The following is a 57671-nucleotide window of genomic DNA, read 5'->3' as shown; positions in this document are numbered from 1 at the left end:
AGCGAAATTAGTACAAGAAGTTGCCAACAAAACGAATGAAATCGCGGGTGACGGAACAACTACTGCTACAGTATTAGCTCAAGCAATGATACAAGAAGGCTTGAAAAACGTAACAAGTGGTGCAAATCCTGTAGGTTTACGTCAAGGTATCGATAAAGCTGTAGACGTAGCTATCGATGCATTACAAGAAATTTCTCAAAACGTTGATAATAAAAATGAGATTGCACAAGTTGGATCAATTTCAGCAGCTGATGAAGAAATTGGTAAATATATTTCAGAAGCTATGGAAAAAGTAGGTAACGACGGTGTAATTACAATTGAAGAATCAAGTGGTTTTAATACTGAACTTGAAGTCGTTGAAGGTATGCAATTTGATCGTGGTTACCAATCTCCATACATGGTAACTGATTCAGATAAAATGGTTGCAGAACTTGAAAAACCATATATTTTAATTACAGATAAAAAGATTTCATCTTTCCAAGATATTCTGCCATTATTAGAACAAGTTGTTCAATCTAATAGACCTATTCTAATCGTAGCAGACGATGTCGAAGGCGATGCGTTAACAAATATTGTATTAAACCGTATGCGCGGTACATTTACTGCAGTGGCAGTTAAAGCACCTGGATTCGGTGATCGTCGTAAAGCGATGTTAGAAGACTTAGCTATCTTAACAGGGGCACAAGTGATTACTGATGACTTAGGCTTAGATTTAAAAGATGCAACAATTGATATGTTAGGCACTTCTAGCAAGGCAGAAATCACTAAAGATAATACAACAGTGGTTGATGGTAATGGAGACCAAAATAATATCGATGCACGTGTAAGTCAAATTAAATCTCAAATTGAAGAAACGGATTCTGAATTTGATAAAGAGAAATTACAAGAACGCTTAGCTAAATTAGCTGGAGGCGTAGCTGTAATTAAAGTTGGTGCAGCAAGTGAAACAGAATTAAAAGAACGTAAATTACGTATTGAAGATGCTTTGAACTCTACTAGAGCTGCTGTTGAAGAAGGTATTGTAGCCGGTGGTGGTACAGCATTTATGAATATTTATGATAAAGTTTCTAAAATTGAAGCTGAAGGCGATATTGCAACAGGCATCAACATTGTATTAAAAGCATTAGAATCTCCAGTTCGTCAAATTGCAGAAAACGCTGGTTTAGAAGGTTCGATTATTGTTGAAAGACTTAAAAATGCTGATGTAGGTATTGGTTTCAATGCCGCTACAAATGAATGGGTAAATATGCTGGATGCTGGTATCGTTGATCCAACTAAAGTTACACGTTCAGCGTTACAACATGCAGCAAGTGTAGCAGCAATGTTCTTAACAACTGAAGCGGTTGTCGCACATATTCCAGAAGAAAGCAGTAATGATGCGCAAGCAGGTATGGGCGGAATGCCAGGTATGATGTAATAGATTATAAACTTTAAAAACTAAAGTTTATAAAAAGTATTTAAATAATACTTGTAAGACGTTTTCCATTAAGTTACTTAACTTAGTGGAAGGCGTCTTTTTATGTAGAATGGTCTATAGTTTGATTTACATATATATAATAGATACATTGGGGCAAAGGAGGAATTTATTATGTTAAAAGATATCAATGAAATTGTTGTCCCAGATAGTAAAATAATCCAAGAAGCGCAAGATGTCGTTCATGATTATGGAAATGAATTAATATGGAATCATTCAAATAGAGTATACTTATTTGGTGGAATTAAAGGCATGCAAGATAATTTGAAATATGATAAAGAACTTTTATATATGTGTTCGCTCTTCCATGATTTAGGGTTAACGAATCAATATAGCAGTGATGATTTGAGGTTTGAAGTAGATGGCGCAAATGCAGTTCGCCAATTCTTAGATACACATAACTATAACGATCAAGATTTACAACTTGCTTGGGATTCAATTGCATTACACACAACGATAGGTGTAGCTGAACATAAAGAAAATAATGTTGCGTTATTATATCACGGCGTTGGCATGGATGTTATGAGTGACAATTGGGACCAATATTCAGATGAAATTAGAAAAGCAATCGTGAATAAATTTCCTCGAGGTAATTTTAAAAAAGATGTATTAAAAGCATTTTATGACGGGTTTAAGCATAAACCTGAAACGACTTTTGGCAATATCAAATCTGACGTTGTGAAATATTTTGAGCCTGAGTACCCTCAAAATAATTTTTGTTCGTGTGTCTTACGTTCAAAATGGGATAATTAAAACGATACTATACTTTAGTAATATTTAATTATTAACTCCTAAAGTAAAAACAATTGAATTCGAAAGCGACATATAGCACTATTTAACATGTATAATTAAAAAATTATTGATATAAACGTATTAAGTGAGTAAAAACAGCTTATTGAGGGTAGAGAAAGTAAGCATAAATATTATTCGCTACTTATAATTATTATTTATGTGAAGCTTTTTTAAGAAAGGGAGATTAGCTATGACAAAAAAATCAGTGTACGATGTGATTGATACAGGTATTAATTATTTAATATCAGATTATGACAAATGGAACATTGAAAGTATATTAGATAATGAAAGTGAACTCTTCCCGAATACGTTACATTGGCAATATGGTCACGTGTTAACTATTTTTGAATCTGCACTATCTTTAAGTGAACAAAATGAAGTAGACATCGAAAAATATACGCGCTTATTTGGCTATGGTTCTAATCCAGTTGATTGGGGCGACGAAGATATCCCAAGTGTGGATGAAATTATTGAAAATTTAAAAACGTTACCTGAACGTGCAAAAAAATTAACTGACCAACAATTGGAAGTTGAATTAACTGAAACAATTGCCGGTTGTAGTACGTTAGATGAGTTATTGATATTAAATGCAATTCATGTACCACTACATGCTGGTAAAATTGAGGAAATGGCACGCGTCCTGAAACAACAACGTTAATTTAAATAAAAAGGATGAAATCAGCATATACATGCGATTTCATCCTTTTTATTACTTATTTTATTTTTTTAAATCTTCAATTGCTTTGGCGATAGAATCAAATACATGTGGAATGTCATCTTTTTCTACACAACTGAAAGCAATACGAATATCTGTTGCATTAAGTGCAATGATACCAATAGAGTATTTATTAATTAAGTGTTGGCGTAACTGTTCAGGATCAACGTCTTTAACTTGTAATGCCATAAAATAGCCTGAGTTAAAATCATAAGCTTGCCAGTATGCCGCATATTTCTCATCATATACAACAGATTTCGTTATTTCATATCTTGCTTGTAATGTATCGATGTTGTGTTGAATTTCTTTATCAAAAGTTTCGTGATTTTCGAGCACGTATTTAACTGCGCTTTGCGAAGGTAAAGGGCCACTTGAAATGTTACTTCGAATTAATCCTTTGATTTTAGCTTCTAAAACTTGTTTTGTTGTATCGTTTCCGACACCAAAACTGATGAAACCTACACGTAAGCCCCATGCAAAGAATTCTTTTGTTGCGCCATCTAAACGAATTGGTAATAAGTTATCTAAATGTAAATTCGTTAATGCTGTAAATAATGACTGTGTATAAACATCTTCATAAAAGAGGCCATAGTATGCGTCGTCAACTAAAGCAATGACGTTTGTACCACGTTCTGCTAATGATTTTATTGCAGCGACAATAGTATTAACTTCATCTTTTGTTGGTGTGTAGCCCGTTGGATTATTTGGGTAATTTAATATCAAGATGACTTTGTCTTTATTATAATTTTCTAAAGTGTTAACTAAATTTTCTGTTGTAAAATGTCCTGCCTCGTCAAAAATATCATACGTTTCAATTTCAGCGCTATGTCTTGTACTATAAACGAGTTTATAATTGCCCCAATTATGCGTAGGAAGTAAGAGTGTATCACCACTATCGACGAACATGTCACCGACTAATGATAAGCCGTGAGTTAAAGCATTCGTAAGGATTGGTCTTGTCATGTCTTTTGCATCTAAATCTGGATTTTCTTTTAATGTTTTTTGTTGCCATAAATCACGAAGAGATTCTAAACCTTGTGGCGGAGCATAAGGGAAGATTTCATCTGGTTCTAATTGATCGAAAATGTCATTTAAAGTATTTGCATACATCTTGCTATCTTTATATGTTGCCATACCTATCGTGGCATTATATTGTGTAGATTTTGCTTCCGCAGATTGGGATAATATACCTTTCGGGTAATACATTAATTTCCCTAAGTCGGAAAGCATGTCTGCAACTTCTGGATTTGATTTAGATAATTGTTCGTTTAAATCTAAAGCTAAAGGATTCATAGTTGGTCAACCTCTCTTTACTTTTTCAATGATATCCTTATATTATCTTGAAACAGCATAAAATTAAAGTCTTGTGACTGTTTTAGACAGAAAATTTCAAAATTTAATTATTTACACGAACACACGTTCTGTTTTGTGTTAGAATACGGATAGGCCATCAAAAATCCTACATGGCACTTTTTTCTGTGGGAGGTGTAGTATGGTAGCGTGGTGGCAAGAAATGATTACAACTTTATTAACAGGTAGCTTACTTGTTGTATTCCGTGTTTGGTTAGAGAGTAAATGGAAGGACAAATAGGTGGCCTTACACAAAAAAGCCCCAAGTCTGATGACGCAGACTTGGGGTTGTGTAGTATAATCCGTGGATACAATTACAATTTTATCATCATAGGTAATAGACTGCAAACAATATATTTAAATGGGAATCATAGAAATAGTTACATATGCATCGATAATTTTTATGAAATGAATTGGTTTTAGAAATTAATGCCAAAGTTTGATACAATGATATTGTTTGAGGTGAAGAGAGTGAAACATTTAACTAAAATATTTGTCATAATGGCAATGATCTTACTCGTTGTAGGCTATTATTTACAGGCTACTGGCCACGAAGATTCTGGTATTAAATTATTAATTGCTGCAATAATGTTTATGGTTTGCGCTTTTATTGATCGAAATAATAAGCGTAAGAAAAAAGACAAGCAAAATAAGTAACATTGTTTGAACATGCTGTAAGAGAGATGAAGCGATATGCAAAATCTTACTTATAGCTTTTTTTATGTCAATTAATCCTTTTTGAGTGAGTACTTATATAGACGTTTGAACAAATTTGTACTTTACAAGTGTGTATACATTGTATATATTGTGTATATACAGTTGCAAGGGAGGACGTCCATGAAAATACTTTTGAAAAATAGTGGCGAACAGCCAATCTATGAACAGATTAAGCAACAAATCAAAGAAAATATTTTGAAAGGGTACGTTGCTCCTGGTGAACACTTACCTTCGATGAGGGAATTAGCACATGATTTGAGCGTTAGCGTTATAACTACGAAACGCGCATATGAAGATTTAGAAAAAGATGGTTTTGTATTTACTATTAGAGGTAAGGGTACATATGTGAAAGAACAAGATAGTTCAATTTTAAAAGAGAAACAGTTTATGGTGATTGAAACATTGGCTAAATCAATAAGCAAAGAAGCAAAAACCATAGGCATGCCACTTTCAGAATTACAAGAAATCTTAGAAATGATTTTTGAGGAGGACGATGAATGAACGCTATCGAATTAAATGCTGTAGATTATCAGTATAAAGAATTCAAGTTGAATGATATTAGTTTTCGTGTTCCTCAAGGATTTATAACTGGATTTATTGGTGCGAATGGTGTTGGTAAAACGACCATTATTAGAATGATTATGGATTTAATTGAGCCTGATGATGGCGATGTTCTAATCTTTAATCAAAAAATGAAAGTGCACCCTGAAGCTATAAAAAATAAAATTGGTTTCGTTTATTCTGAGTTGTATCTCAATGATAAATGGAATATCCAAAAAATCGAACAGTATGTTGCACCATTTTATAGTACATGGGATCGTCAGATATTTACATATTATCTTGAAAAATTCGATTTACCTTATAAGCGGAAAATCAAAACATTCTCAACTGGTATGAAGATGAAGTTGTCTATTGCTATTGCTTTTAGTCATCATGCTGAATTATTTATCTTAGATGAGCCAACGTCAGGGTTAGATCCAATCGTTCGAAACGAAGTTTTGGATGTAATTCAAAAAGAACTCATTGATGAAAAGAAAACAGTATTTATTTCCACTCATATCATTTCTGATTTAGAAAAAATCGCTGATTATTTAGTATATTTAAAAGATGGTGAAATTGTGCTGAATCAATTTTTAGATGATATTTTGAATAGATTCAAAGTGGTCAAAGGTGATATGCAGCAATTAGACGAAGAATTGATTCAATTAACATATTATATAGAAGAGAATAAAACAGGATATATCGCACTTACAGAACATGCTAATATATTTGATGAAATTTTTGGTAACAAGATTGCAATAACTAAGCCAACGATTGAAGATTTAATGGTTTACCTTGAAAAAGGAACCCAGAAGACTGAACATAAAAAATTATGAAACTTAACAACTGGGGGCATTAGATGAAAAATTTACTTATTAGAAATTTAAAATTACGTAAATGGACAATCATAATATATGCAATTTTATTATTGTTTTCTCCGCTGCAATTAATCATAATACCTAATAGTATTTTTACTAATGCTTTATATTCTGCAGTTGCGATGATATTACTTTTTATTTCTATATTAGATTCGGGTCATGTTTTCCGTTTTAATAGCAAGCTTGGTCACAGAATCGCCTATGAATTTTTTGGAAGTTTACCAGTTTCTAAAAAGGCTTTACTAAATGCTAATTATTTAACAGTAATTGTTTTTACATTGATTGGGGCAGTGATTTTATCTTTATATACTATGCCGAATTCTAATGTATCATCAAGTGATATAAATATTAATATTTCAATGCCATTTTCTTATATTGCGGTAAATTTCTTTGCGGTACCTATAGCATTTAAAAAATTCACAGAACAAAAAGCTGATTACATTTCTTATTTAATTTATATACTTACGATGGTTATTTTAATTCCTGTAATAGTTGTGCTGTTTGTGGTTGGAATATGTACATTGTTTAATTATAGTTTGGGCATATTAAATTATTTTGAAACTATTTTTAATTATGGATTTTTAACTTTAAGTATTATTTTATTTATAGCTAACTATATCATTCAATATAAAAAATTAACTTAATAATAAAAGGAGGCGCATTTATGCAATTAAAAGATATAACAAAGACGTATGGTAGTAATAATGTGTTAGACCACATCGATTTTGATTTTGGACAAAGCCAAATCGTAGGTTTAATTGGTAAAAATGGTGTCGGAAAAACAACGTTAATGAAAGTCATGAACGGAAATATTATCAAATATAAAGGCGAAGTAAAGGTAGGTAATAAAGATAATATAGGTTACCTTATTGAACATCCTAAATTGTACGATAATAAATCAGGTTTATATAACTTGAAACTATTTGCAAATGTATTAGGTGAGGGATTTGATAAAAAATACGCAAACCAAATTATTGATGCTTTTGGTATGAGACCTTATGTGAAGAAGAAAGTTAAAAAGTATTCAATGGGAATGAAACAAAAGTTAGCTATTGCTGTTTCATTAATGAACAAACCAAAGTACCTCATTTTAGATGAACCAACAAATGGTATGGACCCTGATGGATCAATTGATGTATTGAAAACAATTCAATCACTTGTGCAAGAACTAGATATGAAAATTTTGATTTCTAGTCATAAACTTGAGGATATTGAATTAATTTGTGATAGAGCAGTATTTTTACGTGATGGTAATTTTGTTCAAGATGTTGATATGAAAGAAGGAGCACCAACAGATTCTACAGTTTTAATTATAGAACAAAATAATTTCGATAGTGCTTTAGAATATTTAAATAAAAATTTCGATGTGATTCAATCTAAGAGGGAAAATGGAGAAATTATTATTAAAGCACAATCAAGTTATCAAAAAGTGCTTAAAGGTTTATCAAATATCGATGTTTTCCCTGAATTTATTGAAACACGTAAGAGTTCTTTACGTGATACTTACTTCAATATTAATCAGAAAGGTGGCCAATAATGAATAGTTTACAACTCGTAAAATATGATATTTATAGCATTATTAGAAGTCCATTAACGTATTTAGCATTACTCTTAACAATACTTCCGTTAATTGGATTCACAGTTTTATTTGTTCAGCAAACTGATAAAATAGACGGCAATATATTACTTGCAGTAGGTAGTTGGTTCTTTTCTATTATGGGCTTACTATTTGTAATCAAGACAATCACACGTGATATTTCACAAGGTACGATTCAATTATATATGAATAAAACGTCAAGCCGTGTGGGTTACGTTATCGCAAAAGTGATTTCAATTATACTGATTGCCTTAATTATTACAGCAATACTTGTTGGATTTGTATTAATCGTACAACAAATTGTTGACGGTAAAAATATAAAAGTTGATAAAATCTTTGAGTTACTTTGGTTCTTCATTCTATTCCATTTATTCTTTGGATTATTATTATATTTATTTTCATTAGTTGTACCAAAAACAGCCTTAATTTTTACTTTAGGTATATTCCTAGTATTACTTGTTCCATTTGCTGAACCATTTATACCTATGATTCCTAAATTTGGTGACAATATTCAAGATGCCTTGAAATATATTCCATTTAGTTACTTAACTTCTAAAACGACAACTGGTGATTACACATTCTCTAATTGGCAATGGTTTATTACTTCAGCATCGATTGTAGTACTATTTGTAGTTAATATATTCTATGTATCTAAAAAAGATATTTAAAATAAAGATAACCGAAGATTGAGTCATAAAAAAAGAGACGTATGAATTAACGGTTATAACACCTTAATCCATACGTCTTTTATTAATTTATAATTAGTTTATCTAGAATTGAATCATAAACATATTTCCACATTTGTGAGTCTGTTTTAAAGCGATTAGAAATAATTGCATATGATTCAGTCGATTTATCTTCAAATGTAGGATCATCTTTTGCAGGAAGTTTGGCACGAGTTTCCTCTACAAAATGTTGTACTTGTCTTGCACGCGGTCCCCAAACTGTTTGTTGTTCATAATCATCATTTAAAAATACAAATATAGGTATAGATCTAGCAGTACCATTTGTTAAGTATTGATCGATTAAGTCAGTGTTTTCATCACGATGAAAAACACGAGCTTCTATATTTAATGCTTCACTAATATGTTTAAGAATAGGGACGTTCATCATAGCATCTCCACACCAGTCTTCAGTGATAACTAGGACTTTGCTATAATTAGATCTTTTAATTTTTTCAAGACGACTATCATCCTCTGGTGTTGAGAATGAATTATATATTGATAGTAAATTCTCTTTGTTTTCAGTCATAGCTTCAATATATTGATCAAGCGGTTGACTGTTTTTGAAATAAGTTTCTAAACTTGTCATAATAGTTCCCCCTTTAATTGATTAGATATTATTATATCAATATTTTAATATGAAAGAAAATTATTAATACATATAAAAGTAATATGTTTTAAGATTTCTTGAGGGATGAAAGTAACAAATGCCTATGCTATATTTAAGAAGTAAAGTAGAGTGTGGTGACTACATTGAAAATACATAGACTACATAAACGTCTTATATTTTGTGTGTTTATAACAATGGTTATTGGGACATCGTTAGTGGTTAACTATATAAAGCAAGAACACTCGACCGATTTATCAAAACTGTCTATTGATTGTGTCAAAATAGGGTCTGAAATTAATTTTGATGAATACGTTGAAAAAGACGAAGTGATTTTAAAAAAACATCGTATTTATTCAAAAAGAGAGCATCCTAACTTAGTTTTCAAGGTGAATAAAAAGGACTCACAACTTACCGGTATCACCTTAACTAGTGATACTACAGCACAAACGAATTTTAATGGAACTATCAATAATAATGTTGAAAAAGTTATACAGACACTAGGAACACGTTATAAACAAAAAAAGTTGCGAAAAGGCTTTAATGCTATTATATATATAGATAAGAAAAATCAAATGAAGTTATTTATTATTTATAAACATGATAAAATAAAGAAAATTGAAATATATAAGAAATAAAAAATTAAAAATGACATTCCTATAAGGCGTGTCATTTTTAATTTTACATATACGTTTTGCTTCGAATCTTAAGTTTGAATGGCGGTAGATATTTTGGATAAAATCACTTTTTTAAATGAATTAGAGCAAGAATTAGATAAATTATCAAGAAGTGAACGCGATAAAGTGATGTATGAATATGAGGAATATTTTTTTGACCAAGAAAGTGAAGGGAAAAATGAATATCAAATCATTGGTGCTCTTGAATCTCCTAAAAATATAGGCAAGGAGCTTATGGCTCGAAATGCTATTGTATCTGCGGAGTTTCGCCCTAATATAAATACGATTGTGAGAGCAATTATGGCATCTCTGGGGATGGGCATATTATCATTAATCATTATTTTGATACCTATGATATTTGTTGGTATTTTCATGTTTGTACTATTACTTGTTGCATTATTTTTCTCTCTTAGTCCGCTATTATTGATTATCAACGGCATAATTAATGATAATTTTAGTTTTGCTATAAGTAACTATTTATTTGCAATTTCCTATACAGGATTAGGTATTTTATTATTTGTTATTATTGCAAAATTTGCTCAATTGGTTTATCGAGTGATTTTAAAATACTTACGTTGGAATATTAAAACAATTAAAGGAAGTGCAGTCGAATGAAGAAGTTATTTTTAAGCGGCTTAACATTATTTATCGTGTGCTTTCTTTTAGCTTGTGTCACTTGGTTTGGATTTGAAAAACAAAATAACCAACTCAATTCTGTTGATAAAGAAGTAAACGATAAAGATATAGAGAGTTTAAATATAGATAGTCAAAATAGTAAAGTTCAAGTTAAGCAAGGTGATAAATTTTCAGTGACCTATAAAGGGAAAAAGAACATTAATATTTCCAATAAAAACAAGACATTGCATGTTCATGAGACTGATAATACAGATGATCATTATGGACTGAATTTTAATCCGTTCAGACAGTTTGACGATGAGATGGTAGTGACTGTGCCAGACAAAAAACTAAATCATTTAAACGTATCTAGTAAGACGAATGTTATAAATATTGATAGTATTAATGCAAAAGATGCACATATTTCAATGAAGGCTAATGGTGGAGCACATGTATTTTTCAATCATGTAGCATTGGAAAAACTGTATTATAGAGGTGTGAACTCACCCATTGATATAAAGCACAGTCAAATTACTAATGCGAACATTAAAACCAAACAGGCGAGTATAACAAGTAAAAAATCATTAATTGAAAAGTCAGTGTTATTAGCTGATCACGGCAAAATTGATTTGAGTCGAATGGATATTGCATCACATTTTAGAGCTTCTACGGAATATGGTGATATTTTTATGTCATATGATGACGATCCTCAAAATACGTTGTTAAAATTGAATCCATCTAATGGAACTTCTGAAGTTATCAATAACAATTTTGAAGATAATAAGGTTGGATCAGGAAAACAGATTTTAGAATTTTATACAAATCATGGCGACATTTATATAAATTAATTTTATGTAATCATCAATAGAGAAAGCCAGAAAGTACATGTAATACGCACTTCCTGGCTTCAGAGCGTCGACTGGCAGTTTTTTGTGCACGCTTTCCACGGGCACAGCCTCAGCCTGTAGTCTTCGACTAGCGCTTTTTCCGCAGGACTCGGCCCAAATCACTGCCATTTTTAAAACAAAAATAATATAATCAATCATTCACAATTATTCATTGGTTGAACTTATATAAAGGCAAACGCAAAAATGAATATATAACTGAATTAGTAAAAAAGATTTATTCCATTTCGTATAAGAATTAAACAATGAAATTAATGGACAAAGATTGACCAACGCGAATAATATTTAAAAAAAAGACGAGCCAAATACTTTTATATAATTGGCTCGTCTTTTTTATAGTATAAATGATTTAAAACGGTGAATATTAATAAGTGGCAAAGGTTAAATCAGTGTCAAGTTGACCATAGATTGATGTAATGTCTAATGATTCACCTTCGAGCCATTTGCCAAAATCGATCATTGTAGGTGCTTTATTTTCACCTAAAGTGATATGTGCTGTTAATGATTGTGGTTCATACATACTTGTATGAATTGTCCCGGACCAGCTTTTGAATAATTTACTATAAATTTCATATTCCGGATTATTGAATAAATCAAATGCACTCATTTTATCTAGTGATGTAGGTACTTTTTTAAGAAGTCGATTTAAACGCTCTTTAGATTCTTTTGTGAAATTTCTATTCTCATGTGTTAATAATTTGAAATGATTTGTACAAGTACGATCGTAACGAACATCAACGGAGCGTGGAGAAACCTCGATAATCGCGTGATTCAAATGTTTGTCCATGACAATGTAACTAAAAGAGCTTCTATGCGGAAGTTTTTTTAGTAATTGTATGGCCTCAGATACATCTTTACAATATTGCAATATAAGTCTGCCCACCATATAGCAAACAAAGCCATCACCTGGATGTTTTCTATGCATGAAGTTGTAGCCCATGGATAGCCCAGATTCATTCATGCCATCCATTCTTCCAGTTACGCGTGATGTAGGGCCTATTTGTGCTAACCCGCCATCAGTAGGTTGGAACAGCAAGTAACGACCATCATAAGTGGCAGGATGGTAATCATAATTTCGCACCATATAGTCCTGACCTAAAAAGACCGTACAGCCACTGTTTTTCAACGGCGTGAATCGATAGTGCGCAAAATTAAGAATCATTTGACGAGTAGGCAGATTAAGTACTTCTTGCATGCCTCTAATTTCTTCCCAAATTTGTGGGGCGTATGTTTGGAAAATGTCATATGTTTCTTTGATATGGATATCAAAGCGGGGCATACGCTTTTTCCATTCTTTCTCTCTATTTTTGAGTAAGGGTGTTTGCTGCATCCACTGTGCTGTTTGTACACCTAAATCAAAGTGTGAACCTCGATGTGTTAAGATGTCTGATTTTACTGATTGCATAGTTAAAAACTCCTGTTCATGTATGTGAATTTACTGAAATGTAACGTCATTGTAACGCTTTGTTAATTGCATTACATATGGCTAGTAGTTATGCTTAATGTATCATCAGCGGCTGATCAGATAAACAAATTCAATGAGGTGATTATTATGTCAAATTATTATGATGCTTTTAAAGAAACAGTTTCCACTTGGTGGGGACAATAAGATTAGAATAACTAACATTGAATTGGCTAATATCTAATGATATTAGCCCTTTTTACATATATTAATAATTAATATAACATCTAACTTTATTCTGATGAGAAGAAAATGTTAAAATAAATAAGACATATTGACTAAAATTTATTGATTTTGCATTACTCCAATAATATCATAAATTCACTTTTTTTATATTTAGGTTAAAGTAATGAAAAGTGGGTATATATTTATTGATGCTTTCAAGTATGCTATCATTATTGATAGATATGTTAATAATTTATTGAGGTGAATCAGAATGTGTAATTTTATTAAAGGTTTATTTAAATTTGTATTAGGTACAATTCTCGCTGTGTCATTAGTAGCAGGTGTTGGTGCAGTAGTTTTCGCTTATATCTTTAAAAAAGACTTCGAAGATATTGAAAGTAAAACAAAAGAAATTGTTTCAGATATTGAAACGAATAATTAAGTTATTGATAGAGCACTTTAGAGTGTTCTCATACTGTCGACAAAGTCTTAGGGCTTTCGTTGGCAGTATTTTTTTTAGCCACCGTTCAACGAAGTTGTTACGGTGGCTTATGCAGTCGAGAAGACTGCGAACAGTAAATCCGTTCAACGAAGTTGTTACGGTGGCTTATGCAGTCGAGAAGACTGTGATCATTAAACCGTGCTTCAAGTATAAAGGCCAGTTAACTATTGTCTTGGGTTATTCTAGTTATATCAAATAATGAGAGTTTAATTGTTTCTTGGAAATGGATGGGATAACCTTCCAAAAACATGTGAGTCATATCTATATTTTTGATTTTTATACGAATCGTTTCCAACCAACCCGCTTGATAGAATTCAATATGAATATAAGTATCAGTATGTAACGCTTGATGCAGCTGTAGATTTAATTCATTTAACTGATCGTCTGATAATATTGGGCGATCATTTTTATTTTGATCTACTAAATATTGTTGAATTGTTTCGAATTGTTCAGGCAAAGTAGCAAATGGCGCCCATTTAACCATGCCACGACCTTGGGGGATATTGGCATTAAGAAATTCTCTAGGTATATTTCTATAGTCATTTTCATTTTGGTATTTTTCCGGAATCATAAAATCACCTCAGTACAATGATAGAACATATGTTCGTGTTATTGCAAGTAGTTTTTCCTATTTTAGATTATTAAAGTATGAAAAATTTAATTGTAACCTGATAGAAAATAATAATAATCATTATATTGTCATTTAGTATAGATATTTATTAAAATGAAACTATAATAATATGGAGGGGTTTACATGACGACAACAGGTTATATTGGTACGTATACGAAAAAAGAGGGTAAAGGCGTTTATCGTTTTGAACTAGATGAAGAAATTGGCAGCGTAACAGAAGTTGAAATTGGATATGAATTAGAAGCATCAACTTATGTAAATCAACATAATTTATTTTTATATGCTGTAACACGTGAAGGAGATAATTGTGGTCTTGCCAGTCTTAAAATAGAAGAAGATGGTAAACTCAGCTTAATTAATAAATGTCTTGCTTCTACAAAGGGTAGTGGTTGTTATGTAGATGTGTCACCAGACGGAAAGTATGTTTTTGAGTCTGTTTATGGTGCGGGATTAGCGCGCTTATACGAAGCGAATCCTGAAACAGGTGAAATTATATGTTTGATTCAAGAGTTAGAGCATGATTATCCAACGGGGCCACACGAAAGACAGGATCAACCACATGTGCATTTTATCAGTACAACACCAGATGAAAAATATGTTATTGCAATCGATTTAGGGACAGATAAAGTAGTAACTTATGAATTTGGTGATGATGGTTTTAGTGAACATGCAGTGAGTGATTTTGAACCTGGTGATGGACCAAGACATATTACTTTTCATGAAAATGGCAAGTACGCTTATGTTGTACATGAGTTATCAAATGTCGTAAGTACAGTAAAATATGAGGATGGAAAATTCACAGAAATCCAACGACATGCAACAATTCCAGAAAATTTTGAAGGTGATACAAAATTAGCAGCAGTAAGACAGTCGCATGATCAAAAATTCTTATACATCACTAATAGGGGCCACGATAGTATCGCTATTTTTAAAGTGAGCGACGATGGTGCAACGATTTCATTCGTTGATATTGTATCAAGTGGTGGCGAATTCCCACGTGATTTTAATATTACTGACTCAGATGATTTCTTAGTTTGTGCACACCAAGAAGGTGACTATACATTGACAGTTTTCAAACGTGATAAAATTACGGGAGAATTAGAAAAAGTAGACCATCATGAATCAGCACCAGAAGGCGTTTGTGTACAATTTTTAAAATAAGTACAACTGAAAAAAATTAAAAAAACCACCTAGTATGGATTATACATTGCCATACTAGGTGATTTTCTATTTGTTGAAAAATGTTTTGATGTATTTAAATTTCCCTTTATATGGTGGGAATAGAAGACTTGATTCAAGTCTTGTAGATTTAAATACATAAGATTTATCATGACTAAATGTATCAAAACTATATTTACCATGATATCGCCCTATGCCTGACGCTCCGACGCCACCAAAAGGTAAGTTTGGATTTGCGAGGTGCATCAAAGTATCATTAATGGCACCGCCACCAAATGAAATTTCATGAAGTACACGTTCTGTTGCATTTTCATCTTCGCTAAATAAATATAAGCTGAGTGGCTTAGTTTTAGTGCGTATTAAATCAATTGCTTCATCAAAGTCATCGTAAGGAATGATTGGTAAAATAGGGCCGAAAATCTCATCTTCCATTATTTTATCATCGAAAGTAATACCATCTAAAATGGTTGGAGCGATGTATTTATCATCTGCATCAGATTGACCACCAAATGCAATTTCTGTTTTATGAACATTTAATAAATGATCTAAACGATCGAAATGTTTTTGATTAATTATACGACCGAAATCGGGACTATCTTGTATTGCTTTACCGTAAAATTCAGTAATTGTATTTTTGAGTGCTGCGATGAGTTCGCTTTTGACTTTTCGGTTAACTAAAATATAGTCTGGTGACACACAAGTTTGACCAGCGTTCGTAAATTTCCCGAAACTAATGCGTTCACTTGCTACTTTGATATTTGCTGTTTCATCCACGATTGCAGGAGATTTACCTCCTAATTCTAAAGTGACGGGCGTTAAGTTTTCGCTAGCTGCACGATAAACAATACGACCTACTGTTTCGCTACCAGTGAAAAAGACATAATCGAAAGGCAGGTGAATAAGTGATTGTGTAGTCTCAGCGTCGCCTTGGCAGACACTAATATATTCAGGGTTGAATACATCCTCAATAATTTGTTGTACTATATCTGCAACCTGTGGTGTGAACTCTGACGGTTTAAGTATAGCTGTATTTCCCGCTGCTATTGCGCCAATTAATGGTTCGATCAGTAGTTGGAAAGGGTAATTAAAAGGTCCGATAATTAAGACAGTACCATAAGGTTCTTTCATAATATAACTTTTAGTAGGGAATAAATAAAGGGGCGTGTTAACTTGTTTTCTTTTCGCCCAATTATTAAGTTCTTTGCGTGCTGACTTAATACTTTTTAAAGTGAATCCAATCTCGGTTGCATAAGCTTCCACTTTGTTTTTCCCCAAATCTTTTTGAAGTGCGTCGAGTAATTCATTTTCATGATTTTTAATACTTTTACCCAAGAGTTTGAGCTGTTTTTTTCTAAACTTAAGATCTTTGGTTTCGTGAGTATTAAAATATTGTTTACTATTATGGAAAGTTTGCTCTATTGAATTCAAATGATATTCCTCCTAGTATGAGTTGTCGCTGTGCTTATGCAAATGGATAAAAAACTGGAACATATTTAACTATGTTCCAGAGAATACTGAGCGGTCAGGTATTTAGTTTCTTGTCCACTCAGCGTTTATCATATAGTACTAAACGACTTCGTTTAAAGCTTCTGTAATTTGAGGGACAACTTGTTTTTTACGTGAAACTACGCCAGGTAAGAATGCAGTATTGTTTTCAAGTTCAACATTGAAAGCTTTACCTACTTTGTCTGTTTCTGGGCCAACAACTAAAATTTTAGAATCGCTATTAATGATGTCAGTCACGATTAATACAAATAAATCATATTTTTCATTTGCGCTTGTTTCTAACATAGCTTTTGTCAATTCTTCTTGACGTGCAAATACTTCATCAATATCCACAGTGTTAACTTGTCCGATATGAGTTGAATAATCTCCCATGTTGAAAGATTTTGCATCCATAGATAATATATCTGAAATTGATTTGTCTGTTGTAGAAGCACCTGCTTTTAACATATCTAAACCGTAAGATTCTAAGTCAACATTAGCAATAGATTTCAATGCTTCTGCAGCTTGTACGTCTTCTTCAGTACATGTAGGTGATTTGAATAATAAACTATCTGAGATAATTGCAGAAATCATTAAACCAGCAATCTCAGGTTTAATTTCAAAGCCGCGTTCTTTATACATTTTGTATAAAATTGTTGCTGTACAACCAACTGGTTCAGCACGGTAGTATAAAGGTGCTGCAGTTTCAAAATTAGAAATTCTGTGGTGATCTACGACATGTTGAATTGTAGCATCAGCAATTGAATCTGCGCTTTGTTGGAATTCATTATGGTCAACTAAAATAACATTTTGATCAGCTAGATTATCATTAAGTAATTCTGGTGTTGCTACCTTGAAATGATCTAGAGCAAATTGCGTCTCAGGACCTATTTCGCCTAAACGGTAAGACGCAGCCTCCGAATTACCTGTTTGTTGTTCAAAATCTGCCATGACGATGGCAGATGCAATAGCATCTGTATCTGGATTTTTATGTCCGAAAATATAAGTTTTTGCCATATCTAAATTCTCCTTATTTATATAGTTAATATTATTTTATCATGAGTTTGCATAGTTATTCTACTTCAGCACCTAAGGAATTTTTAAAATGATCTAAAGCCCACTCATGGCCTGTTTGATTAAATGAAGCAACACCTTTATGTGAAATACTGATGGAATAACCTAAGTTATAGGCAGTAATCGCTGTATGTAATACACAAATATCGGTACATACACCAACAATTTCTAAATGCGTTACATTTCTTTCTCTTAGTAAAATATCTAACGAAGTACCGCAAAATGAATCATAACGTGTTTTATCTAAAAAATGTATGTGATCATTAAATAATATATTTTGATAGATATCATTTACTTTGCCGTAAAGCTCTCTCCCAGATGTTCCCAGGATGTTATGAGGAGGGAAGAGCTTGTTCTCAGGATGATAGCTATTTTCTTCAAAATGTAAATCCATCATAAAGAAAATATTTTGTTGTTTTTTGTTATATGCTTCAATTCTTTCGACAATATAATGTTCAATTTGTTGGCCTGGAATGCCACAAGTCATTTTTCCATTATCTGCAACAAAATCATTTGAATAATCCACTATAATAAGTGCACTTTTTTTCATAATTTGTGAACACTCCTAATATTAAAGATAATAAGTATTATATACTAAGTAGATAAATCAATAAAGCTACAACAAGCGCGTTTGAAAATCCTCAATTAAGTTTATTATAAAGTATTGAGAAAGGGAGGGATTGTCCCATGATTATTAATGCAAAGCAATTTGGATTAAAAGGTAAAAGTAAAAGAGCGGATACAAGAGCAATGCAACGTGCATTGAATTATGCAAAAAAACACCCCTCGACAACGATCTATGTACCTAAAGGTGAATTTCATATACGCAAGTCATTGGTTATTTATGAATCCACAACATTATTGTTAGATGGAGGCGCAGTTCTTAAAAGATGCGGAAAAGATGCACTATTAAAAAATGGTAGAAGATTTAAACCTTATTATGGTTATAATGGCAACAGCCATATTTATATTGCAGGAGGGACGTTTGATATGAATGGCTATGCTTTCCCATACAACAATACAGCAATGTGTATGGGACACGCTCAAGACATTCAAATTGTTGATGTGAGCTTTAAAGATATTATAGGGGGCCATGGACTAGATGCATGTGGTGTAAATGGATTATATATAAATAATTGTAAATTTTTAGGATTCAATGATAGTGATGGGACAAGAACTTTTTCAGAAGCAATTCAATTAGATATTCAAGTGCCAGGTGCTTTTCCTAAATTTGGGACGACAGACGGGACGATTACGAAAAATGTAATTATAGAAAATTGTTATTTTGGTAATTCAGATACGCCTACGATGCATCCATGGAATCGGGCGATTGGTTCTCATGCAAGTCGTTATAATCAATTTTATCAAAATATTCATATTCGCTTTAATACATTTGAAGGGATAAAGCAATATGCGTTAACCCCTTTAAAATATAAAGATACGTATATTCATCATAATATTTTTAAAAACTGTGCTGGTGGCATTCGTTTTTTAGCAGTTAAAGATGGTAAAAATGCAAAAGATTTAAAAGGAAAACAAAGATCAACACAAGCCGGGAGTAATCTGAATATTTATCAAAATAAATTTATTGGAATGATGGAGAAATATGCAATTCGGATTCAAAGTTATAATAATATAAAGCATGAAAATATTCTTATTGCCCAAAACGAGTTTGATGAAACGTCACCCAAAATGTATTTGAAAGACATTAAGAATTTATTTTTATCTTATAACCATAAAATTTAAAATATTGTTGAAGCTAATTAAACATGATTACAATGCTACTTTGACAACATAAAGTCTTTTGGTGAAAGCGGTTTAGTATTGATATTTCATTAGGATTATATTATGTTATAAACTAAGAAATGTTATGAATATTCAGAAAATATTTTTATAGGGGGACGAATATGAACGATTTGAACAAAGGGGATATGAGAAGGTCGCAATATTTAATGTTTTTTTCTAACAAGAAAGAAAAAAAGTCTTATAACAGTGGACAATTAATTGGTTTAATTTTGGGGCCACTATTATTTGTTTTAACATTACTATTTTTACAGCCTGAAGGTTTATCAACTAAAGGTATATTTGTTTTAGCAACAACATTATGGATTGCAACGTGGTGGATTACTGAAGCCATTCCTATTGCAGCAACGAGTTTATTACCTTTGATTTTGATGCCAATCGGACATGTATTAAGTCCGGAAGAAGTTTCAGCCCAATATGGTAATGATATTATCTTCCTATTCCTAGGAGGCTTCATTTTAGCCATTGCCATGGAAAGATGGAATTTACATACCCGAGTTGCCTTAGTTATCATCAATACATTAGGCACGAGTACAGGGAAAATTTTACTAGGTTTCATGATAGCAACTGGTTTTTTATCTATGTTTGTATCGAACACTGCCGCTGTTATGATTATGATTCCGATTGGATTAGCAATTATTAAAGAAGCAAACGAATTAAAAAGTAAAGACACTAAAGATTCAAGTATCACTAAGTTTGAACAATCTTTAGTTTTAGCAATTGGTTATGCTGGTACAGTTGGTGGTCTTGGAACGTTAATTGGGACGCCGCCTTTAATTATATTAAAAGGACAATATCAATCTGCATTTGGTGAAGAAATTAGTTTTGCTAAATGGATGATTATCGGTGTACCAACAGTTATTGTCTTATTGTTCTTAATTTGGGCATACATACGATATATAGCTTTTAGACATGAAATGAAAGAATTACCAGGTGGTAAAGAGTTAATTAAAAGGAAATTAAATGAATTAGGTAAGATGAAATATGAAGAAAAAGTAGTTTTAATTGTATTTATGCTTGCCAGTTTCTTATGGATAAGCAGAGAATTTTTATTGAAAAATTGGACGTACACCTCAGAAATAGCAGATGGAACCATAGCCATGTTTATCGCAGTATTACTATTTTTAATTCCTGCGAAGAACAAAGCACAACATAAACGTATTATAGATTGGGACGTGGCTAAAGATTTACCGTGGGGCGTACTAATTCTCTTCGGTGGAGGGCTTGCGTTAGCGAAAGGTATAGCATCAAGTGGGTTAGCGATATGGCTTGGCGATCAGTTGAAACTGATAGAAGGTGTGAGTCCTTTAATCATTGTAATAGTCATTACTGTATTTGTATTGTTCCTAACTGAAATTACATCAAATACTGCAACTGCAACGATGATTTTACCAATTCTTGCAACGCTATCTGTTGCTGTAAACGTTCATCCATTATTACTTATGGTGCCTGCGGCGATGGCGGCAAACTGTGCATATATGCTTCCAGTAGGTACACCACCGAATGCAATTGTATTTGGTACAGGACGCATTAGTATTAAAAAGATGGCGTCGGTCGGTTTTTGGGCCAACATAATAAGCATTGTAGTTATTGTACTCGTTGTTTATTTCTTAGTACCTCCAGTATTAGGTATAGATGTAACCAAACCATTGCCACTTAAATAATTATATAGATAAACAAAGCCCTCCATTTCATTATTTAGAAATGGAGGGCTTTCAGTTTGTCTGATTGATTTACGTAAAAATAAACTTAACTTAATTTATTGAATGAACCAATAATAGAAACTTGGAAGTCTAGCGTGTTTAAAATTTTAATGACTTTAGCTAAATCTTCATTGATTGGTGTGTCTGCTTGCACAAAAAAGTGATACATTCCCAGTTGCGTTTTTAAAGGTCTAGATTCAATCCAAGACAAGTTAATATTAAATAAGACAAAGGTATTTAATATGCTTGCTAATAAACCAGGCTTATCAAATTGAGGGGTGATTAGTAATAGTGTATCACTCGCATCCTCAACCTCCTCAATGCTACTGGGTTGATTACTCACGACTAAAAAACGTGTTACATTATGTGGAAAGTCTTGTATGTTTTCCGCAACAGGTAAATAGCCGTATGCTTCACCACTACCTAATGGCGCAATGGCACCAACATGATTAGTTATTTTTTCCAAACTTTTAATCGTGCTATCTACGTAGTCATACGTGAAGCCTTGCTTTTGTATGTACTGGCTCGTTTGACTAATCGCAGGTGCAATAGAATAAACTTTTGAAATATCCTTTACTGTAGCATCTTGAGAACCATACAACGCAAATTGAATGTCTAAATGAAGTTCGCCTTGCGCAAAAATATTTTGTTGCGTCAATGCATCTGCGACGATATTAATCGTCCCTTCAATTGAATTCTCAATTGGTACTACAGCGATACTATTATCATCGTTAGAGACAGCTTGTACAACTTCGTATAAGTTAGATTTGGCTTCATAATCCATTTCTGTTTCTGATTTATATTGTTTTGCTGCTAAATATGAAAATGTCCCTTTTGGGCCTAAATAATAAAGTTTCATGTGACGTTACCCCTTGTTCATATGTGTAAGGATAGAGCGCTTAATGGAATGGACATCCTGTAGATGTTGGTTTCTTATAAAAGAAATTAGGTTCTCGAATTTCATTTTTATAACCATGATGGTAATTTGACACCAATGTTGGAGACAATGAAGGTGCTAACCATGACCATTTACCAGTGACTTCTCTTCCTTCTTTTGTTTCATTCTTTTCAAATCGTTCAAACTGCTTAGAAGCAGTCAAATGATCAACAATAGAGACGCCTTCATTTTTAAAGGAATGATACACTGCATCATTCAGTTCGACAAGTGCACGATCTTTATTGAAAGAATTATTCTTAAGTGTATCAAATTCAAATGCTTCTGCAACACTTTCTAGCAAATTATAACGATAACTATCTGTAAAATTACGAACAGCAATCTCGTTCACCATATACCAACCATTAAATGGTGCTGTTGGATATGTAACACCGCCAATTTTTAAATCCATACTTGATATGATAGGGACGGCATACCATTTTAAGCCGAGTTGTTTTAACTTTGGATAGCGATCATGAGCTATAGGAACTTCTTTAATTAATTCTTGATTATAAACATGATACTTTAAATTACCTTCCGGCATTTTATAAATTAAAGGTAAGACATCAAAGTCAGTATGTGCACCTTTCCATCCAAGATGTTCAGCAAGTTGCGTTATACTTCGTTCAGCAGGGTCGCCTTGATCTGAATAACCGGCATATCTGATTAGTTGATTATTATAAATTTGTGGTGGTTGATGCTGTGAAAAGATAGTGATATAAGGTTTGATTTTTCCATTATTTGTTGCAGTTGTTATGTGATTTTCGATTGTAGCTATAAATTCATCTTCAGTTTGAATATCTCTTGCATCTGCTACAGTTAATGAATTCCAGAAAAAACGGCCAATACAGCGATTTGAATTCCTCCAAGCCAATTTAGCACCATAAGTAAGTTCTTCAACTGTATGTTCATACGTGCCATTTGTATGAATGGCAATTTCAATTTCTTTAATTCTATCTAATGTAGCATCTTCATCGTAACTTAATTCTTTATGCATTGTTTTAATAAATGATTTAGCTTCATTTAACATATAAACACCTCACTCAGTATTATAAGTGATTACAGTTAATTTATAATTATAAAACTATAAATGTCACTACTTTGTCGTTAGTAATGTCACACTTTTATCAAAATTAAAAAATAATGAACATTAGTAATCTGAAAATGTTGCACGGATGCTATTAAATGGGATGGTATTTCAGGTGCTAACAACGTTTCTTTTATGCTAAACTAATAGAAAAGCTGATTGGAGAGATTTTTGTGTACCAATACGAAGACGATACATTAGTATTGCATAATGATTTATATCAAATAAATATGGCTGAAAGTTATTGGAATGATGGTATTCACGAACGATTAGCAGTCTTTGATTTGTATTTTAGAAATATGCCATTTGACAGTGGCTATGCGGTTTTTAATGGATTAAAGCGTGCGATTGAATATATAAAACAATTTCATTTTTCAGAATCAGATATAGAATATTTAAAATCTATTGGCTATCAAGAAGATTTCTTGAGTTATTTAAAAGACTTGAGATTTACAGGTAATATCCGTTCAATGCATGAAGGTGAGCTTTGCTTTGGTAATGAACCATTAATGCGAGTAGAAGCGCCACTGATACAAGCTCAATTAATAGAAACAATGCTATTAAATATAGTGAATTTCCATACTTTGATTACAACAAAAGCAAGTCGTATTCGACAAGTTGCTCTGGATGATATGTTAATGGAATTTGGTACACGCCGTGCGCAAGAAGCGGACGCAGCATTATGGGGAGCTAGAGCATCATACATTGGTGGTTTCAATTCTACAAGTAATGTGAGAGCAGGAAAGTTATTTGGCATTCCAGTATCTGGTACACACGCACATGCAATGGTGCAAACATATGGTGATGAATATATTGCTTTTAAAAAATATGCTGAGCGACATAAGGATTGTGTATTTTTAGTAGATACGTTCCATACGCTGAAATCTGGTGTTCCGACAGCAATTAAAGTTGCAAAAGAATTAGGTGACAAAATTAATTTTATAGGTATTCGATTAGATTCTGGGGATATTGCTTACCTTTCTAAAGAAGCGCGACGTATGTTAGACGAAGCAGGGTTTACAAATGCAAAAATTATTGCCTCAAACGACTTAGATGAACAGACAATCACCAGTTTGAAATCACAGGGCGCAAGAGTTGATTCCTGGGGTGTAGGTACTAAATTAGTTACAGGCTATGACCAACCAGCGCTTGGTGCTGTATACAAGCTCGTTGCTGTGGAAGACAGTTCAGGTGCATACGTTGATCGTATTAAGCTATCAAATAACGCTGAAAAAGTAACGACACCAGGCAAGAAAAAGGTGTACCGTATCATTAATAAAAAAACGAACAAAGCTGAAGGGGACTACATTACATTGAATCATGAAGATCCATATGAAACGTCTCCACTTAAACTTTTCCATCCTGTCCATACCTATAAGATGAAATTTATAAAATCATTTATAGCGAAAGACTTACATCATGATATATTTAAAGAGGGGAAATTGGTATATGATTTACCAAGTGAACAAGAAGCACAAAATTATTTAAAAGAAAATCTTACCTATTTATGGGATGAAAATAAACGTCATCTTAACCCACAAGAATACCCTGTAGATTTAAGTACAGCATGTTGGGAAAATAAACATAAACGTATATTTGAAGTTGCAGAACATGTAAAGGAGATGGAAGAAAATGAGTAATTTACAAGAAATCATTGTTAAAGAAATGAATGTCCAACCAATGATTGATAGTGAACAAGAAGCGCGTAGCATTATTCAATTTATTAAAGGTTATGTACAATCTCACTCTTTTATCCAATCTTTAGTGTTAGGTATTTCAGGTGGCCAAGATTCCACTTTAGCAGGTAGACTGTGTCAAATTGCGGTTGATGAATTGAAAGAAGAAAAAATTCATTGCCAATTTATTGCTGTTAAATTACCATATGGTGAACAAAAAGATGCAGCCGAAGTTGAAGATGCATTGAAGTTCATACAACCGGATGAAGTAGTGACAGTCAATATTAAATCTGCTGTAGATCAAAGTGTTCATGCACTAAAAAATGCAGGCATTTTACTTACTGATTTTCAAAAAGGAAATGAAAAAGCACGTGAACGTATGAAAGCACAGTTCTCGATTGCTGCAAACAAGCAAGGTATAGTTATCGGTACAGATCATTCGGCTGAAAGTGTAACTGGTTTTTATACAAAATATGGTGATGGTGCTGCAGATATTGCACCGTTATTTGGTTTGAATAAACGTCAAGGTAGACAATTATTAAAGTATTTAAAAGCACCTAAGCATTTATATGAAAAAGCACCTACTGCAGATTTAGAAGAAGACAAACCACAGTTGCCAGACGAAGAGGCATTAGGTGTAAGTTATAATCACATAGATGATTATTTAGAGGGCAAATCGGTACCAGATGATGCACGAGAAGTTATTGAGCGTCATTATGTTAAGAGTGCGCATAAAAGAGAATTAGCTTATACAAGACACACATGGCCCAAAAATTAAGTGCTATAACAGTAAGTTTTTAGTGACAAAATATAAACTTGCTGATAGAATTACTTGGATTTAATGTAACAGAAAGGAAAATGGACATGTCAGTGATAACATCTAATCCATGGTTAATGGTTTTAGCAATTTTTATAATCAACGTTGCTTATGTAACGTGCCTAACGATGAGAACGATATTAACCCTTAAAGGTTATCGCTATGTAGCTGCAATTGTAAGCTTCTTGGAAGTCCTTGTATATGTTATTGGTTTAGGTATGGTAATGTCTAGTTTGGATCAAATCCAAAATGTGCTTGCATATGCATTTGGCTTTTCAATAGGTATTATCGTAGGTATGAAGATTGAAGAAAAACTAGCACTGGGATATACAGTAGTCAATGTAACTTCATCTGAGTATGAGTTAGACTTACCAAGACAATTAAGAGATTTAGGGTATGGAGTGACACATAATACAGCATACGGTCGAGATGGCAAACGCTTGGTTTTACAAATTCTTACACCGAGACGTTTTGAAGCTAAATTAATTGAGACGATCAAGCAAATGGATGCAAAAGCATTTATGGTCGCATATGAGCCTCGTACAATTCATGGTGGTTTCTGGGCGAAAGGTGTTAAAAGTAAAAAACTTAAACAATATGATACGGATGAAGTTGAAAGTATATGAAAAAACAGCAAAAATTCAAAGTTGAAGAAAACGAGTCAATTCAAGATTGTTTGGGTCGCATGCGTGAAGCTGGTTATACACCAGTTAAACGTTTTGAAAAGCCCGTTTATAAAGAAAATAAAGATGGTAGCCTAGAGGTACTTAAACAAGAAATTGAATTCATAGGCAAATTACAAGAATGATAAGTAAAGGAGTCTGACATATGTATCTATGTTTCGGACTCTTTTTTCGTACTTTGATTCTAAATAATTTCTATAGTAGGGTTAAAAGGCTTATACATTTCAAAGTAATTCTGTTAAACTGGTATTGAAAAGAATAAACACGAACTTTAAAGTACAAAAGAACTTAAATGTACATGTTTTAAGGCTTGTGAACTAAAACTTACGTAAGATAGGAGCTAATTTCAATGATTGAACGCTATTCTAGAGAAGAAATGTCTAATATTTGGACTGATCAAAATCGCTATGAAGCTTGGTTGGAAGTAGAGATACTTGCATGTGAAGCTTGGAGTAAACTAGGTGATATACCTGAGGCAGACGTCAAAAAAATTCGTGAAAACGCCAAGGTTGATGTTGAACGTGCACAGGAAATTGAACAAGAAACACGTCATGATGTAGTCGCATTTACAAGACAAGTTTCTGAAACACTTGGTGAAGAACGTAAGTGGGTTCATTATGGTTTAACTTCCACAGATGTAGTAGATACTGCGTTAAGTTATGTGATTAAACAGGCAAACGACATTATTGAAAAAGATTTAGAAAGATTTATTGAAGTATTAGCGAAAAAAGCAAAAGATTACAAGTATACATTAATGATGGGTCGTACACATGGCGTGCATGCTGAACCAACGACGTTTGGCGTTAAAATGGCGCTTTGGTATACAGAAATGCAACGTAATTTAGAACGTTTTAAACGCGTAAGAGAAGAAATTGAAGTTGGAAAAATGAGTGGTGCAGTAGGTACATTTGCTAACATACCACCTGAAATAGAAGCACATGTATGTGAAAACTTAGGTCTGGATGCAGCTCCAGTATCAACGCAAACACTACAACGTGATCGTCATGCTTATTATATTGCGACACTAGCGCTTATCAGTACGTCAATGGAAAAATTTGCCGTTGAAATACGTAATTTACAAAAAACTGAGACACGTGAAGTAGAAGAAGCATTTGCTAAAGGGCAAAAAGGATCATCAGCAATGCCACATAAACGTAACCCAATTGGTTCTGAAAACATTACAGGTATTGCACGTGTGATAAGAGGTTATGTAACAACAGCTTATGAAAATGTTCCGTTATGGCATGAAAGAGATATTTCTCATTCCTCAGCTGAACGTATTATGCTTCCAGATGTTACGATTGCGTTAGATTATGGATTGAACCGTTTTACAAATATTGTTGATAGACTTACAGTATTTGAAGATAATATGCTTGGAAATATTGATAAAACGTTTGGTTTAATCTACTCACAACGTGTATTATTAGCTTTAATTAATAAAGGTTTGGCACGTGAAGAAGCATATGATAAAGTACAACCTAAGGCGATGGAATCTTGGGAAACTAAAACACCATTTAGAACATTAATTGAACAAGACAGTACAATTACAGCATTGTTATCTGAAGCAGACTTAGATGAATGTTTCAATCCAAAACACCATTTAAACCAAGTTGACACTATTTTTGAAAGAGCTGGCTTAGAATAATCAGGAATAATTGAATTTTTCAAGGGAAATCGTTACACTTTAATGTATTAGTACGTTAAACTGAGATTAAATTGAAAGATACAGGGGTTGTTTTGAATGCAAATAGAAAAATTAAGAGGAAAAGCATTAGATGAATTGTTCGATGCGGTTTTGACACTTGAAAATAGAGAAGAATGTTATGAATTCTTTGACGATTTATGTACTGTTAATGAAATACAGTCATTGTCACAACGGTTGCAAGTCGCGAAAATGATTAAACAAGGCTTCACTTATGCGACTATTGAACAAGAATCTGGTGCATCGACTGCAACAATTTCTCGTGTAAAAAGATCGTTGCAATGGGGCAATGATGCTTATACGATGATTCTAGACCGCATGAATATTGAAACGGCTGATTAGATATTTTTATATAAGAAGTAAGGTTAGCATATTAAGTTAATCCTAGCTGTCGATGGAGTAATATACTTTGTCGGCAGCTTCTTTATGTTTTGTAAAATGATAGAATGGTAATTGAGACGTATCAACTGTATCGTTATCATATGAATTTTGTGAAAATATTGATAGGTGAAAATAAGTTGGAAAGGAGATAAATGTGTTTAAGAAGTGGATAATTGTAATTGCGGCTTTATTATTTATCGGTATTGTCATACGAATATCTTTTATTATAACTTCTAATCATCAACACTCTGAGCATTTAGATGTCGTTGAACCTAAAAATGCATTGCCAATTATTGTTGAAAAGCAAGGCGTGACAAAAGTGAATGGCCATGTCATTGTCAACAAAACATATCAATTACCGCAGAACTATAAACCTGGAGAAAATAAAAAAGCCAGACATAAATTAAATGAAATGTTAGATAAAGCTGAACAAAAAGAACTGGATTTAAAATATATTAGTGGTTATAGAAGCTATAAAAATCAGCAAAAAGTAGTGAAATCATATATTGAAAATGATGGAGAAAAAGTTGCGAAGCAATATACTGCTAAACCAGGACATTCAGAACATCAAACAGGATTAGCATTTGATGTGGGTACACAAAGACCACTTGAAGATTTTCATAATGATTTTGAACATACTAAAGAAGCGCACTGGTTAGCCCATAACGCTTCTGAATATGGATTTATTATCAGATATCCTAAGGGACAATCAAATCAAACAGGCTATGCATATGAGGCATGGCATTTGCGATATGTAGGGCCTGAACTAGCTAAAATTATAGACAATCAAGATACAAACTTGGAAAGTTATTACCAATTGAATTAAATAATTACAGCAAAAAGGAAACTAAATTTTAAAAATCATCTCATAAATATTGGGGTGGTTTTTTTCGACATCATTTTAGAACTCGCAGACTAAAAATGATATAATCATATGTATGTTTAAAAAAGGAGTAACATATCATGTATGACATTAAAAAGTGGAAACATATTTTTAAATTAGATCCTGCAAAGTTAATATCTGACGAAGAATTAGAGGCGATTTGTTTATCTAACACTGACGCAATTATCATAGGCGGAACAGATGATGTTACTGAAGATAATGTTTTTCAGTTAAAGCAACGTTTAAAGCAATATGCATTACCTATAGTATTGGAAATTTCAAATGTAGATAGTGTAATGTTTGGTTTCGATTTTTATTTCGTACCTACCGTGTTAAACAGTTCAGATGTTAAATATCATAATGGTATATTGTTAGATGCACTCAAGTCATTCGGACAAATAATTGATTTTGATGAAGTCATCTTTGAAGGTTATGTCGTACTTAATCCTGATAGTAAGGTTGCGAAAGTGACGCAAGCAAATACAGATTTAATGGATGAAGATATTGAAGCTTATGCATTAATGATTAATGATATGTACAAATTACCAGTTATGTATATAGAATATAGTGGTACATATGGAGAAGTAGAAATAGTAAGAGCAGCAGCAGATCAATTAACAGACACGCAACTATTTTATGGTGGTGGTATTAGTGATTATTATGAGGCAAAACAAATGGCTTCAATCGCAGACACTATTATAGTTGGAGACATTATATATAAAGACATAGAAAAAGCATTAAAAACAGTTGAGATAAAGGAGTCACATAAATGAACGCATTAGTTAATAAGATGAATGAGGAACAAAGCCAAGCAGTACGTACAACAGAGGGTCCATTGCTTATAATGGCAGGTGCAGGTTCAGGCAAAACACGTGTCTTAACACATCGCATAGCATACTTGCTTGATGAAAAAGACGTGTCTCCATATAACGTTTTAGCCATCACATTTACAAATAAAGCTGCTAAAGAAATGAAAGCACGAGTTGAGACGTTAGTTGGGGAACAAGCTCAAGTGCTATGGATGTCTACATTCCATTCTATGTGTGTGAGAATTCTTAGAAGAGATGCAGATAGAATTGGCATAGAACGCAATTTTACAATTATTGATCCAACAGACCAAAAATCTGTAATTAAAGATGTATTAAAAAATGAAAATATTGATAGCAAAAAATTTGAACCTAGAATGTTTATAGGCGCTATTAGTAATTTGAAAAACGAATTAAAAACGCCGGAAGATGCACAAAAAGAAGCAAATGATTATCATGCACAAATGGTTGCTACTGTTTATAAAGGATATCAACGTCAACTTTCTAGAAATGAAGCACTAGATTTTGATGATTTGATTATGATTACGATACGTCTATTTGAACGTGTTCCAGAAGTATTAGATTATTATCAAAATAAATTCCAATATATTCATGTGGATGAGTATCAAGATACGAACAAAGCGCAATATACATTAGTTAAACTCCTTGCAAATAAATTTAAAAATCTTTGCGTAGTAGGTGACTCAGACCAATCTATTTACGGGTGGCGTGGTGCAGACATACAAAACATCCTTTCTTTTGAAGAAGACTACCCAGAAGCGAAAACGGTTTTCCTAGAGCAAAACTATCGTTCTACAAAAAATATTTTGAACGCGGCCAATGAAGTGATTAAAAATAATTCAGAGCGTAAACCTAAAGGGTTATGGACAGGCAATACAGACGGCGATAAAATCCACTATTATGAAGCCACAACTGAACGTGATGAAGCGGAATATGTTGTACGCGAAATTATGAAACATCAGCGTAATGGAAAGAAATATAAAGATATGGCAATTTTATATCGTACGAATGCGCAGTCACGTGTACTTGAAGAAACGTTTATGAAATCAAACATTCCTTATACAATGGTTGGCGGTCAAAAGTTCTACGATAGAAAAGAAATTAAAGACTTATTAAGTTATGTACGCATCATTGCTAATAGTAATGATGATATTAGCTTGCGTCGTGTGATTAATATTCCAAAACGTGGTATTGGACCAACTTCTGTAGATAAAATTCAAGCTTATGCAATACAAAATGATTTAAGCATGTTTGACGCGTTAGCTGAAGTAGACTTTATTGGATTATCTAAAAAAGTAACCCAAGAATGTATTAACTTTTATGATGTGATGCAAAATCTTATCAAACAACAAGAATTCCTTGAAATCACTGAAATTGTTGAAGAAGTACTAGTTAAATCAGGTTACCGCGATATGTTAGAACGTGAGCAAACGTTAGAATCTAGAAGTAGACTTGAAAATATTGATGAGTTTATGTCTGTTCCAAAAGATTATGAAGAGAATACACCATTAGAAGAACAGTCATTAATTAACTTCTTAACGGATTTATCGTTAGTTGCCGATATAGATGAAGCACAAATTGAAGATGGTATCACGTTGATGACAATGCACTCTGCCAAAGGACTAGAATTTCCAATTGTATTTATCATGGGTATGGAAGAGTCTTTATTCCCACATATTAGAGCGATTAAGAGTGATGATGAACATGAAATGCAAGAAGAGAGACGTATTTGCTATGTAGCTATCACACGTGCTGAAGAAACATTATATTTAACACATGCAACATCAAGAATGTTATTTGGACGACCACAATCAAATATGGCCTCTAGATTTTTAAGAGAAATACCTGAAGATCTATTGGAAAATGAAACTAAATCTAAAGCTAAAACACAAGGTAATAGCTTCCGTTCAGCAACAAAAGAACCAGCCAAAAGAGGTTATAGTCAACGTGCTATATCTACTAAAAAAGCACAAGTGTCTTCAGATTGGAAAGTTGGAGATAAAGTTGTTCACAAATCATGGGGCGAAGGTATGGTTAGTAATGTAAAAGCAAAAAATGGTTCTGTAGAACTAGATATCATCTTTAAATCAGAAGGACCGAAACGCTTACTTGCACAATTTGCGCCAATTGAGAAAAAGGGGGAATAGAATGTGGCTGATATACAATCACGCGTCGACAAATTGCATCAACTATTAAATCGCTATAGTTATGAGTATTATGTTCAAGATAATCCATCAGTGCCAGATAGTGAATATGATAAGTTGTTGCATGAGTTAATAGACATTGAAGCGACTCACCCAGAATATCGAACAGCTGACTCTCCAACAGTAAGAGTCGGTGGTTCTGCTCAATCAACTTTCGAAAAGGTAAGACATAACACCCCGATGCTCAGCTTAGGCAACGCATTTAATGAAGAAGACTTAAGAAAGTTTGATCAACGTATACGCGAACGTATAGGTGACGTAGAATACATGTGTGAATTGAAAATAGACGGCTTAGCAGTATCTTTGAAATATGAAAATGGCCGGTTTGTACAAGGGTTAACACGTGGAGATGGTACTACAGGTGAGGATATTACGGAAAACTTAAAAACGATTCATGCTATTCCTTTGAAAATAAAAGAAGCTAGAACATTTGAAGTTCGTGGAGAAGCGTATATGCCTAGACAATCATTTTTTAATTTAAATGAAGCGAAAGCAAAAAATGAGGAACAAGCATTTGCGAATCCGCGAAATGCTGCAGCAGGTTCACTTAGACAATTAGATTCAAAGCTTGCAGCCAAACGTAAACTAAGTGTTTTTCTATATAGCGTCAATGACTTCTCTCAATTTAATGCGAATACGCAAAGTGAAGCATTAGACGAATTAGACCAGTTAGGCTTTAAAACAAACCAAGAACGTCAGCGTGTACAAACAATTGATGATGTGATTGCATACATTGAACACTGGACTGAAAAAAGAGAAGCATTACCATATGATATTGATGGTATTGTAATTAAAGTGAATATGGTAGAGCACCAAGAGGAACTTGGTTTCACTCAAAAATCACCACGTTGGGCGATTGCATATAAATTCCCAGCAGAAGAAGTAATTACAGATTTAGTAGATATTGAATTAAGTATAGGTAGAACAGGCGTGGTCACGCCTACAGCAATTCTTGAACCAGTTAAAGTTGCTGGAACTACCGTTTCTCGCGCTTCTTTACATAACGAAGATTTGATTCATGAAAAAGATATTAGAATTGGCGACAGTGTAGTAATTAAAAAAGCAGGGGATATTATACCTGAAGTCATTAAAAGTGTATTAGATAGACGTCCGGATGATGCGGAAGTTTATCACATGCCAACTCATTGCCCAAGCTGTGAACATGAATTAGTACGAATAGAAGGCGAAGTAGCTTTACGCTGTATCAACCCTAAATGTCAGGCTCAACTTGTGGAAGGCATGATTCATTTTGTTTCTCGACAAGCAATGAATATCGACGGATTAGGTACAAAAATCATTCAACAACTTTATGATAATGAAAAGATAAAAGACGTGGCAGATATTTTTTACTTAACAAAAGAAGATTTGTTACCGCTTGACCGCATGGGAGAGAAAAAAGTAGACAACTTAATCAATGCCATTGAAGTTTCTAAAAACAATTCTTTAGAACAGTTGTTATTCGGTTTAGGTATCAGACATCTTGGCGTAAAAGCAAGCCAAGTCATAGCTGAAAAATATGGCACGATGGATAAATTATTCGAAGTAACAGAAGAGGACTTTGTTGGTATACATGACATTGGGCACAAATTAGCTCAATCTGTAGTCACGTATTTAGAAAATGAAGATATTCGTGCACTTATTAATAAATTAAAAGAAAAAAATGTTAATATGACATATAAAGGCATAAAGACAAGTGATTTAGAAGGTCACCCAGACTTTAAAGCTAAGACAATTGTTCTCACTGGTAAGTTATATCAAATGACTAGAAACGAAGCTTCAAAATGGCTAGAACTTCAAGGTGCAAAAGTTACGAGCAGTGTAACTAAAAGCACAGACTTAGTTATCGCTGGCGAGGATGCAGGCTCCAAATTAACAAAAGCTGAAAAATTTGGTACAGCAATATGGTCAGAAGAAGACTTTGTTCAGAAGCAAAATGAAATCGAGGGATAGAGGAGATAATGCATGAAACGAAAGGTTATACTATTCATCTCAGCAGTTTTTTTATTATCAGCATGTGGCAATGATGATGAGAAAAGCAAAGAACAATCTAATGAAAATGAACAACAGCAGCAAGATTCTGGTTCTGTAAAAGATATTGCAACGGATAAAAATGTATCGGGTGATAATTACAGAACAATATTACCATTTAAAGAAAGTAAAGCACGCGGTGTATTACAAGAAAATATGGCGAATAGCTATAATGGTGAAGATTTTGAAAGTGGTCTTCTGGATTTAAGTAAAGAAGTATTTCCAACTGAAGATTATTTGTATCAAGATGGCCAATATCTAGATAAAGACACGATAAATGCATATTTAGGTCCTAAATATACTAAAGCTGAAATCGATGATATGGATGAAGATGAACGTAAAGAGAAAAAAGCAAATGAGAATTTAGGATTAAACCCGTCTCATAATGGTGAAACAGATCCTGAGAAAATTGCAAAAGATTCACCAGCATATCTTTCTAACATTTTAGAACAAGATTTTTATAATAGTGGAGATACAAAAGGTAAAAAAATTAAAGGTATGACAATCGGTTTAGCGATGAACAGTACATATTATTACCAAAAAGAAAAAGATGGGGAAACCTATAGTAAGAAGTTGGATGACAAAGAAATTAAAAAGCAAAGTAAGAAAATGTCTGAAGAAATACTTACTAGATTACGCGAAAATAAAGAACTGAAAGATATTCCAATTCATTTTGCTGTTTATAAACAGTCTGGAGAAAACTCAATTATACCGGGTGAGTTTATCACTGGTACAACAGTTGAAGGTGATAAAACACGTATTAATGAATGGAAAGACATTCAACAAGAAACTGCTTTATTACCATCTGGAGAAGCTGCGGATTTAGATGAAAATTTAAATTCTGATTTCAAACAATTTAATGATGATCTCCAAACGTATTTTAATAATTTCACTCAAGCAGTAGGTACAGTTAAATTCGATAATAAAGAAGCTAAACAATTATCTGTAGATGTACCAATTGATTATTATGGTAAAGCTGAAACCATAGGTATTACGCAATATGTCACTGAACAAGCAAGGAAATATTTCGATGATATAGATGAGTATGAAATTCATATTAAAGATGGTAATAATCCTAAAGCACTGATTAGTAAAACTAAAGAAGATAAAGAACCACAAGTCCATATTTATAAAAACAACAACTAATTTTTAGCCAACCTTGTGAGGGCGGGACTACGAAATCAAATTTAAAATTTTGATTTCTGTCCTGCTCTTTTTATTTTAAAGCTTTCCGATTTTGAAAGTGCATGCTTGTCTGGGGTATGGCTCGAGCCTGTAGTCTCTCGCTCACACTATTCCCCTAGACGACAGCCCTTTATAAAATCGGTTTATTACATAAATTTATACAAAAAATATTTTAGTATAGTGAAATTACATTGACATATCTTTAAAACGAGATAGCTTACGTTTTAAAATTATAATCTGACTCAATAGATACTATCATTGGAACTGAGATACTAATCACTAACAATGAAGTTTTATATTTTGATTTCTGTCCCGCTCTTTTTATGAAATATGAATGGTTATACAAGAGGATTCATAATAGCGTAAAGATAAATATTAAGTGAGTTTATGACTTTACTCAATAGCCACTAATCGTTAAACGCTTACAATCATTATGGAACGCACTCTATATTTATGGCGATAATGGAATTATTATACATATAAAAGCGATAAATACTTACCATCATCTTGAAAACCCTACGATAAATGGGTTGTGAAAGCATATAATTTTTGAAAAAGTATAAAAATAAATCACTATAATTTACTGTTATTATCGAAAAGCTTAGATTTTTAGGCGGAATTTTGGTACAATTTTGTAATGAATGAGTAAAAAGGAGGCTTTTATTTAATGGCTAAAGTTACACGTGAAGAAGTAGAGCATATAGCAAATTTAGCTAGACTTGAAATTACTGAAGATGCAACTGCAGAAATGCAAGAAACATTAGAAAGTATTTTAAACTTTGCTAACCATATAGATACAGCAGATACAAGTGAAGTAGAACCAACATATCACGTATTAGATTTACAAAATGTATTACGTGAAGACAAAGCAGACGAGGGTATTCCTCAAGAGCTTGCATTAAAAAATGCTAAAGAGACGGAAGATGGACAATTTAAAGTCCCATCTATCATGAATGAGGAGGACGCTTAAGATGACCATCCGTTATGAATCTGTGGAAAATCTGATTAACTTAATAAAAAACAAAGAAATTAAGCCTTCACAAATTGTGAATGATATTTATGATGCAATCGAAGAAACTGATCCAACAATCAAATCATTTCTTGCATTAGATAAAGAAAATGCAGTTAAACAAGCGCAAGAACTGGATGAATTACAAGCTAAAGACCAAATGGAAGGTAAACTTTTTGGTATTCCTATGGGGATTAAAGACAACATTATTACAGAAGGTGTTGAAACAACTTGCGCAAGTAAAATGTTAGAAGGGTTTGTGCCTATTTATGAATCAACAGTCATGAATAAATTACGAAGTGAACAAGCAGTACTTATCGGTAAACTAAACTTAGATGAATTCGCTATGGGTGGTTCAACTGAAACTTCGTACTTTAAAAAGACTGTAAACCCATTTGATCACTCTGCAGTACCTGGAGGATCATCAGGTGGTTCAGCAGCAGCTGTAGCAGCAGGATTAGTTCCTTTCAGCTTAGGTACTGATACTGGCGGGTCAATCCGTCAACCAGCAGCTTACTGTGGCATCGTAGGGATGAAACCTACATATGGTCGCGTATCACGTTTTGGATTAGTTGCATTTGCATCATCATTAGACCAAATTGGTCCACTTACACGTAATGTTAAAGATAATGCATTAGTACTAGAGACAATTACTGGATTGGATGAAAATGACTCTACAAGTGCACCAGTTGAAGATTCAGATTTCACTACTGATATCGGCAAAGATATCCAAGGTCTTAAAGTTGCATTACCAAAAGAATATCTTGGCGAAGGTGTATCAGAAGACGTTAAATCATCAGTTAAACAAGCTGTTGAAACGTTAAAAGAATTAGGTGCAATAGTTGAAGAAGTATCATTACCAAATACTAAATATGGTATTCCTTCTTATTACGTTATTGCTTCATCAGAAGCTTCATCAAACTTATCCCGTTTTGATGGTATTAGATATGGTTACCATTCACCTGAAGCGAACTCATTAGAAGAATTATACAAAATGTCTAGAAGTGAAGGTTTTGGTGACGAAGTTAAACGTCGTATCTTCCTAGGTACTTTTGCATTGAGTTCTGGTTATTATGATGCATTTTATAAAAAATCACAAAAAGTAAGAACATTGATTAAAAATGATTTTGACCGCATATTTGAAAACTATGATGTTGTTGTCGGACCTACGACACCAACACCAGCGTTTAACATAGGTGAAGAAATTGATGATCCGCTTACAATGTATGCGAATGATTTATTAACAACACCAGTAAATTTAGCTGGATTACCAGGTATTTCTGTTCCTTGTGGTAAATCAAACGGACGTCCAATTGGTTTACAATTTATTGGAAAACCATTTGATGAGAAGACGTTATATCGTGTCGCTTACCAATATGAAACAAAATTCAATTTTCATAATGAATACGAAAAATTATAAGGAGTGGAAATCATGCATTTTGAAACAGTTATTGGACTAGAAGTCCATGTTGAGTTAAAAACAGAATCTAAAATGTTTTCTGCATCACCAGCACATTTTGGAGCAAAACCTAACTCAAATACAAGCGTAATTGACCTTGCATATCCTGGTGTGTTACCAGTTGTAAATAGACGCGCTGTTGATTGGGCAATGAGAGCTTCAATGGCAATCAATATGGATATTGCAACAGAATCTAAATTTGACCGTAAAAACTATTTCTATCCAGATAATCCAAAAGCATATCAAATTTCACAATTTGATCAGCCTATCGGTGAAAATGGTTATATTGATATTGAAGTTGATGGTAAGACAAAACGCATCGGCATCACACGTCTTCACATGGAAGAAGATGCTGGTAAATCAACGCATAAAGATGGATACTCTTTAGTAGACTTAAACAGACAAGGTACACCATTGATTGAAATTGTTTCCGAACCAGACATTCGTTCACCAGAAGAAGCATATGCATACTTAGAAAAACTACGTTCTATTATTCAATATACTGGCGTTTCTGATTGTAAGATGGAGGAAGGCTCACTACGTTGTGATGCTAATATCTCATTACGTCCATATGGTCAAGAAGAGTTTGGTACGAAAGCTGAGTTGAAAAACTTAAATTCGTTTAGTTTTGTACGTAAAGGTCTTGAACACGAAGAAAAACGTCAAGAAGAAGAACTATTAAATGGTGGAGAAATCCTACAAGAAACACGTAGATATGATGAGTCAACTGGTAAAACAATTTTAATGCGTGTTAAAGAGGGCTCTGATGACTACCGTTACTTCCCAGAACCAGACATTGTACCATTATATGTCGATGAAGCTTGGAAAGAGCGTGTACGTCAAACAATCCCAGAATTACCAGATGAAAGAAAAGAAAAATATGTGAACAACTTCGGCTTACCTGCATATGATGCACATGTATTAACACTTACAAAAGAGATGTCTGATTTCTTTGAAAGTACCATTGCTGAAGGTGCAGATGCTAAATTAACATCTAACTGGTTAATGGGCGGCGTGAATGAGTATCTTAATAAAAACCAAATCGATTTATTAGATACGAAATTAACTCCTGAAAACTTAGCTGGAATGATTAAGTTAATTGAAGATGGTACGATGAGCAGTAAAATCGCTAAAAAAGTATTCCCAGAACTTGCTGAAAATGGTGGGGATGCCAAACAAATTATGGAAGATAAAGGCCTAGTTCAAATTTCTGACGAAGCTACGCTTTTAAAATTTGTAAATGAAGCGTTAGATAATAATGCGCAATCAGTTGAAGATTACAAAAATGGTAAAGGTAAAGCAATGGGCTTCTTAGTTGGTCAAATTATGAAAGCTTCAAAAGGCCAAGCCAATCCTCAATTAGTAAATCAATTGTTAAAACAAGAATTAGATAAAAGATAATTAAAAATGCGTTGGATTTTAACGAAATGTGATGACTAGAGAACACATTACAAACATAGATATAGCAGAACCTGTAGAATATTTTTACCTACAGGTTCTTTTGCTATTTATACGATATTATATATATTCTGTAAAATTTGGCCTAAATGCTTTTATCATTTATCTAAATCATATAATATAGACATTGAGTATAAGAAGTCGAGGGATAAAATATGAGAAAACGAGCTAGAATCATTTATAATCCAACATCTGGAAAAGAATTGTTTAAACGTACCTTACCAGATGTTTTAATTAAATTAGAAAAAGCAGGGTTTGAAACAAGTGCATATGCAACTGAAAAAGTTGGAGATGCAACTTCTGAAGCAGAACGCAGTTTAGAACAAAACTATGATGTATTAATTGCTGCCGGTGGTGACGGCACGCTTAATGAAGTTATAAATGGTATTGCAGAGCAGCCAAACAGACCTAATATAGGTATTATACCTATGGGTACCGTAAATGATTTTGGACGCGCACTACATTTACCAAGTGACATAATGAGTGCAATTGAAGTGATTATAGAAGGCCATACAACACGTGTTGATATTGGAAAGATGAATAGTCGTTATTTCATAAATTTAGCTGCTGGTGGTCAACTCACACAGGTTTCTTATGAGACGCCAAGTAAATTGAAATCTATCGTTGGACCGTTTGCCTATTATATAAAAGGTTTTGAAATGTTACCACAAATGAAAGCTGTCGATATTCGTGTAGAATATGACAACGAAGTTTTTCAAGGTGAAGCACTGTTGTTCTTGTTAGGTTTAACGAATTCTATGGCTGGCTTTGAAAAATTAGTGCCAGATGCCAAATTAGATGACGGCTATTTTACATTGATAATCGTTGAAAAAGCAAATCTTGCTGAATTGGGACATATAATGACACTAGCTTCCAGAGGAGAACATACAAAGCATCCTAAGATACATTATAAGAAAGCCAAATCCATTAGCGTATCATCATTTGTAGATATGCAGTTAAATGTAGATGGTGAATATGGTGGTAAATTACCAGGTAATTTCTTGAATTTAAAACAACATATCGAAGTATTTACGCCAAGTGATATTAATAATGATGATATAGTAGAACAATAAAAGTAGGCTTCATATAATATTACAAATTTAATTTGAATATCTTAAGTATTTTAAGTTAAAATGAATAGTCAAAAAAATAAAAAATACAGAATAAACTGAGAGGTTAGGTAAAGACATCAAATATCCTAACCTCTTTTAGTATGGGGTGAAGTCATGGATGCAATTCAAAAAAATGAAATCATAGAGGGTAAAGTTATAGATTTAACACATGAAGGACATGGTGTCGTTAAATTAGATCGCTATCCTATATTTGTACCAAATGCATTGATTAATGAAACAATAGAATTCAAAGTGATTAAAGTTAAGAAAAATTTTGCAATAGGTAAGCTTCTCGAGATTAAAAAAGAGAGTGAAGAACGCGTAGAACCACCCTGCATTTATTACCATAAATGTGGTGGCTGTCAGCTACAACATATGACTTACCAAGCACAATTGAATATGAAAAAAGAGCAAGTTGTCAATTTGTTTCACCGTAAAGCAGATTTTAAGGACACAATTATCCACGATACTATTGGTATGGATAATCCTTGGTTTTATCGTAATAAATCTCAAGTACCAGTTGGAAAGAACAGTGAAAGTAAAGTGATTACAGGTTTCTATCGTCAAAGAAGTCATGACATTATAGATATGGATGAATGTTTAATACAAGACAATATGCATCAAGATGTGCTGAATCAACTCAAATTATGGTTCAATGAATTAAATATCAGTATATATAATGAACGTAAAAAACAAGGTCTTATGCGACATGTCGTAATTAGAACTGGCCACCATTCTAGAGAACTAATGGTTGTATTTGTTACAAATGGGAAGAAATTCAAACAAAGTGATGTGCTTACAGAAAAATTAGTAGCAGCTTTTCCAGAAATTGCGAGTGTAAAACATAACGTGAATGATACACATTCGAATGTTATTATGGGTGAAAAGTCGTATACATTATATGGTAAAGATGAAATTCAAGACACACTTTCAGATGTAACATTTAAAATCAGTGATCAATCTTTTTATCAAATTAATTCTATCCAAACTGAAAAATTATATCAACGTGCAATTGAATATGCAGAACTTAAAGGTGAAGAAACAATATTAGATACTTATTGTGGTATAGGCACGATTGGATTATATATGGCACCTAAAGCAAAACACGTTTATGGCGTTGAGATTGTCCCAGAAGCGATTGCAGACGCAAAGCAAAATGCGACTTTAAACCAGTTCGAAAATACTACTTTTGTCTGTGGTAAAGCTGAAGAGGTTATTCTAAAATGGAAAGTACAAGGTATTAAACCAGATGTAGTAATGGTTGATCCACCTCGAAAGGGCTGTGACGAAACTTTCTTGGAAACACTTTTAGAATTAAACCCAAGAAAGATTGTCTATATTTCTTGCAATCCATCAACACAACAACGTGATGCGCAACAATTAGCACAACAATATAAATTAACACAAATTACACCAGTAGATATGTTTCCACACACAACACATGTTGAAACAGTTGCACAGTTTGAAAGACGCTAAATTATAACATTTTATATTTAGATGACTTAACGTTAACATAGGAGATGTGTGAATTTAATTAATAAGTTGTTTACTAATTATTGCAAAATATTGCAAAACAAGTAAGTTTGTTAAAATTTAATTACAAGCAACTAACTTACTTGAAAAGCCCATCGTTAGTGGTTACAATCGTTGTATAGTCTAGGAGAAAACGAGGACGATGACACGGAGGGTTGACACATGTTCAAGATTGATTTATTTTCTAGCAAGAAAATGTTAGAAGGGTTTATACTTTTTCAATTTACAATAGTGATGATTAGTATATTATTGTCTTATAAATTTGCTTATTTATTTACACACATTATCGAACAAAATATTATATTAAACTTAGTATACGGTATATTAGGGTTTGCAGTTGTTTATTTCTTACACGAATTTATTCATAATATAACGTTCCGCTTGTTGTCAAAAGGCAACAAACCTACTTTCCGCATCCGCCAAGGTTTAATTACTACACATATGCCAAACGTATATTTTAAAAAATGGCAATACATTACTATCATGTTAGCTCCCTTAGTCGTTATTACAACAGTGTTGATTATATTATTCTCATTTTTTGCATATTCATCTATGATATTTATAGCGAGTCTTCATATTGGATACTGTGTAATGGATATGTATTTCTTAACAGGCGCGCTTAATAATAAAGTACAATATATAGAAGATACAGAAGAAGGTATCATATTTTACTCAGAAAATCCTGTGCCACAAATACAAGCTCAGACTGAAGTGAAATAAATATAAGTGAAAATTAAAATGTATTTATAAATTTAAACTGAGTTAGTTGTTTACTTACAGAGTGATGTTGATTATTGAGTTCAGCAGCCGTTTGTTCTGATAAGAGATAACTGACTCTTTTTCGTGTTATATGAGCAAATTTCAAGAAAATACATATTTTAAAAGGTAAGATAAAATTAATATTATTTATTGTAATTAGGCGATGAAGGAGGTGAGTGCATTGTCAGAAAGACGTATTATCCATATTGATATGGACTATTTTTTTGCGCAAGTAGAAATGAGAGATAATCCAAAGTTAAAAGGAAAGCCTGTGATCGTAGGTGGGAAAGCAAGCGGTAGGGGCGTAGTATCAACAGCCTCATACGAAGCTAGAAAATATGGTGTACACTCTGCAATGCCCACCGCACAAGCACATAAGTTATGTCCTAATGGTTTTTATGTTACCCCAAGATTCGAAGCGTATAAAACAGCTTCAGAAAAAATTATGAAGATATTTAAAAGTTATACTGATGTTGTAGAACCTTTGTCATTAGACGAAGCATACTTAGACATTACACATCTAGTTAGACATGATTTACCCGCATCAAGTATTGCTCAATATATACGTAAAGATATTTTTGAAGCTACACAACTCACATCTTCTGCTGGTGTGTCTTATAATAAATTTTTAGCTAAATTGGCAAGTGGCATGAACAAGCCCAATGGGTTAACAGTAATTGATTATCGTAATGTACATGAGATATTAATGGGATTAGATATAGGTGATTTTCCTGGTGTTGGTAAAGCCTCTAAAGAGAAAATGCACGATAACGCAATATACAATGGTAAAGACTTATATGAACAAAGTGAGAGAGAGTTAATAAGACTCTTTGGTAAAAGAGGGCATGGATTGTATAACAAAGCGAGAGGAATAGATTATAATCCCGTTAAATCAACAAGAATACGAAAGTCGGTTGGTACAGAGCGTACTTTTGCAACGGATATGAATGATGATGATCAAATATTACAAAAAGTATGGGAACTGAGTCATAAAACAGCTGAACGTTTAGCTAAATTACAAAAATCAGGTAAGACAGTAACAGTTAAAATAAAGACTTACAAATTTGAATCATTATCAAAACAGCGGAGCTTAAGAGACCCTGTCAGAGATGAAAATGATATTTATAATATAGCTTATACTTTATATACAGAATTAAAAGATCCAGATATACCAATTAGACTAGTAGGTGTAACGGTAGGGAATTTAGAAAAAGCGTCTTACGAAAATATGACAATCTATGATTATATTTAAAAAGTTAGTTCAAATTTGAAGCTAACATCATTAATCTTTATCTTTTAAATCTTTGCCATAAATATTAAGCATACTATTTAAATTATCATAGTGTTTTAATAGGCGAAATGTAATCATTGCACAAGCTTTCGCATCATTTAGTGCATCATGGTGACCGTGAAAATCTAAATTGTAATATTGCATCATATAATTCAAGCCATATCGGTGATTATTTATCGTTCTTCTAGATAGTTGTAATGAACAGAAGTATTTCATATTTGGCGTATCAGTACCTATAGCTTTAATACTTTCATGTAGGACACTCATATCAAAAGCTGCATTATGTGCAACAACTGGTAAGTCGTCAATGAATTGCATCATAAAAGGGTATACCTTTTTAAATGTGGGAGCATCATAGACTTCATTTGGTTGTATACCATGTACAGCGATGTTTTGTTGTGAAAAGTAATCGTTTGGGTTAACTAATGTGTAAAATGATTCAGTGATTTGGTGATTAACAACTTTAACCATACCAACTGAGCAGATGCTTGTACGTTTACCATTAGCAGTTTCAAAATCAAGGGCAATAAATGCATCAGAATTCATTAAGCAAGATTCCTTTCTCATGTGTGAATATGATATGACTTTATATAAATATGTTCTTAGAGTCAAGTTAATAAGACTTTAACAAGTCTAATAACAACTCCATAATAAACAAAAAAACTCATCCCAAATTTAAATTGGGATGAGTTTTTATTGAGACAATAAACTTAAGTTTTAAGGTAAAACTTACTCTTCGTCAAATGAACGTGCAGCTAATTCTTTCTCGTATAGATAAAGTGTATTACTGTCATCACCGATACGTTTTAAGTAATCAAGGTGCGTTTCGAACATTGCTTCTTCTTCTACTTGTTCATCTAAGAACCAATTTAAGAATGAAATCGTGGCATAATCTTTCGCTTGATTAGCTAAATCTGATAAATTATAAAATCTACGCGTAACATCTTGTTCTTGTGCTAAGCCATCTTGAAACGTTTCTAAGATACTTGAGAAATCTGATTTCGGTGCAGGAATCGTTGCAAATAAAGCATGTTCTCCACGATCGTTGATATAATCATATATTTTTTTGCCATGGAACCTTTCTTCTTTCGCTTGTTGTACATAGAAATTCGCAAAACCTTCATATGATTCTTTGTCACAAAAAGCGGCCATTGCCATATACGCATGTGCTGCAAAATATTCATGGTTCATTTGTTCATTTAATGCATTTAACAATTCTTTGTTTAACATAAGTAATAGCCTCCATGTATGTTTTTTTTCAGTATAGCAAATCTATTCTCATTAGTAAATAATAATAATTATAATCTAGAAAAAAGCCATGATTATTTCAATTGAGAATTGTTTGGAATACAACTTAATCATGTTATAATATTTGAGTGAAGAGTGAAGGAGGAAGTACATGAGACATTGGACTGCAACCCACTTAGCAAAATTGGCTAAACAAGCAAGTAAAGCTGCTGGGAAAAAGGGCACAGACTTGCCAGGTCAAGTTGCAAGAAAAGTGGATAAAAATATTTTAAGAAAATTAGCATCACAAGTTGATGAAATTGTCTTTATAAGTGGCACGAATGGGAAAACGACCACTTCAAATTTAATTGGCCATACATTAAACGTAAATGATGTTGACATCATACATAATAATGAAGGCGCAAATATGGCTGCGGGCATTACTTCAGCATTTATTTTGCAAATTAAACAAAGTACAAAAATTGCAGTCATTGAAATTGATGAAGGCTCGATTCCAAGAGTACTCAATGAAGTAACACCAACAATGATGGTTGTTACTAATTTCTTCCGTGATCAAATGGACCGTTTTGGGGAAATAGATATTATGGTAAATAATATTGCTGATGCGATTAATAATAAAGGGATTAAATTATTGTTAAATGCAGATGATCCATTTGTCAGTAGATTGAAGATAGCTAGCGATACAGTTGTATATTATGGGATGAAAGCACATGCACATGAATTTGAACAAAGCACAATGAACGAGAGTCGCTATTGTCCAAATTGTGGTCGTTTATTACATTATGATTATATTCAATATAATCAAATTGGCCATTATCATTGTGAATGTGGATTTAAACGTGAGGATACTAAATACGAAGTGTCTGAATTTAATTTAAATCCATTTATTAATTTAGATGTAGGAACTGCTACATTCAATATGAAAATCGCGGGAGATTTCAATGCTTATAATGCGATAGCAGCTTATACAGTACTAAAAGAATTAGGACTCAACGATGAAGGCATAAAACGTGGGTTTGAAACATATACGTCGAATAATGGGCGTATGCAGTACTTTGAAAAAGATAGTAAAGAAGCAATGATTAACCTTGCCAAAAATCCTGCTGGGATGAATGCTAGCCTTTCTATAGGAGAACAATTAGACGGTAGTAAAGTCTATGTTTTAGGATTGAATGATAATGCAGCAGATGGTAGAGATACTTCGTGGATTTATGATGCTGATTTTGAAAAATTAGCTAAACAACAAATCGAAGCAATTATTGTTACTGGGTTACGTGCAGAAGAATTACAGTTAAGATTAAAATTAGCCGGTGTAGAAGCACCAATCATTTTAGAAAGAGACATATATAAAGCGACAGCGAAAACGATGGACTATAAGGAAAGCTTTACAGTAGCTATTCCTAACTATACTTCTCTAGCACCTATGTTAGAACAATTAAATCACTCTTTTGAGGAGGACAAAGCTAGATGAATGAATTGACTGTTTATCATTTTATGCCTGATAAATTAAATTTATACAGTGATATTGGGAATATTATTGCGCTTAAACAACGAGCAAAATTGCGTGATATTAAATTGAATATTGTAGATATAAATGAAACAGAGGGCGTTACCTTTGATCAATGTGATATTTTCTTTATCGGTGGCGGTAGTGATAGGGAACAAGCACTAGCTACTAAAGAATTAAGCAAAATCAAAACGACATTAAAAGAAGTTATTGAAGACGGTATGCCTGGTTTAACAATTTGTGGCGGTTATCAATTTTTAGGAAGTAAATATATTATGCCTGATGGTACTGAACTTGAAGGTCTTAATATTTTAGATTTTTATACTGAGTCACAGAAAGACCGTTTAACTGGGGATATTGTAATCGAGAGTGAAACGTTTGGTACAATCGTCGGTTTTGAAAATCATGGTGGTCGTACGTATCATCCATATGGCACATTAGGTAATGTAACACATGGTTATGGTAATAATGATGAAGATGCTAAAGAAGGCATACATTATAAAAATCTGTTGGGAACTTATTTACATGGACCTATTTTACCTAAGAATCATGAAGTGACCGATTACTTATTGGAGAAAGCATGTGAACGTAAAGGTATACCTTTTACGCCTAAGAAGGTAAATAATACTGAAGAAGAAGCTGCCAAACAAGTAATTGTTAATCGTGTAACACAAAAATAGAAATAAGCTTAATTAAAAAAGTGGCTGTTAGAAATCCTATTGGAAATCTGACAGCCACTTCTGTTATTTTTGAACCCCTTTTTAATTGCAAGGCGTAAAATTGACATACACAAAGTGTTAAGCAAAACGATGATCTAAGATACGATAAATTAATAGAATTTCATAAATAAGGTGACTTTTTAATTGGTTGTCATCAAATTCGTCTAATCCTTTAACAGATGTTTTTAATAATGAAGCAGATTGTTGCTGTCGCTCAAAAGACCCAGCAGTATAAATGTCATTAATACTTTGAGCAATACTTAAGATAGCGATTTTTTCTTCGTTCGTAAATTGGATATGTGTGCCTTTAGGCAAATAGACTAAGTTTGATAAATGCGTAATGAATAATCTGTTTGTATGCGTACGTGTTGTTAATGCTTTTAAACGTATCCATTCTGAATCGTGATGCTTGTGATAGCTCAACTCATCCTTTTGGTAAGAAAGTAATGTCTCAACCTTTTGATTTAAATCTAACAAGACATTTAATTGTTGGTAAGGGGCGCCTTTAGTGAATTTGCCTAACAGTAATTGACGCATACGGTGATGAAAGAGGCCGTACATTTTAGACTCTACGTTATTAATTGAAGATTCAAGCTGGTCATAATATTTTGGTGGGAAGATAACAAAGTTGACTAAGCCAGCAGTGACCAGACCAATAATTGCAGTTAATAGCCTTGAGAAAAAGTTGAAGAAATAAGCATCATGTATACCAGGTATCATAGCCATAGCTGTTAATGTTGCAACTGTTGTTCCAACTTGAAGTTTTAACTTAGTACAAAATATTATTGTAAATGTAGCACTAAAAGCATATGCAAAAGCAGATTCATCGCCAAAAATAAATGTGAAAACAACTGCAAAGAGCGCGCCAATTACTGTAGCTGGAAGTCTACGATACCCTTTTTTTAATGATGCCTTTGCAGTGGGTTCAATTGTAACAATAGCAGTTAAAATAGCGAAAATAGGATTTAAATCTAATGCTAAACAAAAAAATGCAGTTAAAAATGTAGCTAACCCCGTTTTAATTGTTCGTGCACCTATAAGTCCTTTATACCAATTGTTGCTCATAAAAAAACTCCTAGTCATATTATGTATCAAAAGAGAATTAACACGAATTACAAAAGTAGCCATGTTATTCATATAATCAAAATGTTAAACTATACGTGTTCAAATATTCTAATTTATTATATCAAAAAAAGTCTGCTATAATAAGAAGGAATATAATTTACAAAAAGGAACGGGATAATATGATCGTAAAAACAGAAGAAGAATTAACAGCTTTAAAAGATATTGGTTATATTTGCGCATTAATTAGAGATACTATGCAAGCAGAAACTAAGCCGGGTATCACAACAAAAGAATTGGACGATATTGCAAAAGAGTTATTTGAAAAACATGGCGCACTTTCTGCTCCAATCCATGACGAAAAATTTCCTGGACAAACATGTATTAGTGTTAACGAAGAAGTAGCACATGGTATTCCAGGCAAACGTAAAATACGCGAAGGTGATTTAGTTAATATCGATGTTTCAGCATTGAAGAATGGTTATTACGCCGATACAGGCATTTCGTTTGTGGTTGGTGAAGCGGACAACCCATTGAAGCAAAAAGTCTGTGACGTTGCGTTAGAAGCATTTGATGCGGCTATGACAAGAGTTAAAGTAGGCGGAAAGTTAAGTCAAATTGGTAAAGCAGTCCATGCTACTGCTCGAAAAAATGATCTAACAGTTATTAAAAACTTAACTGGTCATGGGGTAGGACAATCACTCCATGAAGCACCAAGTCACGTGATGAACTATTACGACCCTAAAGATAAGACTTTACTTAAAGAGGGCACAGTGATTGCAGTTGAACCGTTTATTTCTTCAAAAGCAACATTTGTGACAGAAGGCAAAAATGAGTGGGCGTTTGAAACAAAAGATAAAAGTTTTGTTGCTCAAATTGAACATACTGTCATCGTTACAAAAGATGGACCAGTGTTAACTACTAAAATAGATTAGATAGTGTTTCGGTCTAAAGTCCTAATATAAGATGGTTCCGGAGCCTATACCAATGGTTCCGGATATTTTTTATAATAGAGTCTAATCGATCATGAGGTGATTCTATGAATTATATTACGTCTTATTTAGAAAAAATAACAAAACACACATTTCACACAAGCTTAGTGGAATACCAACGATTTCTTGATAAAAAATTGAGAAGTGTTGAAATGTATATTAAATACTTAATCGAAAGAAAAGGTAATGTTGGCAGTTTAATTGATAGACTGACCTTATCATTAGAAAATAAATATATTGATATGTTGGATAAAGAGTACATTGATTGTGCTGAAGAGATAGAACATAAAGATATTGAGCAAATAAAATGTGAATTAAACGAAATGGAAGCAGACTACGCTCGTATTGAAACCGATTTATCACAACAAGCAACAGAGAGAGCTAATATTGAAACTGAGTGTGATCTAATCGAACGCATTAGTTTAGTCGCTTGAAGAAAGGTGGCGAAACATGACTCATAAATATATATCGACCGAGATGTTAATTGTTTTTACAACATTATTGATTATTGCCAATTTTTATTATATATTCTTTGAAAAAATTGGTTTCTTACTCGTGTTATTACTTGGCTGTATCCTAGCCTATGTAGGTTATTTGTATTTCCATAAAATACGAGGACTCTTATCATTTTGGATCGGTGCTTTGTTAATTGCATTCACTTTACTATCTAATAAATATACAATCCTCATTTTATTTATCTTTTTAATAATGTTAATTATAAGATATATTATTTATAGATTTAAACCATTAAAAGTAGTCGCTACTGATGAAGAAGTAGAGTCACCAAACTTCATTAAACAAAAATGGTTTGGTGAGCAACGCACACCAGTATATGTATACAAATGGGAAGACTTACAAGTGCAACATGGCATCGGTGATATCCATATCGATATGTCTAAAGCTGCGAATATTAAAGAAAATAATACTGTAGTGATACGACATATTTTAGGTAAAGTTCAAATTATCGTACCTTTGAATTATAATATTATCTTAAACTTTACTGCTTTATATGGGAATGCTTATGTCAATGAAACCTCCTATAAAGTTGAAAACAATAATATTAAAATCGTGGAAGAAACTAAAGAAGAAAACTATGCTGTAAACATTTATGTTTCGACATTAATTGGCGATGTTGAGGTGATTTATAAATGAATCACTACATAAGAGCAATAGGGTCCATGTTGATATTAGTTTATAGTACATTTTTTGCTCTATTTTTTATTGATAAAGTATTTGTAAATATAGTATATTTTCAAGGTATGTTTTATACACAAGTTTTTGGAATACCAGTTTTATTATTTATAAACTTATTAGTTATTTTTCTCTGTATTATTGTAGGTTCAGTATTAGCATATAAAATAAATCAGCAAAACCACTGGTTACAAGACCAAATAGAACGTTCTATTGAAGGTCAGACAGTAGGTATCAATGACCAAAATATTGAATTGTACAATGAAACGATTGAATTATATCAAACATTAGTTCCATTAAATCAAGAAGTACACAAATTACGTATGAAGACGCAAAATCTAACAAATGAATCATATAACTTAAATGATGTGAAAGTTAAAAAGATTATAGAAGATGAACGACAAAGGCTTGCACGTGAGTTACACGACTCAGTAAGTCAGCAATTATTTGCAGCGAGCATGATGCTTTCGGCTATTAAAGAAACACAATTGGAAGCACCTCTAGATCAACAAATTCCGTTATTAGAAAAAATGGTGCAAGATTCTCAATTAGAAATGAGAGCCTTACTATTACATTTAAGACCTATTGGGTTAAAAGACAAATCACTAGGTGAAGGAATTAAGGATTTAGTCGTTGATTTAAAGAAAAAAGTACCTATGAAAGTTGTACATGATATTGAAGAATTTGAAGTGCCTAAAGGTATTGAAGACCATTTGTTCAGAATTACACAAGAAGCCTTATCTAATACTTTGAGACATTCAAAAGGTTCTAAAGTTACAGTAGAATTGTTTAATATGTCCGATTACTTATTATTGCGTATTCAAGATAATGGTAAAGGGTTCAATGTTGATGATAAGGTAAAACAAAGCTATGGTTTAAAAAATATGCGTGAACGCGCACTTGAAATTGGTGCTACGTTTCATATTGTTTCTTTACCCGATTCAGGTACAAGAATTGAAGTAAAGGCACCATTAAATAAGGAGGATTCACATGACGATTAAAGTTTTATTTGTTGATGATCATGAAATGGTTCGAATTGGAATTTCTAGTTACTTATCTACACAACCAGATATTGAGATTGTAGGGGAAGGTCAGTCAGGAAAAGATGCAATTGAAAAGGCCCATCAACTAAATCCAGATTTAATCTTAATGGACTTACTTATGGACGATATGGATGGTGTCGAAGCTACTGAGCAAATAAAAAAAGACTTACCTCATATTAAAGTTGTAATGTTAACAAGTTACATTGAAGATAATGAAGTATATCGCGCTTTAGATTCTGGCGTAGATAGCTATATTTTAAAAACGACTAGTGCTAGCGATATAGCCGAGGCTGTTCGTAAAACACATAATAATGAGTCTGTGTTTGAAGCTGAAGTGCTTGTGAAGATGAGAAATAGAATGAAACAACGTGCCGAATTATATGAAATGTTAACGGAACGAGAAATGGAAATTCTATTACTTATCGCAAAAGGCTACTCAAACCAAGAAATTGCGAGTGCGTCACACATAACGATTAAAACAGTAAAAACACATGTAAGTAATATATTAAGTAAATTAGAAGTGCAAGATAGAACCCAAGCAGTTATTTATGCTTTCCAGCATAATTTGATACAATAATAAATTATATTTAAATTATTTCCAAAAAGGTTAAAACCGAAACGTAGATCAAAGTCATTTACGTTTCGGTTTTAACCTTTTTACGTGTTATAGAGTCAGTCAATTGTATAGGTTGAATTTAGTAATTAAAAAATAGCTTATAGGCATCATGAATTAGACACCTATAAGCTATTGATTTTAAAATAGTCATTACATCTATTTAGTTGAGGTTATATTAAATTAAACTTTATTACTGTCTGAGTCTGAAGTATTCTGGTTGGAATCAGAGTCAGTAGCATGCGCTGATTCATTGTCAGCATTGATATCTGCTTCGTTTTTACCTTTAGTTGTTTCGTTTTCTTCAATCTCAGTCATTGTATGTTCCTCTGGTGTTTTACCAACGACTACTTTGCGTTGATGGATAATCGCATTGATTTCGGCACCGATAATAATGATAAAGCCTGTAATGTATAGCCATAACATTAAAATAATGATACCAGCAATACTACCGTATGTTTTAGAATAGTTAGCAAAGTTTGAAATGTATATACCAAATAAGAATGAGCCACCTAAAAATACAATCGTAGCGAATATTGCTCCTGGTATTACTGATTTCATTTTAATCTTAACATTCGGCGCTAATGTGTATAAAACCATAAATGCTATGAAAATGATGATTAATGGTAATACAACACGTACTAAGTTAAAAATCCATTTGATCTGATCACCTAAACCAAGTGGGCCAAATAGGAGTGAACCGATTTGTTCTCCAAAGGTTGGTAATACGAGTGCAATAGGTAAGACAATAATCATAGCAAGTGTAAATAGCACACTTAATAGTTTAGAAACAACAAAGTTTCTACTATCTTCTACGTCATATGCGACGTTGAATGAGTTCATAATTGCAGTCATACCATTTGAAGCAGACCAAAGTGCTAAAATCAAACCTACAGATAATATACTACCACTGGCATTACCCATAATATCACCAATAATTGAAGATACTTGGCCAGCATAATCTGGCGGGACGTTCTCTTTAATCATATCTCTTATCGTTGATTGTTTAACACCTACTACAGGTACTATAGATAATAAGAATAGGAGCATAGGAAATAGTGACAACATGAAATAATAAGATAATTGTGCAGATAAACCAGATGCATCATCTTTACCTATTCTATAAATGAGGTAAGAGAAGAAATTAGGGTTTTTCGTATATTTTGCTGGCTTATTAATACGTGATACAAAGAATTCTTGATTGTCTTTCTTAGGTGATTTTGATTTGAATTCGTTAGGCATAATATATGTACGATCAGGCCCGATTTGTTCATCTTTTGTTTTTTTAGGCTTCTTCTCTTCATTCTTTTTAGCTGAGTTTAGAAACTTTGAAGTTGTTTTCTCTTTTTTAGACATATCAAATCTCCTTATGTATTGATGTTTTCAGTATATTGTTTAATATACTTTAAAAGTTAAAGAAGGTAAATAAGTATTGATATTCTTTTTATAAAGTTAATTTTTAGTTTTTAAAATATCACACATTACAAGTTATATACAAAAGACAATACCTAAACATGTAATATTAGGTATTGCCTTAATTTAATTATTTAAACATGCGGATTCAAAAATACAATGCTAAAATCAAATTAATTATTTAAGCGATTGTTTTTACGTTCAACGAATGTATTTTTCGCATCTTTTAAAGAACGTTCTAATTCTGGATTATTACGGCGAATTTCTTCTACCACGTCTTTCCAATATAATACTTCGTCTTTTACGTTGTTGATAGCTGAAGGTTTTTGAGAACGATTACCTTCTTTTCTATCTTTAATGGATTGTTTTAATGATTGGCGTGTTGATTTGTCTACCAATGTTACTGCGCCTCCAATTACGGCACCTAATAGAATCCCTGGAATTAATTTATTTTGCATGATGTTTTACCCCTCTCTTAGATTTGCATCTTTAACTATAAAATCAACTAAGTTATCACAAGATGATTGTACCATTTTATAAACACCTTCGAAATTATTTGTATAATAAGGATCAGGTACGTCAGTCTCATCCATATCACTAAAGTCTAACAGCTTATATAATTGTCCTTTAATGTTTGAATTGATCTGTTTAATATTCTCTACATTACTTTGATCCATTGCAATGATATAATCAAAGTCATCATCAGCTTTAAATAGTTCGCTGATCATGTTATCAAACTGTATATCGTTTTTAGTGAGTATATCTTGCGTACCCTCATGAGGTGGCTGGCCTAAGTTCCATTCTCCTGTACCCCTAGAGGTTACGTTTAAACCTGTTATCTTTCTATCTAGTAATCTTTGTCGCATAATAGCTTCTGCCATTGGCGAGCGACAAATATTGCCTAAACAAACGAATGCTACTGAAATCATGTGACTACCTCCAAATTATATAATGCTAATTCCCATTTTAAAGCTTTTTTAATCATTTCTAAAGCATTATTATTATAAAAGTTTTACAAGAAACGTAAATTTGATAAAATAAATTGATAAAAGGGGTGAACGAAGTGACAAATACTAATGAGCAAATGATATTAGAAATAAGAGAACGTTTAAATCTTGTGAATCAAAGCTTAATTGATCCAGATAAATATGAAGCAGCAGATAAGCAAGAAATTAGTGAAATTCACGAATATGTAACATCAAAAGCGTCATTTACACCAAGTGAAGCAGCTGCAATTGCAGACGCGCTTGGACAAATACGTAAATAAAAGGAGTGTATAAATATGACTCAATTACAAGAAAAATTAAAACAATACGCCGAACTTTTAGTTGGTGTAGGAATGAATGTACAAAAAGGTCAACCAGTATTTATTCGCTCAAGTGTTGATGCTATTGAATTAACACATTACATAGTAGAAGCTGCATATAAACGAGGCGCTTCTGACGTTAAAGTTGACTACAGTGACGATCGACTTTCACGCTTGAAATTCGAATATGAAACTGTAGAACATTTCGAAAGTAATGAAGTGAAAGATTATGAAGTTGCTAAGCGCATGGATTACGTAGATAGAGGTGCTGCAAATTTAGCACTTATAACTCAAGATCCTGATTTATTAAATGGCATTGACCGTGATAAACTAGCAACATTTCAAAGACAGTATGCTACTGCGTATAAAGGATATATGGAAGCAAGTCAGAAAAACCAATTTCCATGGTGTGTGGCAGCCTATCCATCAAAAGCTTGGGCAAGTCGTGTCTATCCAGAACTATCTGAGGAAGCTGCCTACAACACATTCATTGATGAAGTATTAGATATCGTGCGTGTAGATGGTAATGATCCTGTAGCTAATTGGAAAGCCCATGTTGCTAATCTAAGTAAACATGCGGATAAATTACAAAGCAAAAATTATAAAGCACTTCGCTATATTTCTGAAGGTACAGATTTAGAAATTGGTTTACCTGAAGGTCATATATGGGAAGATGCAACAAGTTATACGAGTGAAGGTCAAGGCTTTGTAGCTAATATTCCTACTGAAGAAGTGTTCACCGCACCTCATAGGTTAAAAGTTAATGGCTATGTAACGAATAAATTACCATTAAGTCATAACGGTAATATTATAGATGGTTTTACATTAACTTTTAAAGATGGGGAAGTAATTGATTTTAAAGCCGAGAAGGGTGAAGAGGTCTTACGTGATTTATTAAATACAGACGAAGGTGCTAAGCGACTAGGTGAAGTAGCACTAGTGCCTGATGATTCACCAATTTCTAACCGCAATACTATTTTTTATAATACGTTGTTCGATGAAAACGCATCTTGTCACATTGCATTAGGATCAGCTTACGGTTTTAATGTAGAGGGTGGTACAGAAATGACTACAGAAGAAAAGATAGCTCAAGGATTAAATGATTCACTTATTCATGTTGATTTTATGATTGGTAGTAAAGATTTAACAATTTATGGCGTTACACAAGAAGATGAAAAAGAACTCGTCTTCGAAAATGGTAACTGGTCAAAATAGGGAGATTAAGGATAAGTCTGTGAAAGTGTTCTGAAGTAGTTTACTATATTCAGAGCACTCACTTTTTGTCTGATAAAAGAAAAGGAATTGATTAAATTATGGAAAGACCAAAACGTAAATCGATGTCTGAAGCACGAAGCATTAAAGAGAGACAAGTTTTCCCACAAGAAACGAATCATCTACAGACAATGTTTGGTGGTATGTTGATGGCGAACATTGATGAAATTTCAGCTATAACAGCAACGAAACATAGTAATGCACAGGTGGTAACAGCTTCAACTGATTCAGTAGATTTTTTAAAACCAATTAAAACAGGTGCTGTCGTTTCTTATGAAGCTATGGTCTCATACGCCGGAAAATCTTCAATGGAAGTCTGCGTTCAAATTATTATAGAAGATGTACTTAAAAATGAAAGGCATTTAGCAGCTTTAAGTTTTTTAACATTTGTAGCACTCGGTGAAGATGGTAAGCCAATAGAAGTACCTCAAGTTTATCCAGAATCACAGACAGAAAAGTGGTTCTATGATACGGCACCTGCTCGAGTCAAAAGAAGGAAAGAACGTAGAGAAGAAAGTAAAAGCACAATTGAGTTCTTATCAAGCGTACAACAATTAGGATGAAAATGACGAAAGGTACATATAGGATTAATAAAAGCCGATATGTACCTTTCGTCATTTTATATGCATTAATTTTTTAAAACAATGTGAAAGTGCATTAGTCCAGAGCGTAGACAAACCAATT

The 57671-nt window shown here is 32.9% G+C and carries 60 protein-coding genes (1 of these 60 running past the window's edge); 45 read left to right on the top strand and 15 right to left on the bottom strand.

Annotated elements, in window-relative coordinates; translation table 11 throughout:
- The 3 genes from groL to M4L39_RS12995 all read left to right on the top strand — a co-directional run.
- On the top strand, positions 1-1417 hold the 3' portion of the coding sequence (gene groL, locus M4L39_RS13005) for a chaperonin GroEL (protein WP_046466286.1). Its footprint begins 206 nt before the window's first position; only the last 1417 of its 1623 coding nucleotides appear in the window; its start codon lies beyond the left edge, outside the window; it ends in the stop codon at positions 1415-1417.
- A 171-nt stretch (positions 1418-1588) separates the two neighbouring features.
- The gene (locus tag M4L39_RS13000; protein ID WP_277582400.1) at positions 1589-2227 is read left to right on the top strand and encodes an HD domain-containing protein; all 639 of its coding nucleotides are present in this window, start codon (positions 1589-1591) and stop codon (positions 2225-2227) included.
- Between the two features lie 229 nt (positions 2228-2456).
- Positions 2457-2924, top strand: coding sequence for a bacillithiol transferase BstA (locus M4L39_RS12995; RefSeq protein WP_277582399.1), 468 nt, complete (start codon positions 2457-2459; stop codon positions 2922-2924).
- A gap of 60 nt (positions 2925-2984) precedes the next feature.
- Here M4L39_RS12995 and M4L39_RS12990 read toward each other — a convergent pair whose 3' ends face one another.
- Complete coding sequence (locus M4L39_RS12990) at positions 2985-4274, bottom strand: aminotransferase class I/II-fold pyridoxal phosphate-dependent enzyme (protein WP_277582398.1); 1290 nt, start codon at positions 4272-4274, stop codon at positions 2985-2987.
- 199 nt (positions 4275-4473) lie between these two features.
- Between M4L39_RS12990 and M4L39_RS12985 the strand changes: the two genes are divergently transcribed.
- The 7 genes from M4L39_RS12985 to pmtD all read left to right on the top strand — a co-directional run bounded on the left by M4L39_RS12985 (position 4474) and on the right by pmtD (position 8731).
- On the top strand, positions 4474-4572 hold the full coding sequence (locus M4L39_RS12985; RefSeq protein ID WP_277582397.1) for a Trp-rich small protein: 99 nt from the start codon (positions 4474-4476) through the stop codon (positions 4570-4572).
- Between the two features lie 230 nt (positions 4573-4802).
- Positions 4803-4988, top strand: coding sequence for an SE1626 family protein (locus M4L39_RS12980; RefSeq protein ID WP_277582396.1), 186 nt, complete (start codon positions 4803-4805; stop codon positions 4986-4988).
- A 180-nt stretch (positions 4989-5168) separates the two neighbouring features.
- Positions 5169-5549 carry a PSM export ABC transporter transcriptional regulator PmtR gene (gene pmtR, locus M4L39_RS12975; RefSeq protein WP_277582395.1) on the top strand — a complete coding sequence of 127 codons (381 nt, stop codon included), beginning with the start codon at positions 5169-5171 and terminating at the stop codon, positions 5547-5549.
- A complete protein-coding gene (gene pmtA, locus M4L39_RS12970) occupies positions 5546-6424 on the top strand; it encodes a phenol-soluble modulin export ABC transporter ATP-binding protein PmtA (RefSeq protein WP_277582394.1) in 879 nt (292 codons plus the stop codon). Before pmtR ends, pmtA begins: the two co-directional genes overlap by 4 nt.
- Before the next feature lie 23 nt (positions 6425-6447).
- Positions 6448-7110, top strand: coding sequence for a phenol-soluble modulin export ABC transporter permease subunit PmtB (gene pmtB, locus M4L39_RS12965; RefSeq protein ID WP_277582393.1), 663 nt, complete (start codon positions 6448-6450; stop codon positions 7108-7110).
- Positions 7111-7130: 20 nt separating this feature from the next.
- Positions 7131-8003 (top strand): phenol-soluble modulin export ABC transporter ATP-binding protein PmtC, encoded by an 873-nt coding sequence (gene pmtC, locus M4L39_RS12960; RefSeq protein ID WP_277582392.1) that lies wholly within the window; start codon positions 7131-7133, stop codon positions 8001-8003.
- Positions 8003-8731: a phenol-soluble modulin export ABC transporter permease subunit PmtD gene (gene pmtD / locus M4L39_RS12955; protein ID WP_277582391.1), complete on the top strand. Its 729-nt coding sequence runs from the start codon at positions 8003-8005 to the stop codon at positions 8729-8731. The genes pmtC and pmtD overlap by 1 nt, the downstream gene beginning before the upstream one ends.
- 82 nt (positions 8732-8813) lie before the next feature.
- Here the strand turns inward: pmtD and M4L39_RS12950 are convergent, their stop codons facing one another.
- Entirely contained in the window at positions 8814-9374 is a 561-nt protein-coding gene (locus tag M4L39_RS12950) for a thioredoxin family protein (protein ID WP_277582390.1), read from the bottom strand.
- Positions 9375-9589: 215 nt separating this feature from the next.
- Between M4L39_RS12950 and M4L39_RS12945 the strand changes: the two genes are divergently transcribed.
- From M4L39_RS12945 to M4L39_RS12935, 3 genes are all read left to right on the top strand, one after another.
- Positions 9590-10030, top strand: a complete 441-nt coding sequence (locus M4L39_RS12945) for a hypothetical protein (RefSeq protein ID WP_277582389.1) — start codon at positions 9590-9592, stop codon at positions 10028-10030.
- Positions 10031-10123: 93 nt separating this feature from the next.
- Positions 10124-10684 carry an HAAS signaling domain-containing protein gene (locus M4L39_RS12940; RefSeq protein WP_277582388.1) on the top strand — a complete coding sequence of 187 codons (561 nt, stop codon included), beginning with the start codon at positions 10124-10126 and terminating at the stop codon, positions 10682-10684.
- On the top strand, positions 10681-11532 hold the full coding sequence (locus tag M4L39_RS12935) for a DUF4097 family beta strand repeat-containing protein (RefSeq protein ID WP_277582387.1): 852 nt from the start codon (positions 10681-10683) through the stop codon (positions 11530-11532). Before M4L39_RS12940 ends, M4L39_RS12935 begins: the two co-directional genes overlap by 4 nt.
- A gap of 421 nt (positions 11533-11953) precedes the next feature.
- Here the strand turns inward: M4L39_RS12935 and M4L39_RS12930 are convergent, their stop codons facing one another.
- On the bottom strand, positions 11954-12994 hold the full coding sequence (locus tag M4L39_RS12930; protein ID WP_277582386.1) for a C45 family autoproteolytic acyltransferase/hydolase: 1041 nt from the start codon (positions 12992-12994) through the stop codon (positions 11954-11956).
- Positions 12995-13487: 493 nt separating this feature from the next.
- Between M4L39_RS12930 and M4L39_RS12925 the strand changes: the two genes are divergently transcribed.
- Positions 13488-13658, top strand: a complete 171-nt coding sequence (locus tag M4L39_RS12925) for a hypothetical protein (protein ID WP_277582385.1) — start codon at positions 13488-13490, stop codon at positions 13656-13658.
- Positions 13659-13878: 220 nt separating this feature from the next.
- Here the strand turns inward: M4L39_RS12925 and M4L39_RS12920 are convergent, their stop codons facing one another.
- Positions 13879-14289, bottom strand: a complete 411-nt coding sequence (locus M4L39_RS12920) for a YolD-like family protein (protein ID WP_277582384.1) — start codon at positions 14287-14289, stop codon at positions 13879-13881.
- Between the two features lie 183 nt (positions 14290-14472).
- Between M4L39_RS12920 and pglS the strand changes: the two genes are divergently transcribed.
- Positions 14473-15510, top strand: coding sequence for a 6-phosphogluconolactonase (pglS, locus tag M4L39_RS12915; protein WP_277582383.1), 1038 nt, complete (start codon positions 14473-14475; stop codon positions 15508-15510).
- A gap of 66 nt (positions 15511-15576) precedes the next feature.
- On the opposite strand, the gene M4L39_RS12910 is transcribed toward pglS, so the two are convergent.
- From M4L39_RS12910 to M4L39_RS12900, 3 genes are all read right to left on the bottom strand, one after another.
- Entirely contained in the window at positions 15577-16956 is a 1380-nt protein-coding gene (locus tag M4L39_RS12910) for an aldehyde dehydrogenase (RefSeq protein WP_277582382.1), read from the bottom strand.
- Between the two features lie 138 nt (positions 16957-17094).
- Positions 17095-18030 carry a manganese-dependent inorganic pyrophosphatase gene (locus M4L39_RS12905; RefSeq protein ID WP_277582381.1) on the bottom strand — a complete coding sequence of 312 codons (936 nt, stop codon included), beginning with the start codon at positions 18028-18030 and terminating at the stop codon, positions 17095-17097.
- A gap of 55 nt (positions 18031-18085) precedes the next feature.
- Positions 18086-18637: a cysteine hydrolase family protein gene (locus M4L39_RS12900; protein ID WP_277582380.1), complete on the bottom strand. Its 552-nt coding sequence runs from the start codon at positions 18635-18637 to the stop codon at positions 18086-18088.
- Between the two features lie 137 nt (positions 18638-18774).
- Here M4L39_RS12900 and M4L39_RS12895 point away from each other — a divergent pair, with 137 nt between their 5' ends.
- Together M4L39_RS12895 and M4L39_RS12890 are read left to right on the top strand one after the other, a co-directional pair.
- Entirely contained in the window at positions 18775-19833 is a 1059-nt protein-coding gene (locus M4L39_RS12895; protein ID WP_277582379.1) for a glycosyl hydrolase family 28-related protein, read from the top strand.
- A gap of 161 nt (positions 19834-19994) precedes the next feature.
- Positions 19995-21554 (top strand): SLC13 family permease, encoded by a 1560-nt coding sequence (locus tag M4L39_RS12890; RefSeq protein ID WP_277582378.1) that lies wholly within the window; start codon positions 19995-19997, stop codon positions 21552-21554.
- Positions 21555-21639: 85 nt separating this feature from the next.
- Here M4L39_RS12890 and M4L39_RS12885 read toward each other — a convergent pair whose 3' ends face one another.
- Complete coding sequence (locus M4L39_RS12885; protein WP_277582377.1) at positions 21640-22452, bottom strand: prephenate dehydratase; 813 nt, start codon at positions 22450-22452, stop codon at positions 21640-21642.
- A gap of 40 nt (positions 22453-22492) precedes the next feature.
- Positions 22493-23557 (bottom strand): nitric oxide synthase oxygenase, encoded by a 1065-nt coding sequence (locus M4L39_RS12880; protein WP_277582376.1) that lies wholly within the window; start codon positions 23555-23557, stop codon positions 22493-22495.
- 230 nt (positions 23558-23787) lie between these two features.
- Between M4L39_RS12880 and M4L39_RS12875 the strand changes: the two genes are divergently transcribed.
- The 18 genes from M4L39_RS12875 to dinB all read left to right on the top strand — a co-directional run bounded on the left by M4L39_RS12875 (position 23788) and on the right by dinB (position 44582).
- A complete protein-coding gene (locus M4L39_RS12875) occupies positions 23788-25254 on the top strand; it encodes a nicotinate phosphoribosyltransferase (RefSeq protein WP_277582375.1) in 1467 nt (488 codons plus the stop codon).
- Positions 25247-26068, top strand: coding sequence for an ammonia-dependent NAD(+) synthetase (nadE, locus tag M4L39_RS12870; RefSeq protein ID WP_277582374.1), 822 nt, complete (start codon positions 25247-25249; stop codon positions 26066-26068). The genes M4L39_RS12875 and nadE overlap by 8 nt, the downstream gene beginning before the upstream one ends.
- An 86-nt stretch (positions 26069-26154) precedes the next feature.
- A complete protein-coding gene (locus tag M4L39_RS12865; protein ID WP_277582373.1) occupies positions 26155-26733 on the top strand; it encodes a DUF2179 domain-containing protein in 579 nt (192 codons plus the stop codon).
- Positions 26730-26915, top strand: coding sequence for an NETI motif-containing protein (locus M4L39_RS12860; RefSeq protein ID WP_277582372.1), 186 nt, complete (start codon positions 26730-26732; stop codon positions 26913-26915). The genes M4L39_RS12865 and M4L39_RS12860 overlap by 4 nt, the downstream gene beginning before the upstream one ends.
- A 224-nt stretch (positions 26916-27139) precedes the next feature.
- Positions 27140-28435 (top strand): adenylosuccinate lyase, encoded by a 1296-nt coding sequence (purB, locus tag M4L39_RS12855; RefSeq protein WP_277582371.1) that lies wholly within the window; start codon positions 27140-27142, stop codon positions 28433-28435.
- Between the two features lie 96 nt (positions 28436-28531).
- Positions 28532-28834, top strand: a complete 303-nt coding sequence (locus M4L39_RS12850) for a YerC/YecD family TrpR-related protein (RefSeq protein WP_046466259.1) — start codon at positions 28532-28534, stop codon at positions 28832-28834.
- 193 nt (positions 28835-29027) lie between these two features.
- On the top strand, positions 29028-29699 hold the full coding sequence (locus tag M4L39_RS12845; RefSeq protein ID WP_277582370.1) for a M15 family metallopeptidase: 672 nt from the start codon (positions 29028-29030) through the stop codon (positions 29697-29699).
- A 137-nt stretch (positions 29700-29836) separates the two neighbouring features.
- Positions 29837-30529 carry a heptaprenylglyceryl phosphate synthase gene (locus M4L39_RS12840; RefSeq protein ID WP_277582369.1) on the top strand — a complete coding sequence of 231 codons (693 nt, stop codon included), beginning with the start codon at positions 29837-29839 and terminating at the stop codon, positions 30527-30529.
- Entirely contained in the window at positions 30526-32730 is a 2205-nt protein-coding gene (gene pcrA / locus M4L39_RS12835) for a DNA helicase PcrA (protein WP_277582368.1), read from the top strand. Before M4L39_RS12840 ends, pcrA begins: the two co-directional genes overlap by 4 nt.
- Before the next feature lie 3 nt (positions 32731-32733).
- On the top strand, positions 32734-34737 hold the full coding sequence (gene ligA, locus M4L39_RS12830) for an NAD-dependent DNA ligase LigA (protein WP_277582367.1): 2004 nt from the start codon (positions 32734-32736) through the stop codon (positions 34735-34737).
- Positions 34738-34749: 12 nt separating this feature from the next.
- Positions 34750-35961: a CamS family sex pheromone protein gene (locus M4L39_RS12825; RefSeq protein ID WP_277582366.1), complete on the top strand. Its 1212-nt coding sequence runs from the start codon at positions 34750-34752 to the stop codon at positions 35959-35961.
- Positions 35962-36667: 706 nt separating this feature from the next.
- On the top strand, positions 36668-36970 hold the full coding sequence (gene gatC, locus M4L39_RS12820; protein ID WP_046466253.1) for an Asp-tRNA(Asn)/Glu-tRNA(Gln) amidotransferase subunit GatC: 303 nt from the start codon (positions 36668-36670) through the stop codon (positions 36968-36970).
- Position 36971: 1 nt separating this feature from the next.
- The gene (gene gatA, locus M4L39_RS12815; RefSeq protein ID WP_277582365.1) at positions 36972-38429 is read left to right on the top strand and encodes an Asp-tRNA(Asn)/Glu-tRNA(Gln) amidotransferase subunit GatA; all 1458 of its coding nucleotides are present in this window, start codon (positions 36972-36974) and stop codon (positions 38427-38429) included.
- Positions 38430-38441: 12 nt separating this feature from the next.
- Complete coding sequence (gatB, locus tag M4L39_RS12810) at positions 38442-39869, top strand: Asp-tRNA(Asn)/Glu-tRNA(Gln) amidotransferase subunit GatB (protein ID WP_277582364.1); 1428 nt, start codon at positions 38442-38444, stop codon at positions 39867-39869.
- A gap of 212 nt (positions 39870-40081) precedes the next feature.
- Positions 40082-40999 (top strand): diacylglycerol kinase, encoded by a 918-nt coding sequence (locus M4L39_RS12805; RefSeq protein ID WP_277582363.1) that lies wholly within the window; start codon positions 40082-40084, stop codon positions 40997-40999.
- A gap of 153 nt (positions 41000-41152) precedes the next feature.
- The gene (gene rlmD, locus M4L39_RS12800) at positions 41153-42514 is read left to right on the top strand and encodes a 23S rRNA (uracil(1939)-C(5))-methyltransferase RlmD (RefSeq protein ID WP_277582362.1); all 1362 of its coding nucleotides are present in this window, start codon (positions 41153-41155) and stop codon (positions 42512-42514) included.
- Between the two features lie 219 nt (positions 42515-42733).
- A complete protein-coding gene (locus M4L39_RS12795; protein WP_277582361.1) occupies positions 42734-43291 on the top strand; it encodes a DUF3267 domain-containing protein in 558 nt (185 codons plus the stop codon).
- Between the two features lie 220 nt (positions 43292-43511).
- Positions 43512-44582: a DNA polymerase IV gene (gene dinB, locus M4L39_RS12790; RefSeq protein ID WP_277582360.1), complete on the top strand. Its 1071-nt coding sequence runs from the start codon at positions 43512-43514 to the stop codon at positions 44580-44582.
- Between the two features lie 30 nt (positions 44583-44612).
- Here the strand turns inward: dinB and M4L39_RS12785 are convergent, their stop codons facing one another.
- Together M4L39_RS12785 and ftnA are read right to left on the bottom strand one after the other, a co-directional pair.
- Positions 44613-45167: a 3'-5' exonuclease gene (locus M4L39_RS12785; RefSeq protein WP_277582359.1), complete on the bottom strand. Its 555-nt coding sequence runs from the start codon at positions 45165-45167 to the stop codon at positions 44613-44615.
- Positions 45168-45350: 183 nt separating this feature from the next.
- Positions 45351-45851: an H-type ferritin FtnA gene (gene ftnA / locus M4L39_RS12780; protein WP_002507198.1), complete on the bottom strand. Its 501-nt coding sequence runs from the start codon at positions 45849-45851 to the stop codon at positions 45351-45353.
- Between the two features lie 169 nt (positions 45852-46020).
- On the opposite strand from ftnA, the gene M4L39_RS12775 reads away from it, so the two are divergent.
- Positions 46021-47340: a Mur ligase family protein gene (locus tag M4L39_RS12775; protein ID WP_277582358.1), complete on the top strand. Its 1320-nt coding sequence runs from the start codon at positions 46021-46023 to the stop codon at positions 47338-47340.
- A complete protein-coding gene (locus tag M4L39_RS12770) occupies positions 47337-48056 on the top strand; it encodes a type 1 glutamine amidotransferase (RefSeq protein WP_277582357.1) in 720 nt (239 codons plus the stop codon). The genes M4L39_RS12775 and M4L39_RS12770 overlap by 4 nt, the downstream gene beginning before the upstream one ends.
- Positions 48057-48173: 117 nt before the next feature.
- Here M4L39_RS12770 and M4L39_RS12765 read toward each other — a convergent pair whose 3' ends face one another.
- A complete protein-coding gene (locus M4L39_RS12765; protein ID WP_277582356.1) occupies positions 48174-49160 on the bottom strand; it encodes an FUSC family protein in 987 nt (328 codons plus the stop codon).
- Positions 49161-49339: 179 nt separating this feature from the next.
- Here M4L39_RS12765 and map point away from each other — a divergent pair, with 179 nt between their 5' ends.
- From map to vraR, 5 genes are all read left to right on the top strand, one after another.
- A complete protein-coding gene (map, locus tag M4L39_RS12760; protein WP_277582355.1) occupies positions 49340-50092 on the top strand; it encodes a type I methionyl aminopeptidase in 753 nt (250 codons plus the stop codon).
- A 104-nt stretch (positions 50093-50196) separates the two neighbouring features.
- Positions 50197-50583 (top strand): hypothetical protein, encoded by a 387-nt coding sequence (locus M4L39_RS12755; protein ID WP_277582354.1) that lies wholly within the window; start codon positions 50197-50199, stop codon positions 50581-50583.
- A 16-nt stretch (positions 50584-50599) separates the two neighbouring features.
- Entirely contained in the window at positions 50600-51301 is a 702-nt protein-coding gene (gene vraT / locus M4L39_RS12750; protein ID WP_277582353.1) for a cell wall-active antibiotics response protein VraT, read from the top strand.
- Positions 51298-52341: a sensor histidine kinase VraS gene (vraS, locus tag M4L39_RS12745; protein ID WP_277582352.1), complete on the top strand. Its 1044-nt coding sequence runs from the start codon at positions 51298-51300 to the stop codon at positions 52339-52341. The genes vraT and vraS overlap by 4 nt, the downstream gene beginning before the upstream one ends.
- Positions 52331-52960 carry a response regulator transcription factor VraR gene (gene vraR, locus M4L39_RS12740; protein ID WP_277582351.1) on the top strand — a complete coding sequence of 210 codons (630 nt, stop codon included), beginning with the start codon at positions 52331-52333 and terminating at the stop codon, positions 52958-52960. Before vraS ends, vraR begins: the two co-directional genes overlap by 11 nt.
- A 219-nt stretch (positions 52961-53179) precedes the next feature.
- On the opposite strand, the gene M4L39_RS12735 is transcribed toward vraR, so the two are convergent.
- From M4L39_RS12735 to M4L39_RS12725, 3 genes are all read right to left on the bottom strand, one after another.
- Entirely contained in the window at positions 53180-54352 is a 1173-nt protein-coding gene (locus M4L39_RS12735; protein WP_277582350.1) for a YihY/virulence factor BrkB family protein, read from the bottom strand.
- 230 nt (positions 54353-54582) lie between these two features.
- Positions 54583-54867 carry a YtxH domain-containing protein gene (locus tag M4L39_RS12730; protein ID WP_277582349.1) on the bottom strand — a complete coding sequence of 95 codons (285 nt, stop codon included), beginning with the start codon at positions 54865-54867 and terminating at the stop codon, positions 54583-54585.
- A gap of 6 nt (positions 54868-54873) precedes the next feature.
- Positions 54874-55338 (bottom strand): low molecular weight protein-tyrosine-phosphatase, encoded by a 465-nt coding sequence (locus tag M4L39_RS12725; RefSeq protein WP_277582348.1) that lies wholly within the window; start codon positions 55336-55338, stop codon positions 54874-54876.
- Between the two features lie 155 nt (positions 55339-55493).
- Here M4L39_RS12725 and M4L39_RS12720 point away from each other — a divergent pair, with 155 nt between their 5' ends.
- From M4L39_RS12720 to M4L39_RS12710, 3 genes are all read left to right on the top strand, one after another.
- Positions 55494-55676, top strand: a complete 183-nt coding sequence (locus M4L39_RS12720) for a DUF1128 family protein (RefSeq protein ID WP_431197640.1) — start codon at positions 55494-55496, stop codon at positions 55674-55676.
- Between the two features lie 15 nt (positions 55677-55691).
- Positions 55692-56930, top strand: a complete 1239-nt coding sequence (locus tag M4L39_RS12715) for an aminopeptidase (RefSeq protein ID WP_277582346.1) — start codon at positions 55692-55694, stop codon at positions 56928-56930.
- Positions 56931-57028: 98 nt separating this feature from the next.
- Positions 57029-57550, top strand: a complete 522-nt coding sequence (locus tag M4L39_RS12710) for an acyl-CoA thioesterase (protein ID WP_277582345.1) — start codon at positions 57029-57031, stop codon at positions 57548-57550.
- The last annotated feature ends 121 nt before the right edge of the window (positions 57551-57671 follow it).

It is taken from the genome of Staphylococcus equorum (assembly GCF_029531845.1).
Classification (GTDB): domain Bacteria; phylum Bacillota; class Bacilli; order Staphylococcales; family Staphylococcaceae; genus Staphylococcus; species Staphylococcus equorum_C.
The sequence above is the reverse complement of the archived record's forward strand: the minus strand, read 5'-3'. Positions and strand labels throughout refer to the sequence as shown.

Coding starts and splice junctions, on each gene's coding strand:
- M4L39_RS13000 (WP_277582400.1), top strand. CDS start 1,589: ATGTTAAAAGATATCAATGAAATTGTTGTCCCAGATAGTAAAATAATC.
- M4L39_RS12995 (WP_277582399.1), top strand. CDS start 2,457: ATGACAAAAAAATCAGTGTACGATGTGATTGATACAGGTATTAATTAT.
- M4L39_RS12990 (WP_277582398.1), bottom strand. CDS start 4,274: ATGAATCCTTTAGCTTTAGATTTAAACGAACAATTATCTAAATCAAAT.
- M4L39_RS12985 (WP_277582397.1), top strand. CDS start 4,474: ATGGTAGCGTGGTGGCAAGAAATGATTACAACTTTATTAACAGGTAGC.
- pmtR (WP_277582395.1), top strand. CDS start 5,169: ATGAAAATACTTTTGAAAAATAGTGGCGAACAGCCAATCTATGAACAG.
- pmtA (WP_277582394.1), top strand. CDS start 5,546: ATGAACGCTATCGAATTAAATGCTGTAGATTATCAGTATAAAGAATTC.
- pmtB (WP_277582393.1), top strand. CDS start 6,448: ATGAAAAATTTACTTATTAGAAATTTAAAATTACGTAAATGGACAATC.
- pmtC (WP_277582392.1), top strand. CDS start 7,131: ATGCAATTAAAAGATATAACAAAGACGTATGGTAGTAATAATGTGTTA.
- pmtD (WP_277582391.1), top strand. CDS start 8,003: ATGAATAGTTTACAACTCGTAAAATATGATATTTATAGCATTATTAGA.
- M4L39_RS12950 (WP_277582390.1), bottom strand. CDS start 9,374: ATGACAAGTTTAGAAACTTATTTCAAAAACAGTCAACCGCTTGATCAA.
- M4L39_RS12945 (WP_277582389.1), top strand. CDS start 9,590: ATGGTTATTGGGACATCGTTAGTGGTTAACTATATAAAGCAAGAACAC.
- M4L39_RS12935 (WP_277582387.1), top strand. CDS start 10,681: ATGAAGAAGTTATTTTTAAGCGGCTTAACATTATTTATCGTGTGCTTT.
- M4L39_RS12930 (WP_277582386.1), bottom strand. CDS start 12,994: ATGCAATCAGTAAAATCAGACATCTTAACACATCGAGGTTCACACTTT.
- M4L39_RS12925 (WP_277582385.1), top strand. CDS start 13,488: ATGTGTAATTTTATTAAAGGTTTATTTAAATTTGTATTAGGTACAATT.
- M4L39_RS12920 (WP_277582384.1), bottom strand. CDS start 14,289: ATGATTCCGGAAAAATACCAAAATGAAAATGACTATAGAAATATACCT.
- pglS (WP_277582383.1), top strand. CDS start 14,473: ATGACGACAACAGGTTATATTGGTACGTATACGAAAAAAGAGGGTAAA.
- M4L39_RS12905 (WP_277582381.1), bottom strand. CDS start 18,030: ATGGCAAAAACTTATATTTTCGGACATAAAAATCCAGATACAGATGCT.
- M4L39_RS12900 (WP_277582380.1), bottom strand. CDS start 18,637: ATGAAAAAAAGTGCACTTATTATAGTGGATTATTCAAATGATTTTGTT.
- M4L39_RS12895 (WP_277582379.1), top strand. CDS start 18,775: ATGATTATTAATGCAAAGCAATTTGGATTAAAAGGTAAAAGTAAAAGA.
- M4L39_RS12890 (WP_277582378.1), top strand. CDS start 19,995: ATGAACGATTTGAACAAAGGGGATATGAGAAGGTCGCAATATTTAATG.
- M4L39_RS12885 (WP_277582377.1), bottom strand. CDS start 22,452: ATGAAACTTTATTATTTAGGCCCAAAAGGGACATTTTCATATTTAGCA.
- M4L39_RS12880 (WP_277582376.1), bottom strand. CDS start 23,557: ATGTTAAATGAAGCTAAATCATTTATTAAAACAATGCATAAAGAATTA.
- nadE (WP_277582374.1), top strand. CDS start 25,247: ATGAGTAATTTACAAGAAATCATTGTTAAAGAAATGAATGTCCAACCA.
- M4L39_RS12865 (WP_277582373.1), top strand. CDS start 26,155: ATGTCAGTGATAACATCTAATCCATGGTTAATGGTTTTAGCAATTTTT.
- M4L39_RS12860 (WP_277582372.1), top strand. CDS start 26,730: ATGAAAAAACAGCAAAAATTCAAAGTTGAAGAAAACGAGTCAATTCAA.
- purB (WP_277582371.1), top strand. CDS start 27,140: ATGATTGAACGCTATTCTAGAGAAGAAATGTCTAATATTTGGACTGAT.
- M4L39_RS12850 (WP_046466259.1), top strand. CDS start 28,532: ATGCAAATAGAAAAATTAAGAGGAAAAGCATTAGATGAATTGTTCGAT.
- M4L39_RS12840 (WP_277582369.1), top strand. CDS start 29,837: ATGTATGACATTAAAAAGTGGAAACATATTTTTAAATTAGATCCTGCA.
- pcrA (WP_277582368.1), top strand. CDS start 30,526: ATGAACGCATTAGTTAATAAGATGAATGAGGAACAAAGCCAAGCAGTA.
- M4L39_RS12825 (WP_277582366.1), top strand. CDS start 34,750: ATGAAACGAAAGGTTATACTATTCATCTCAGCAGTTTTTTTATTATCA.
- gatC (WP_046466253.1), top strand. CDS start 36,668: ATGGCTAAAGTTACACGTGAAGAAGTAGAGCATATAGCAAATTTAGCT.
- gatA (WP_277582365.1), top strand. CDS start 36,972: ATGACCATCCGTTATGAATCTGTGGAAAATCTGATTAACTTAATAAAA.
- gatB (WP_277582364.1), top strand. CDS start 38,442: ATGCATTTTGAAACAGTTATTGGACTAGAAGTCCATGTTGAGTTAAAA.
- M4L39_RS12805 (WP_277582363.1), top strand. CDS start 40,082: ATGAGAAAACGAGCTAGAATCATTTATAATCCAACATCTGGAAAAGAA.
- rlmD (WP_277582362.1), top strand. CDS start 41,153: ATGGATGCAATTCAAAAAAATGAAATCATAGAGGGTAAAGTTATAGAT.
- M4L39_RS12795 (WP_277582361.1), top strand. CDS start 42,734: ATGTTCAAGATTGATTTATTTTCTAGCAAGAAAATGTTAGAAGGGTTT.
- M4L39_RS12785 (WP_277582359.1), bottom strand. CDS start 45,167: ATGAATTCTGATGCATTTATTGCCCTTGATTTTGAAACTGCTAATGGT.
- ftnA (WP_002507198.1), bottom strand. CDS start 45,851: ATGTTAAACAAAGAATTGTTAAATGCATTAAATGAACAAATGAACCAT.
- M4L39_RS12775 (WP_277582358.1), top strand. CDS start 46,021: ATGAGACATTGGACTGCAACCCACTTAGCAAAATTGGCTAAACAAGCA.
- M4L39_RS12770 (WP_277582357.1), top strand. CDS start 47,337: ATGAATGAATTGACTGTTTATCATTTTATGCCTGATAAATTAAATTTA.
- M4L39_RS12765 (WP_277582356.1), bottom strand. CDS start 49,160: ATGAGCAACAATTGGTATAAAGGACTTATAGGTGCACGAACAATTAAA.
- map (WP_277582355.1), top strand. CDS start 49,340: ATGATCGTAAAAACAGAAGAAGAATTAACAGCTTTAAAAGATATTGGT.
- M4L39_RS12755 (WP_277582354.1), top strand. CDS start 50,197: ATGAATTATATTACGTCTTATTTAGAAAAAATAACAAAACACACATTT.
- vraT (WP_277582353.1), top strand. CDS start 50,600: ATGACTCATAAATATATATCGACCGAGATGTTAATTGTTTTTACAACA.
- vraS (WP_277582352.1), top strand. CDS start 51,298: ATGAATCACTACATAAGAGCAATAGGGTCCATGTTGATATTAGTTTAT.
- vraR (WP_277582351.1), top strand. CDS start 52,331: ATGACGATTAAAGTTTTATTTGTTGATGATCATGAAATGGTTCGAATT.
- M4L39_RS12735 (WP_277582350.1), bottom strand. CDS start 54,352: ATGTCTAAAAAAGAGAAAACAACTTCAAAGTTTCTAAACTCAGCTAAA.
- M4L39_RS12730 (WP_277582349.1), bottom strand. CDS start 54,867: ATGCAAAATAAATTAATTCCAGGGATTCTATTAGGTGCCGTAATTGGA.
- M4L39_RS12725 (WP_277582348.1), bottom strand. CDS start 55,338: ATGATTTCAGTAGCATTCGTTTGTTTAGGCAATATTTGTCGCTCGCCA.
- M4L39_RS12720 (WP_431197640.1), top strand. CDS start 55,494: ATGATATTAGAAATAAGAGAACGTTTAAATCTTGTGAATCAAAGCTTA.
- M4L39_RS12715 (WP_277582346.1), top strand. CDS start 55,692: ATGACTCAATTACAAGAAAAATTAAAACAATACGCCGAACTTTTAGTT.
- M4L39_RS12710 (WP_277582345.1), top strand. CDS start 57,029: ATGGAAAGACCAAAACGTAAATCGATGTCTGAAGCACGAAGCATTAAA.